The sequence below is a fragment of the Streptosporangium sp. G11 genome, from assembly GCF_051192615.1.
Lineage (GTDB): Bacteria > Actinomycetota > Actinomycetes > Streptosporangiales > Streptosporangiaceae > Streptosporangium.
Genome location: NZ_JBPJUQ010000031.1, coordinates 54774 through 104818, shown reverse-complemented (window position 1 = coordinate 104818; position 50045 = coordinate 54774). Strand labels below are relative to the sequence as shown.

Below are 50045 nucleotides of genomic sequence, written 5' to 3'. Positions count from 1 at the left end.
GCGAGTCCCCGAGCCTGCTCGTCGAGATCGCGGTGCCGAAGTATCGCCCGCTCTGCTGGGCCGCCGCACCGAGCGTGGACGCGGCGGCACTGGTGGAAGCGGCACCGGCGGAGACCGGGCCGGTCACCGCCGTGAGCGTGCCGAGCACGAGGGTGCCGAGGGCACCGGCGATCAGGGCCCGGCGAAGGCCGCCGAAGGGTCGCCGGGTTCCGGGCGGGGGGATGGCACTTGTGCCCATGCCTGAGCCTCCATAACTGCGTCACGGGAAAACGGGAACGTGGGGAACACCCCCGCGAATTCGACGCCGCGCCCATTGCCGGGAAGGCACACCACCGGGGCGTCGCAGACGACGGCCCTGCTGCGCACCACCGACCCGGCCGTAGGAGGACGCCTTGGGGACTCAGTGTGGAAACCTCGCCGAAATACGTCAAGGTAGCCCAGAAACTTTCGGTTGTCTCACCTGGGGCTGTCTACCTGGAACATGCCCCAACCTCTGTCCCGGCCTCCTGAAACCTTGCGGACTCGCCATGCCGCGGCGAGACGTGGCCAATGTAAGTTTCAGCACGATGCCTCACCGGCGAGGGGCGGATCGCCCTGTGCTCAACCGGACACACCTCGGTACGCCATGCGTCGAAGCCCTGACGGCACCTCCCCGCCTCGTGGCGGGGTCAGGGGTGGCGGATGCCGGAGAGCAGCCGCTCGCAGGAGTCGAGCAGGCGTTGCCGCAGCGGTCTCGCCCGCTCGGCGAAACCCCGCTGCTCGGCGGCGTACTCGGCCTTTCCCTCGGGCGTCTCGATCCGGATCGCCCGATGTCCGAGCGCGCTCAGGTCGTACGGGCTGGCTCGCATGTCCACGGCGCGGATGTCGCGGGCCAGCGTGAAGCAGTCGGCGACCAGCTCGCCGCTCACCAGCGGCGACAGCTTGTACGCCCACTTGTACAGGTCCATGTTGGCGTGCAGGCAGCCCGGCTGCTCCAGCTCCGGCTGCCGCTCCCGCGTCGGCTGCAGCGCGTTGAGCGGGCGCGCCTCGGGGGTGAAGAAGCGGAACGCGTCGAAATGGCCGCACCGCACGCCCCGCTGCTCCACGACCTCCGCGATCTTCTCCCCGCTGAGCCGCAGCGGCCAGGCGTCATGCCGCACCTCCGCGGTCTTGTAGACCATCGCCCACTCGTGCAAGCCGAAGCAGCCGAAATATCCCGGTCGTGCCGCGGTGGCGCCCAGCAGCCGCGTGATCCACTCGACGGAGGTCCGGCGCCTGTCCATCAGCGTCGCGGTGTCGAGCGTGGCCCCCTCGGGCGTGTCGAGGTAGTCGCGGCCGAAGTCGCGCGCGCCCCTCAGCACCACCCCGGCGCCCGGATGCCACTTCCGCAGCCGCGCCGGCCGGTGCCCGTAGTAGGTGAACAGGAAGTCCTCGATGGGATGGGCCTCGCCCCGCGCCCTGCGCGCCAGGTGCGGCTCCGCCCACACCTCGATCCGCCGGCCGTGGGCCTCCGCCCGAGCCCGCCACTCCTCCGGTTCCAGAACCTCCACCGCTGAATGGTACGCGCGGGCCGATGGTGCCCGTCCGCTCCGGCCGGCCGTTCGGCGGCCCGGTGCGGCGACGGCGAGCGCCCGCCGAACGGCGCATCGGTGAACGGAAAGTGAATTGTCAATACGTTGTGAACGCCTCGCTCCGCATTGTCGTCACACATCACATAATCCAATTACAACCGCTATTTCCGGCGATACGGGACAAGCTTTCAAGGAATCACATGAAGCGTTGGATCGGTGTCGGGCTGGCGCTGCTCCTCGGCGCCGCCGTGGTGGCGGCGATCGTGGTGGGCAACCGTGGCGGCGGCGCGGAGACACGGGAGCTCACCCTGGTCCGGGGGGTGATCGGATCGGAGAAGAAGCCGTTCTTCGACGATCAGCGGGTGCGGGCGGTCTTCGCCAGGCACGGCCTCCGGGTGGAGGTCGACACCGCGGGATCACGCCAGATCGCGACCTCGGTGGACCTGGGGAAGTACGGTTTCGCGTTTCCGTCCAGCGCTCCGGCGGCCGAGAAGATCAGGCGTGACCGGGGTGCCACCCGCACCTTCGCGCCGTTCTCCTCTCCCATGGCGATCGCCACCTTCACCCCGATCGTGGACGTGCTCGCCAAGGCGGGCGTCGTGCGGGACTCCGGCCAGGGTTACCAGGTGCTCGATATCCAGAAATATCTAGACCTGGTGGCTAAGGGCACCCGGTGGGACAAGCTGCCGGGCAATACCGCCTACCCGGCGCGCAAGCGCGTGCTGCTCACCACCACCGACGTCCGCACCTCCAACTCCGCGGCGATGTACCTCTCGATCGCCGGCTACGTGGCCAACGGCGACGACGTGGTCACCACGAACGACCAGGCCTCCAAGGTCGCCGGGACCGTCGCGCCCCTCTTCCTCGACCAGGGGTACTCCGAGACCTCCACCGAGGCGCCGTTCGAGGACTACCTGTCCCTGGGGATGGGGAAGACGCCCATGGTCGTGATCTACGAGGCGCAGTACGCCTCGCGCCTGTTCGCCGGGGACGGCTCGATCCGCCCCGACATGCGGCTGCTCTACCCCTCGCCCACGGTCCTGAGCAAGCACACGCTCGTACCGCTCGGCGCGCCGGGCACCGAGGTCGGCCGGCTCCTGCAGGAGGACCCGGAACTCGGGCACCTCGCGGCCCTGTACGGCTTCCGCACCGCCAGCCCCAAGGCGTTCGACGACCTCGTGGCGAAGGTGAGGGCTCCGCTGCCTCCCGGTCTGGTCGACGTGGTGGAGCCACCCGACCACGAGCGGCTGGAGGGCATGATCTCCGCGATCGAGACGCTCTACCGGTCCGGAGCGGTCCCCTCATCCACCCCCTGACCTCACCTTCCCAGCGCTTCGAAAAGAGACCACCGTGAGCGATCTCGTGCTCAGCCCGCCGGAACCCGTGGCCAAGGTGCCCACGGAGAAGGCGGCCACCATGCTGCCGATCCCGGAGGGACGGGACGCGGAACTGGCGGAGAAGGCCCGCGGCTTCGCCGAGGAGTTGAGCGGCCTGGACCCGAGGTCGCCGGAGTTCACCCGGAAGGTGCACGACATCACCTCCATGGGCGACTCGGAGATCCGGGCCTCCTCCCAGGTGGCGAACCGCATGCTGAGGCGCCCGGTGGCCGCGCTGGCGTCCGTCAAGGGCGAGGGCCGGGACGCGCAGGCGGCGGTGGCGGGGCAGCTGGTCGCGCTGCGCCGGACGATCGTCGACCTCGATCCCAAACAGACGTCCGGCCCGGCCAGGAAGCTGCTGGGACTGATCCCGTTCGGCGACAAGCTGCGCGACTATTTCGCGAAATACCAGTCGGCGCAGAAACACCTCGACGACATCATCCGTGCCCTCAAGTCCGGGCAGGACGAGCTGCGCAAGGACAACGCGGCCATCGAGGGCGAGAAGACCAACCTGTGGGAGTCGATGAAGCGCCTGCAGGAGTACGCCCTGCTCGCCGCCGCCCTCGACGCCGCGGTGGAAGAAAAGATCATGTATGTCGAGGCGGCCGAGCCGGAGAAGGCCACCGCCCTGCGCTCGGACGCGTTGTTCGGCATCCGGCAGAAGCACCAGGACCTGCTGACGCAGCTCGCGGTGTCCGCCCAGGGATATCTCGCCCTGGACCTGATCCGCAAGAACAACCTCGAACTGATCAAGGGCGTGGACCGGGCGACCACGACGACGATCGCGGCGCTGCGCACGGCCGTGACCGTGGCCCAGGCCCTCGCCAACCAGAAACTCGTGCTCGACCAGATCACGGCGCTGAACGCCACCACCTCCGACCTGATCGTGGCGACCAGCGAGATGCTGCGCACGCAGGCGGCCGACATCCAGACCCAGGCGGCGTCGACCACGGTCGGCATGGACGCGCTGCGCAAGGCGTTCGACAACATCTACTCCACCATGGACATGATCGACACGTTCAAGGCCAAGGCCGTGGAGAACATGGCGATCACCGTGGACAGCCTGACCGTCGAGCTGGACCACGCCCGCACGTACCTGGAGCGCTCCCGGCGCGGCGACGAAGAAGGGCTCCCGCGATGAGGGGCTCGATGCCCGGCGTGCCGTCGGGTTCCGGCCCGGCCGGGTCGACACCCGGCGCGCCACTCGATTCCCGCCCGGCCGGGTCGGCACCCGGCGTGCGAGCGGGTGCTCGCCGGGTCAGGCGGGCGCTCGTCGTGCTGACCCTGCTGGTGGCGTCGGCCGCGTGCGGCGGGGCTGAGACGCCCGCCACCCCCGCGGACGGTCCCGACGTGCTCCGCGTCCTCGCGGGAAGCGAGATCGGCGACCTGGAACCGCTGCTCAAGCGGGCCCAGGACGCCGTCGGCGTGCGGGTCACGCTGTCGTACGCCGGAACGCTCGACGGGGCCGACCAGGTGGCGAGCGGTGGCGCGGACGGGCGGTACGACGCGACGTGGTTCTCCTCCAACCGCTACCTGTCGCTGATCGACGGGGCGGCCGCGCGGCTCTCGACCCAGACCAAGGCCATGGTCTCGCCCGTGCTGCTCGGGCTGAAGGCGTCCAAGGCGCGCGAGCTCGGCTGGGACGGCAAGACCGTGACCTGGAACGACATCGCCTCGGCCGCGAGCGCCCGGAAGTTCACCTTCGGCATGACCAGCCCCGCGGCGTCCAACTCCGGGTTCTCGGCGCTGGTCGGCGTGACGGCGGCGCTCTCCGACGCCGGTGAGGCCCTGGACAGTGCCCAGATCGACGCGGCGACCCCCAGGCTGAAGGAGTTCTTCTCGGCGCAGACGCTCACCTCCGGTTCCTCCGGCTGGCTCGCGGACGCGTACGCCAAGGAGGGCGCGGTGGACGGGCTCGTGAACTACGAGTCCGTGCTGCTCGGCCTCAACGCCTCCGGCAGGCTCTCCGAGCCGCTCACGCTGATCTACCCGGGCGACGGGGTGGTGACGGCCGACTACCCGCTCACGCTCCTGAGCTCCGCGACCCCGGAGAAGAAGGAGCTGTACGGGAAGCTCGCCGCCTGGCTGCGCACGCCGGAGATCCAGCGGGAGATCATGACCACGACCCACCGCCGGCCCATCGTCCCCGAGGTCAGGCCGGACCCGCGTTTCGGGACCGCGTCGCTGGTGGAGCTGCCCTTCCCCAACCGGCGCAGCGCGGCCGACGAGCTGATCGGCGTCTACCTCAACCAGGTGCGCAGGCCGTCGCGGACGCTGTTCGTGCTGGACACCTCCGGTTCGATGGAGGGGGAGCGGATCGACGCGCTCAGGCAGGCGCTGACCGCCCTGTCGGGCGCCGACACCTCGATCAGCGGATCGTTCTCGCGCTTCCGCGACCGCGAGACGGTCACGATGATCCCGTTCAACGCGGTCCCCGGCACCCCGCAGACCTTCGCGCTGCCCGACCGGAACCCCGAACCGGTGCTCCAGCGGATCCGCTCCTACAGCGAGGCGCTGCAGGCGAACGGCGGCACCGCGATCTTCGACAGCCTGCGGGCCGCCTACGAGGAGGTCCGGTCGTCGCCGTCGGAGGACTTCACCTCGATCGTGCTGATGACGGACGGCGAGAACACCGACGGCAGCTCGTACGACGACTTCGCCTCCTACTACGCGTCGCTGCCCGTGAAGTTCCGGACGTTCGTCGTGCTTTTCGGCGACAGCGACGTCGACGAGATGAAGCGGATCGCCCAGCTCACCGGCGGAGCGGCCTTCGACGCCCGGCAGGGGTCGCTGGCCACGGCCTTCAAGGAGATCCGTGGCTACCAGTAGCCCGGGCGGGCGGATCCTCGCCTACGCCGGGTCGACCAGGAACATCGCCGGGTGCGCCCTGGCGCTCGTCGGGGTGGTCCTGGTCTTCCTCGGCGTCGCCGGGACGTTCTGGCCCGTCGTGGTCGCCGGGTTGTACGGCGTCGGGGCGCTGCTGGCCCCCGCGGACCGGGTGAGGCTCACGATCTCGCACGCGGAGGTGGAGTCACAGCGGCTGCGGGCCGACCTGGACACCCTGCTGGCCGAGGTCGGCGGGAACCGGTTCCCCGCCGACGTGGTGACGAGGGTCGGCGCGCTCGCCGAGGTGGTGCGCGACATCCTCCGGCGGGCGGACACGCTCACCTCCTCACCCGACCACCTGCACATCGTGTCGCAGACGATCAGGGACTACCTGCCGTCCAGCCTGGAGACGTACGCGAACCTGCCCCGCTCCTACGCGCTCACGCGGCGCGGCGAGCGGGAACGCAGCGCGCACGAGGAGCTGCTCGCCCAGCTCGACCTGCTGGACACCCAGCTGCGCAAGGTGGCCGACTCGGTCTACCGGGGCGACGAGCAGGCCCTGCGCGACCAGGGCAGGTTCCTGCGGGACCGGTTCGGCGGCTCCGGCCTGGACCTCTGACCGTCCCCTTCGGGTGAGGCCCTCCGGCGGCGCGGGAAGTCCCGGCGGGCGGCCGGGACGCCCGCGCGCGTTCGCGAAAAGACTTTCCCGCCACCTCTGAACCGTCTTCGACGGTGCTCACCTGGGGGAACGGCGTCCCGGCCGCACGGGTGGACGGGGCCTCGGCGGCGCCGGAACGAACTGGGTGCTTGACCCGCACCTTTCTCTGGGCGTAAAAGTGCGAAAAGAGTTGGATAGCGCTTTCCCACCCTTCGTCCCAGAGCGACGTCACGGGCCTGCTCGGCGTACTCCGCCGCAGGTCAGCCATGCCCGCAGCCCTCATCCAGGGGGTCGTGGGCGGGCTCGTGCGTCGCCCGACGGACACCGCTCGCCGGGCCCCGGCGACGCCGGCGCGTGACCGCGGAACGCGGCACGCCCGCGCCGCCGGTTCGGTCCCGGCGTGAGGCCATGGCCGACCGGGCCGGGAGCACGGCAGGTCGGTACTGACGGAACTTGGAGGTTCCACGGTGCGAAGAAGGAAAGGGATCAGCGGCTCGCCACTCACCGCGCTCGCGACGAGCCTCGCTCTCGCGGTGATCGGGGCGCTGGTGCTCGTGGCGATGCCCAGCGCGTTCGCCGCGTCGTTGTTCGGCGACGACTTCGAGGACGGCAACTCCAACGGCTGGTCGAAGTCCGGGGGAAGCTGGTCGGTGGTCGCCGACGGCTCCCAGGCGTACCGGCAGTCCGGAACGGGCGCGGACGCCAGGACGGTGGCCGGTGCCGGTTGGTCGGGCCAAGCGGTGCAGGCACGGGTGAAGCCGATCGCGTTCAACGGCGGCGGACGGTACGTCGCGGTGCTGGCCAGGGCGCAGAGCAGCAGCAACTACTACTTCCTGGGGCTGAGCAACGCCGGCACGGTCATCCTGGGCAAGCGCAGCGGTGGCGGCCCGACGACCCTCGCCTCGGCCGCGGCGACGGTGACCCCGGGCACCTGGTACACCCTCAGGCTGGAGGCGTTCGGCACGACGCTGCGCGGCTTCGTGAACAACGTGCAGGTCGTCTCGGCGACGGACTCCACCTTCTCCTCAGGAAAGGTGGGCCTCGCCGGTTACTACGCGAGCGCCTCGTTCGACGACGTGCTGGTGACCGACGCCGGCGGGCCGAGCGAGCCGCCGGTCACGCCCACGATCACCCCGCCGCCCCCGGGCACCTGCCCCACCTCGGGTTCGCCCGTCGGGTTCGCCTCGGTGAACGCCTGGGGCAGGAACGGGACCACGGGCGGCGCGGGCGGGCCGACCGTCGAGGTCGACACCGCGAGCGAGCTGATCTCCGCGATCGGCCAGAGCGGGCCCCTGAACATCTGCGTGCGCGGGATGATCACTGTTCCGGCCGGGATGTACAACGTCGCCTCGGACAAGACGATCGTGGGCATCGGCTCCGGTGGCGGCATCAGCGGCGGCGGGCTCAACATCGGCCTTCCCCTCGACAACTCGGTCACCTCGCCGCCCGCGAACGCCGTGAACAACGTCATCATCCGCAACCTGTCGTTCCGGAACGCCAACGACGACTCGATCAACGTGCAGATGTTCTCCCACCACATCTGGATCGACCACAACGACCTGGCCGACGGGTACGACGGGCTCATCGACATCAAGCGCGGCTCGTCGTACGTCACCGTGTCGTGGAACCACACGCACGACCACACCAAGAACATGCTGCTCGGCCATGACGACGGCAACAGCGCGCAGGACATCGGGCGGCTGAAGGTGAGCTACCACCACAACTGGTTCAACCAGACCCCGCAGCGCAACCCCCGGGTGCGGTTCGGCGAGCCGGTGCACGTGTTCAACAACTACTACGTCTACAACACCGACGTCGGGGTGGCCTGCCAGCTGAACGCCGGATGCCTGATCGAGGGCAACTACTTCGAGAGGGTCGAGGTCCCGGCGACGAACACCTACGCCGGTTCCGCCGGCAGGTGCGTCGCGAGGAACAACGTGCTCGACGACTCGGGACCGCCCGAGTGCAGCGGCAGCGTGCAGGAGGCGAGCTCGTACTACGGCTACACCCTGGACGACCCGAACTCCGTGAAGGCGATCGTCAGCGCGGGAGCCGGGGTCGGGAAGATCGGCTCCTGATCCCTCGGAACCCTCGGGGTCCCCGGTAACCCCGGGGACCCCTTGGATCGGGACCCGGCGGGCGGCTCACCGCGCCGCCCGCCGGGTCCCGGAACCGGTGACCGGCGCGGACGGCAGGACCTGGAACCGGTGACCAGCGGGGACGGCAGGACCCGGAACCGGTGACCGACGCGCTCGGCCCGACCTGGAACCGGCGACCGGCGGAACCCGGAATCGGTGACCGGCGCGTCCGGCGGCCGGCCGGTTCCCGGCTTTCGCGACAGTCCGATCACCGCCTCTTTCCGTTTCCCACGAATCACATCGATGATCTCCTGCCAGCTCGATCCCAAAGGCATCGGCGAATGAATCATTCTCACGGAATGTGACTCCGGGGAATATTGACGAACTCATCGCCGGAGGCCACCGTCGTGAAAACCGGGCAGGTGGCGGCCCGCCGGGAGGCGAGGGACGGCCGCCGCACCGGACGCGGGTTCGCCAACCACACGGAGAACCATGTCATGACGGTGTACATGCCGATCCTGAAGGGGCGGGCCAGCGAGTTCCTGGCCCTGGGGAAGGTCGCCGCGGAACGCCGGCCCTCCGTACGGCCGCTGATCGAGGTGATGCCGCTGGAATCGGATACCGGCGACGGCGACCGGGCGACGATCGAGAGTGTGGCCGCCTTCGAGAAACGCGTGGAGGAGCACCTTCCCGCCGAACGCGTTTTCGCGGTCGACTGCCACCGCCTGCTCGGCAGGCACAGGAACCCGGACGACCGCGGTGTCATGTCAATGGTGTCGAACGCCGTGCGAAAGCTCGGCTATCGCATGATCCCGGTGGTACGGCCGGAGGACGGCGAGCACGCGTTCCGGAGCGCGGGGTACGCCGCGGCGCAGCATCGGAAGGGTGCCTGCCTGCGCGTGCCCTGGGCCGCGCCGCGCACCTCCGCGGACGACGCCCGGCTGTCGCGCCGGATACGCGACCACCTGGGCCTGGAGTTCAAGGACATCGATCTCGTGCTCGACCTGTGGGCGGTCGACTCCGACGCCCTGCTGAAGGACCGTACCGCCGACGCCTGGCAGGCGCTCACCTGGGCGAAACGGTTACCGGTGCGTTCGATCACCTTGGCCGCCGGCGCGTTCCCCAGGACCCTCGACGACGTCCCCTTCGACACCCCGGTGGCCATCCCCCGGCGGGACGCCGCCCTGTGGACGACCGTCGCGGCCTCTTACACCGGCACGGAACTGTCCTACGCGGACTACGGCGTGTTCAGCCCGCGGGTGTCGCAGGGGCGAAACCCGCACCCGAACCTGCGGTACGCGGTCGACGGCCGGTGGTACGCCTACCGATGCGAGCGGCGCGAGGGCACCGGTGCACTCGGGGGTTTCGACGACCTGTGCAAGGCGGTGGTCGCGGATCTCCGGCCGTCCCGGGGAACGGCGTTCTCGTGGGGCGACGAGCAGATCGAGCGCTTCGCCGACGGGCAGCCGCTGCTGCCGAGGAGACCGGAGTCGTGGCACGCCTGCAGCCTGTCGCGCCACTTCGCCACGGTGCTCGACCGGCTGGGCCACCTCAGGCGGCCCTGATTCCCAGAGGCCGAATCCGGGCGGGCGGGGGTCAGCGGGGGGCGACCCGGTCGGCGCGGGCGTCGGCGGGGACGTCGTCTCGGACGTCGTCGAAGGTATCGCCGGGGGCGTTTTCTGGGACCTCTTCGAGAGTGTCCCCGCGGGCGTCCTCACAGGTGTCCCCATGGGCGTCCTCGTGGGCGTCGGTGCGGGCGAGGATGCTCTCCATCCACGCCACCGCGGTGGCCGCCACCTGCGTCAGCTGGGAGTACAGGCGCTTGTCGAGCTCCTCGCGGCCGGTGTGGAACCTGTCGCGGCCGAACTCCCGGCCGATCCCGCCGACCTGTTCGACCAGACCGGCCAGCTTCGCCACCTCGACCAGGTGGGGATTCGACGGGTCCAGCGCGTCGTCCTCGGCCCGCTGCCTCCGGCGTTCCCGCTCGACCTCGGCCAGGGCGCCCTCCAGGCGGAGCCGGTGCGCGTGGCCGGTGACCGCGTCGACGATGAACCCGGCGACCTCCCTGGGCCGCTCGGCGTCGAGCACCTCCACGTAGAGGGAGTAGTCGTCGCCGTCGCCTCCGGCTATGGCCCAGACGCCGGCCTCCTCTTTCTCGTGGTTGGCCTCGCCGGGGACGACCCGCCACGTGGTGAGATCGACGGACCCTAGCTGCTCGCACCTGGGAACCACGATGTCCTCCTGCTCGTGTTCGCGAATGGGGCGGTTGTGCCTGGGGGTGGTTTCCCATCGTGCCGGGCTTGATGATCGGGCAGGCCGGAACCGCCAGATTCGTCCGCGTCGCCCCGATCGTGGGGTCACGCGGGCGAATTCGGCCGCCCCGTTAACCGAGGCGTACGGTGACCGTGTTCGAGCCGCCGCCCCGGCCCGCCAGGCGCCCGAAGGTGAGCGTGAGTCTCGCGCCGGTCGTGGCGCCCGCCAGGAGCGGGTGTCCGTGGAGCACCTCGGTCACCGGCCGGTCCCAGGTCACGGTCAGCTCGCTCAGGTCTCGCCGGGGGTCCGACACGGTCAGCGTGGCCGTGCCGTCGGCGCTCTCCCTGACGAGGACCGCGCACGGGGCGGAGGCGGCGAGGTCGCCGGCGGCTCCGTCGTTCCAGAAGTTGACGGCGGTGATTCCGAGTGACGGGACCCGGACGCCCTGCCCGCGGGCGGTGTTGGCGAGCACGCGCGCCCAGCCGGGGTCGGCGGCGCGGGCCCGGGTCTCCGCCAGGCTCGCGCCCGGCAGGAGCAGGTAGACGTAACCGGCCGAGACGGGATCGACACCGTGGTCGAACCAGAGGGTCACGTAGCTCCGGGTCACCGGGTCCCGGCCGCCGGCGCGTTCCTCGCGCAGCGTGCGCAGCCGGGTGCCGCAGGGCAGGACGTAGCCGCCGTGCCCCTCCAGGTGCGCCCAGCCCGTCTTCTCGTCCACGGTGAGGAGCGCGTCGGTCCTGCGGTTGTCCACGATGGTCTCGACCGGTACGCCGTCCTCGCCGGTGATCGCGGCGCCGAGGCACACCACGGCGTCGTCGAGGAAGAACCACGACTTGAAGGCCTCCAGCGTGCTCTCGAAGCCGTTCAGGTGCTGGCCGACCGTCGCGTACACGCCGTCGGTGGCGCCTCCCGCCCAGCGGCCCGGCGGGCAGGTGTCACCCCAGCCCTCACCGGCGCCGTCGGCCAGCCGCCGGGTGGAGACGGTGGTGCCCGGCAGCCGGTAGGGGTCGACGGTGGTCCAGAAGGAGTCGGAATACTGGTCGCCGTGGCCGCCGGCCCACCAGTAGAGCATTCCCGAGCCGGTGTGCCAGCCGCGGAGGTTCTCCCCGTTGCCGTGCTCGTAGTGGCCGATGCGGTAGGAGGCCATGCTGAGTCCCGCGCACCAGCCCGGCCTGCGGTGGACGGCGCGGGCGCTCATCGCCAGCAGCCGGTGCCCGGCGGGTTCGCCGGCCGCGGGGACGGCGTCGTCGTCCAGGATCGCGGCGAGGCGGGCGTGGAACCCCAGGTCGTCGTTCTCGGCCGCCTCGAGCATGGGCCGGTGGGTGTCCCGCAGCGCCCACCCCTTCACCATGCCCTGCCAGCGCGACCGCTCGGCGGCCGAGGCCGTCTCCCCCAGCAGCAGGATCGCGGAGGCGATCACGCGTCCCCTGCCGTGGTCGCCGTACGGCTGCCTGCCGATCGCCCGGCCGCTGACCAGGTCCATGCAGAAGCCGTCGTGGACGACCGGCGCGAACGTCCTCTCGACGCTGTCGAGGACGACCTGCCTGTTCGGGTCGGTGACCTCCCACGGCGAGCCGCGCAACACCGCGAACAGCGTCGCGAGGCCGGACAGCAGCGACGCTCCGTACGTCCCCTGGTAGGGGACGGTCGTGTGCTGGACGAAGGAGCCGTCCCGGTAGAACCCGTCGCCCTCGGAGACGTAGGGGAAGACCGGGGAGAGCGCGGAGACGGCCAGCGCGGCCTTCGCCGGGTCGGAGCCGAGGATCGCGCGCAGCAGCGTCACCATGCACAGGTCCACCCGGTTGGCCCCGGTGCTGGTCCCGCTGTAGTCGTCCAGACGGCACTCGGGGACGAAGTGGTCCACCGCCTCCCGCAGCGCCGCGCTCTGCCGGTCCGCCAGGTGCGGGCCGATCAGCAGGGCCGCGTCGAGGAGGTTCTTGGGGGTGCCGATCTGCCAGTACCACCAGTTGCCGACCTCGTCGGCGCCCGCGGCGTACACCCGCCGCCGGTAGTGGTCGATGCCGGTGGCGACGGCCGAGGCCAGGCTCGCGTCACCGGTCAGGCCGGTTCCCGGCAGGACGTACGCGCGGGCCATGGTCCGCAGCCGGGCCGGGGTGGCGCCGAGCGAGGGGAACGCCAGGTCGGGCCAGAGCGACGCTTCGGCCGGCGCCATGGCGTCCCGGTATCCGGCCGCCCTCGTCCCCAGCCTCGCCAGCCGGGTCCGGTACGGCTCGGCTGTCGCGTCGAATCCCGACCCCGCCGTCACGTCCCGCCACCGGTGGCGCAGCGGGGCGAAGGGGTCGGCCGACGCGTGCGGGGCGGTTTCCGTGCGCGCGGTGGTCTCCGTGCCCGCGACGTACGCCGGGATCAGCGCTCCAGCCGTGGTGACACCGCCGAGCTGGAGAAAAGATCTCCGGGAATGTCCGTTCACACCTAGATTGTCGGGCGGAAATCATCCGCGCCGCGGATACCACGCCGCAGGAGATCAGAGGTCCACGTCGCGGGAGGCGACCACATGGACCCCCTCGGGCTCGTGGCCCGCCGGGGTGACCACGACCCGCCTCCCCTGCTCCTCGTAGCCGTGCTCGGTCAGCCACAGCAGGGTGTACGGGTCGAGCCGGCTGAAGTCGATCGGGGAGGCGGGCGAGAAGATGTCGTCGCCGGACGAGACGCCGCCGGTGTCGCCTTCGACGATCGACAGGGTGTACGCGGTCATGGCAGCCCCCAGGCCGTGGTTGTCCTCAGGAAGTCCCATACCCGGTCGTGCGGGTTCCGCCGAGGTCCGGCCGGACGCGGGCACGGTCCGGCGCCCTCCGTGAGGCCGGCCACCTGTAACAGGGGTCCCACAGAAATGCCCACAAAAGCGACTTAAGGTATGTAAAGGTATATAATGGACAAAGCCTTCTCTCTCCGGAGAGGCTTTCCCCCAAGGAGCGTGCGGCCGATCGCGAAGAGCGGCCCGGGTGGAACCACCTCCCCCGGTGCCGCCCGAACGGCCCCGGCCACCTCTCCGGCACGCTCGCCGGCCGACCGGAAAGTCATGCGATGAGCCAGGACAGCACCAGCCCGCACACCGATTTCGAGATCGACCTCACCCTTGAGGAGGCTCGCCGCCGCGCCGCGGTCATGGCGGCACTGGAGCCCGGCTGGGACCCGGTGGCGGTGATGCGGGCCGAGGAGGAGGCGTACGACCTCCTCTACTCCGATCTCGACGAGCGACAGCGGGAAACCTACGACATGCTCGTGGCCGCCGGCGTACTCCCCCGGAGGGGAACACGGTAGTGCTGCCACTTGACCCGCACGCCGACCTCGGGCGCAGGGCGTGGGTGCCCTGCCCCTCCTGCCAGGACCACCGCGACTGCGGCGACTGCCTCGGCGGGCGCAACTGCGGGGAGCACTGGCGCTATCTCCTCGGCAACACCGGCCGCCTGTTGCACCTGCAGTGCCCGGAATGCACCCACCTGTGGAACCACGAGACGGGCTTCGGCGCGGGTGGCGGCGCCATCCCCCGCTGACCCCGGAAGGCGTCGATTCGCGCCGGTACCCGTCCGCGCTCCCGCCGCGCGCGGGACCGATCGCGCCCGTCCGCACGCCCCCGGATGAACGTTCGTACGCCCCCGGATGAAGGCGTGCCCGGCCGTCCCCGCATCGGCCCGGCCGCGTGCCCGCGCGCCCGATCCGGCGGGCGTCCGGGGGCGGAGGGCCTCCGTCCGCGCGGTCCCGGAAAAGCGGGGGTTCCAATTAGCCGAACGAGGGTCAGGGGCCGAACGGCCAAACAGAGGAAACGCATACATATCAAGTTGCTATGAGGGCTTGCACCAATCCGGAGTGGGAAACGCTTGCGCGATCGCCCGCACGCGGCGAGAGACGCGGACGGGTACCGGAAAGCCCAACGGGAGACGAACGACCGGCCTGCCCCAGGGAAATGGCAGTTCAACAAGAAACGTGAAGGATCATCCGAAATCTCGGGATGGCCGCACATCTCTAGAGAACTACTGGCACGATCCACCGGCAGGATGGCAGCAGGTGGGGGCATTGCGCGTTTCGGACAGCCCATATATCTACTTAAGTGTTATTTATAATCCAATAACCATAAGTGTCAATTACTGAGCCCTTTACCTTCCCAATAGATCACGGTCAGTCTAATATTTGGACCTATGTCATGGCGTGCATCAGATTTCCCAGATGGACAGGCTGGGTCCTCTGGCCGTGGCACTGGTTCCTCTAGGCACGATTCCGAACACGCATCCGACTGGCATCCCGAACGCCTCCTGTCATTCGATTGGCGGAAGGTTATTCTGTTCACGGCAGTTTTAGCGATCATCGCCGTGGCCGCGTTCTGGCTCGCGACCAGAGCGCCCTCCGGTTCGTCCCTGGCGGCGAACCCCACCCCCGACCCTTCGGACACCGGCTGGGAGAAGGCCCCTTCCTCGCCTTCACCGACGCCGGCCTCCTCCCGCTCCACCCCCACACCAACCCCGAAGCCCACCGGAAGCGGCAAGAGCAGGTCCCCCCGCCCCGAGGCCACCCCCGCGAAGAAGCCGGAGAGGCCACGGAGCGAGACCAGGACCACCCCGCCGCCCGCCGACCCGCCGGCCGGGTCCCGCTCGCCCCAGCTCACCGCCAAGGAGGCGTACGGCATCCACGGCCGCTACCAGCGGGGGCTGTCGGTGGCCCAGGCCAGGAAGGACCAGGTGGCCATGGCGAAGCTGGAGCACGGGCTCGCGCTGGAGATGACACGGGCGGGTTTCAAGACCGCCGAGATGCAGGGGACCTCACTGGCGACGGGGATATGGCCCAACCCCCAGGTGTGGATCCCGCGCCACGTGGAGGGCGCCGCCGACTGGTTCGTGGCGATCTCGTACGAGCCCGGCGTCGCGCGGATCGTCGACGTGATGAGCTCGGCCCCCGGCGGCTGGCGGCTCGTCGCCTCGGCCGCCGACACGCGTGCCACCCCGGCGCGGTTCCCCAAGATAGCGACCGACGGCGAGGGTTACGCGACGAGCCTCCCGGAGAACGCCACCGGGCTGAGCGGGACTCCCCGGCAGATCGCCCGCGCGCACCTGGCGAGCCTGGAGAACGCCGAGGTCGACCCGCGGTTCGACGAGGGACCGTGGACCAGCGAGGCCGCGCTGTTCTGGCAGCAGGAGCGCGCCCAGCTGGAGCAGGCCGACTGGAAGCTCGCGTTGTCGTACCGGCTTGAGGGACCGGTACGCGCGCTCAGGACCAGTGACGGGGGCGCCCTGGTCTGGTACGGAGCCCGATCCACCGAGCTCCGCGAGGCGGTGCGGGAAGGGGCGAAGGTCAAGCTGAAGGGCTCGGCCGCCGTCCGCACCCGCAACAAGGCCTTCGCCCGCTCGGTGAGCGCCACATACGGACGCATGTATGTGACACATGTCCCCCCCGCCGGCTCGAACGAGCCCGCTCGCGTGCTGGGCGAGTGGAGCGACGTCCTGGAGAGCCACGGCGACTGACGTTTTCACCGGAAGAAAAGGAACATTCAATGACACCCTCACGTAAGCCATCGCGCGCGACGGTGATCACTGCGAGTGTCGCGATCGGCGTCTTCGGTGCCGGCGCCGGACTGGGAACCGTCATCGCCATGCGCCCCGACCCCGGCGAGGGGCAGGTGATGCGGCTGGCTGCGGGAACGTACCTCCTCGACGACCAGGCGGGAGCCTGGACGTCGAGCGCGGCACCCGGCGGCGACCAGCCGCTCCCGCTCTCCGGCGCCGACGCGGGCAGCACGATCGCGGACGGCGCCAGCCGGGCCGCCTCGAGCGACCAGCGGGTCTGCCTGACCACCACCACCGACGGGCACGCGGTCGGGACCTCAGGGGAAGGCTGTCTCGCCCTTCCCGTCCTGGGCGTGGCCGCCGCCGCGGCCGCCCCGCTCCAGCGGCCGGGAAACCCCAAGAGCACGCCGACCCCGCCGACGGCTCCCAAGACGAACGCGCCGACGAAACCCGCGACGCCCAAGAAGCCCGACACACCCACCAAGCCCGACCCGGCACCGGTGCGGCCCGCCCCCAACCCCGGGCCCGCGCAACCCCCCGCCCAGCCCCCTCCGGCGAATCCCCAGCCCGTCCAGCCCCCCGCCCCACCGCCTCCGACCCCGACGAAGAAGATCAGCGGCAACATCTCGGAGAGCGAGAACGAGAGCGGCAGCGTCATCGAGCGCCCCGCGGAGCAGAAGGCCGAGATCGTCTCGCCGCCCAAGCCGGCCCCCGAGTCCGGCGGGATGAGGTCCTCGGGCCCCTCGCGGCCTTCGCAGCCCCAGCCCAACGGAGGCAACGGCCGGTCACAGCCTCCGGCCACCAATGGCGACAGGCAGCAGCAGCCCCAGCCGACCGGCGGGAACAGGCAGCAGCAACCGCAGCCCACCGGAGGGAACAGGCAGCAGCAACCGCAGCCCACCGGCCTCAGGCCCCCGCAGACCCAGCCCACCGGAGGGAACGGGCAGCAGCCGCAGCCCACCGGTGACGTCAGGCCCCCGCAGCCCGGGGACAACGCCAGGAACCCCCGGCCGACGGGCACCCTGAGGCCGGCGATCAGGTCGGGCCCCGGGCGGCCGATCGTGCCCTCGGGCGAGGTCACCCTCCCCACGGCGCCTCCCGAGACCAGGCCGACCGGCGACCCGGGAGCGCCCTCGGTGGCGCCGACAGCGCGCAACGGCAACCCGGGTCCGGTCCAGCCGCCCGGTGGCCACAAGCGCTCGCAGGCGCCCAGCCCGTCGCGGAAACTTCCCTCGGCCGGGCCGTCCCAGCCCGTACAGCCGCAGCCGTCCCTCGGCCCCGCTGAGAACGCGTCGCAGGGTCCCGACGGGACCGTGCTCATGCCGGCCACCCCGCAGCTTCCCGGCGGCGGCCCGGACGGCGGCGTCTCGCTGCCGGTCTTCGAGAACCCCGAGCTCCTGCGGCGCGCCTACGAGGCCCTCGGGCTGGACAGGGGCATGCGCTACACGGACGAGAACGGCGTGTGGGACCTCAACATCGCCCCGCCGGGCACCCCGCCATGCCGTAACTACACCACCGAGGAGATCCAGGCGCTCAGCGCGACCCAGGGGCCGAGCCCGTCCCAGGGCGGCCAGGCGATGATCCCCCGCGACTCGTGCCTGTGGCCCGCCTTCATCCGCTGGCTCTACGCGGAGCCCGCACCCGGCCAGATCAGCAACTGGACCAAGTTCACCGGACTGCCCCAGCGGAACCTGGAGCTCGTGGTGACCGATCCTCCCCCCGTCCCGCTTCCCAGCCCGATCCCCAGCGACAGCACCCTTCCTCGACCCGACCAGGGACAGCCCGACCAGGGACAGCCCGACCAGCGACAGGGCGTCCCCGGCGAGGAGGAGCCCTGGCAGCCGGACACCGGCGGCCTGAACCCCGCCCAGCCGGGCCCCGAGGACGCGGTGGCCCCCAGGGACCCCGGAGGTAGCGGGGACAACGCCCCCGAGCAGTGGCCGGGCGAGAACACCGCCCCCTTCCAGTCCGACCGAGGCCGGCCCGACCAAGGCCAGGTCGAGCCGGACCCGGTCGAGTACGACGGCCGATGAGCACACCTACCGGAACCGGGCGGCTCACGCCCGGCCCCGGCCAGGGGGCGGCCTGGGTGCGCGAGCATGGCGCGCACCTGATGGACTACGCCGCCTCCCACCTCGAATCCGGCCGGGCGCGCGCGGCGGTCGTCTCCGCGCTGGCGGCCGGCCGGACCGAGGCCGCTCCCGGAGGCGTCACGGTCCGGGGACGACTGCTGGCCGTACTGCGACGTGACTGCCGCACCTCTCCGGGATACCGGGAGCGGTACGTGCCGGGTTCGGGGCCCGGCATGCCCGACGCCTCGCTGATCGAGCGGGTGTGGACGATCGTCGACCCGCTGGGCACGGAGACGCTCAGGTTGACGTACCGTCACGCGCTCGGCATGGAGGATCTCTCGCACGTGCTGGCGATGCCCGTCGACGAGGTCGGCAGGCTCGCCACCCGTACCCAGGATCTGATCGAGACCCTGGTGAGCGGGCTGGACGCGCTCGCCCACGGGCGGCGTACCTGCCCGGAGCTCGCCCCGCTGGTGGAGGCCGTCTTTCCCGGCGTCTTCTCCGACGGCCCCGCCGGCGGGCGGGCGGCTTCCCACGCCGACCCCGGCGACGCCCAGGCGAGCCTGCTCTCCCACATGATCAGGTGTTCCGTCTGCACGCGGCCGATCAACATCCGCTACACGGTGCCGCAGATGATCTCCCACCCTCCGGTCGCGCCGCTCTCCGTGGAGGAGCGGCAGCGGCTCACGGATTCGCTGCCTCCCGAGGCCGCCCCCCGGGCGGCCGCGGAGGTGGCCCCCGAGGTGCCCCCGCCCGCGCCCCCGGCCCGTGGCGGGTCTCCCGTCCTGTCCGCCCCTCCGGGAGGGGGGCGGTCCCCGGTCCTTCCCGCGCCCCCTCCGGGGGGCCGGACCTCCGCCCCACCCGGGCACCGGTCCTCCGTCCCGCCCGTCTCCCCGGCCGCGGGCGGCGCCACCCCGGCACCGCCGGCCGTGACGCCGCCCTCGCCCAGGGTCGGCATGCCTCCCTACCCGCCGGTGGCGTCGAAGCCTCCCGCGAAGCCACCGGCCGCGACGCCGTCGAGTACGGCGTCGCCGGTCAGGGCACCGGGAGACGAGCCCGCGGCGGGCTCCTCCGATCCCTCCACCCCCTCGGGCCTGCCCCCGCTGCCCGCCCTGCCGCCCCGCAGGACCCGGCCGGCCCGTCCGCCGTCCGCGCCCCCCGTACCCGGACACGACACCCCGCTCTACGACGCCCTGCTCACCCAGGCGTGGGCGCGCGAGGTCCTCGCCCAGAGCGAGGAGCTCACCGGCACCATTCCCAGGCAGGCGCCGCCCGTTCCCAAACCCGTCGCCAGGGCCGAGCCCGTCGTCATCGCCGGGCAGGCGTCCGTCGAGATGCGCGACACCGAGGTCCGTACCCCCCGGGTGCGCGACATCGAGGTCCGCGACGACGCCCAGGTTCCCGCGCTGCGTTTCCACACCGAACCCGACGACCGCCCCGACGAGGAGCGGATCGAGATGGGGATCCGGGTGCTGGAGGCGCTCAGCTGGGCCGGCACCCGCATCAAGAACACGACGATCAAGATCGTCATCATCGTCGTGGCGGGCGCTGCGGGCACCCTGACCGGGATGAACTTCCTCGGCCCCGCGATCGAGTCCGAAGAGCCCGCGAGGTCGCTGCAGGCGTCCACCAGCCAGGCCACCCGATCCCCGCCCCCCGCCGCCGGCGCGCCGGCGCGGCAGGACGGGCTCGCCTCCCGGCTACGGGTCCCGCCCGTGGTGACGCTGGACGAGTTCGGCCTGGGAAGCATGGTCCTCACCGTCTCGGGAGAGCCGTTGAAATGGCGGATATCGGCTCCCGGCCTGGCCGTGAGCCCCTCCAGCGGCACGCTGCGCGAAGGGGTCACGCAGGTGATCAACCTGCGTGCCCACCGGGTCCGCAACTGGTGCGGCGCCCCCGCCTCGGTCACCGCCCCGATGACCGTTCACGGCCTCGACGACTCGATCACCACGACGGTGCGCTGGCGGACATGCTGACGACCTCACTCCCCAAGATCGCTTTTCAAGAAAGGACAACGGCATGACGGATACCTCCCCTCACATCCAGGCATCGCCGCCCACTCCGCCGCCCCCGCCCGAGCAGTTCCATGAAACGGTCCCGCTCACCGCGGAACACCTGCTCACCAACCGCCGCCCGGAGCCCGCCGGAGGGTGGCGCCGTCTCGTCTGGCAACTCTCCGGCAAGCGCTTCATCCCCGCGGAGTCGGCGGCGGAGCTGGAACGGCGCACGCTGATGGCGCAGGCCCAGACCCCCGTCGCGAGCGGGCACCACCGGATCGCGGTCATGAGCCTCAAGGGCGGGGTCGGCAAGACCACGACGACCGTCGCCCTCGGCAACACGCTGGCCTCCCTGCGCGGCGACCGGGTGATCGCGATCGACGCCAACCCCGACCGCGGGACCCTCGGCATCAAGGTCAAGTCCGAGACGGCGGCGACCATCCGCACCATGCTGGCCGAGGCCCCCCACATCCTGCGCTACGCCGACGCGCGCGCCTTCACCTCCCAGTCGCCCGCCCGGCTGGAGGTCCTGGCCTCCGACACCGACCCGGCCGTGAGCGAGGCGTTCAACGCCGAGGACTACCGCACGGTCGCCGGGCTCATCGAGCGCTACTACTCCATATGCATCACCGACTGCGGGACCGGCCTGCTCCACGGGGCCATGGGCGCGACGCTGGAACTGGCCGACCAGATCGTGCTGGTCAGCCTCGTCGCGGTGGACGGGGCGAGTTCGGCCGCCGCGACGCTGGACTGGCTGACCGCCCACGGCCACGCCGACCTCGTCAAGAACGCCATCGTCGTGCTGAACGCGGTGGAACCCAAGTCCGACGTGGACCTGGACCTGCTGGAGCGCCACTTCATCTCCCGCTGCCGCGCGGTGATCCGCATCCCCTACGACCCGCACCTCAAGGAGGGCGCCGAGGTGGACCTGGTCCGCCTCCGTCCCACGACCCGGGGCGCGTACCTCCGCCTGGCCGCGGCGGCCGGGCAGACCTTCGGGCAGCGCCCCGACCGGAGCCACTAGTGCGACCGGTCGCCGACGATCCCACGCTGAACTGGGATCTGGGCCCGCCGCCGAGCGCCCGGCGGCGGATGCTCATCGTGGTCGTCTCGATCGTGGGGACGATCCTGCTGGCGGCCGGCGCATGGCAACTCCTCCGAACCGACTCCACCCCCGTGAACGCCTCCGCGCCGAAGGCCGTCGGGGACACCGTTCTCCTCTCCCCGCCCTCCGGCTACGAGGGCGCGGCCGGTTACCCCGTCGGGTTCCCCCGCACCGAGCTGGGCGCGGCCTCCGCCGCCGCGGCCGCGCTGGAGGCGGCGTGGACCCTGGACGTCGAGCAGGCCGAGCAGGCGGCGGTGCTGTACGCGCGGCCCGAGCAGCACGACGCCGCACGGGCCGGCGCCCGCGAGGCCGTCGCGGGATGGCGGGAGATCCTCGGCCTTCCCAAGGACGGGGCGCTCCCCGACGGCGCCGCCATGCGGACGCGGACGATCGGCCTCCAGTGGCGATCCCGCGCCCAGGATCAGGTGCAGGTCTCGGTCCTGGTCCAGGTGACCGCGACCAAGGGCGTCGGCGACACCGATCCAACCTATTCGAGCCCATACGCCATGAGCCTGCTCATGGTCTGGCAACCCGGCATGCGCGGTGCGAACCAGGGGGACTGGGTCAACGTCCCCGACCCCCTCGCCACCTCCGTGCCGCCGGTCGCCCTCCCGGGCACCCCGGAATTCACCGCCGCGGGCTGGAAACCCATATCCGGCCCAGAGCCCACCCCATAGATCCAGGAAGAGCGATCAATGCCCCCACGCAGCTCGTCCCGGCGTGTCACCTTACTCTCCGGCCTTCTGCTGGCCGCGGTATCCGCGACGACAAGCGCGGTCATCGCCCAGCCGTGGGCCGCCGTGGCGGATCCCGGCGTGAGCTCCGGCTCACCGTCGCAGGAGTTCGCCGGTCCTTCCGCCGTTCCCCCGGCCGGGCCTCCCCCCGCGCGACAGGAGGTCCCCTCCGAGCCGGGAAACCCCTCCTGGCCGGACGGGAGTCCCCCCTCGGACGGCGACTCCCGCTCGACGCCGGACGAAAGACCGCCTGCGGACAGCGACTCCCCCTCCAGGCCGGACAGGAACCCGCCCGCCGAAACGGACCGCCGCGCCCCCGTGGAGAACGCGTCGCCCCCCGAGGCCGACAGCTCCCCTCCCACGTCCCGTAGCCGTCCCGGCGAGAGGAACAGCGCGCCGCGCACGGAAGAGGACGTTCCCTCCGAGCAGTTCTCCGCGCCCTCCCGGGAGACGAGGGCACGGGAAACCGTACGGCCCAGGAACGCGGTACCGGCGAACCCGTCGTCCAGGAGGTCGCGCCCCGTCGAGGAACCGCCCGTGAACACCAGGCGCACCGAGGGCCCGCCGAGGAGGTCCGAGCCGACGCCCTCAAGGAACACCAGGCCCACCGAAGCGCCTCCGGAGACCAGGAAGGCCACCCCGGCGCCGCCGAGGAACACGACGCCCGCCAGGCCACCGTCCGGGAACACCAGGCCCACCACCGGCGGGTCCCCGGAGGCCAAGAAGCCCACCCCGGCACCGTCCGGCGACACGAAGCCGACGGCGACGTCCACGGCGACCTCCGCCCCCGCCACCCCGGCGCCGTCGCCCAGCGCCACCTCGTCCTCGTCGCCCACGGCGACCGGGACGCAGCAGCCGCCGAAGGCGACACCGACCCCCTCCGCCACGACCACCAAGCCCGCGCCCGACCCGACCCCCACGGCCCCCAAACCAACCGCGACGGCGACCAAGCCCGCGCCGAGTGCCACCCCCAAGCCCAAGCCCACCCGGTCGACGACCCCCAAGCCCACCACCCCGCCGAAGGGAACACCGAAGCCCTCGGCGAGCCCGACCCGCACGTCCACCGCCGCCCCTCCGCGCACCGGTCCGCCGAGCCGGGCGACACACGCCCCCCGGCCCGCGCCCACGCGGACCGGCGTCTACGAGCCCTCCCTCCTGACCGAGCCGGTCCAGAGCACCCGATCCCCGGTGGCGGTCCCGTCTCCGGCGCCCTCGATCCACAACGTCCTGCCCCTGCCCCCGCTCAGGCGCTCCACCTCCGACTTCTGTAAGCCGGAGGACGTCACCTCGTGCTGGGGCCTCGCGCCCTGGCGGGGCCGTACCTCGGAATCCCCCAACGTCCTGCTGATCTCGAACCGGGAGCCGGCGGGCGCGCCGCGCTGGGTGTTCGCACCGCCCACCTCGCCCGCCCAGCCGCTGCCGAACCCGGTCGCGTCGTCGATCCCCAGCCCGACGAGCACCGGCTGCTGGAGCTTCAGTCCCTCCACACTCTGCGCCAGATCCTGGGAGGAGTAATCATGATCACCAGATCCCACGTGCGGGTGGCCGTACTCAGCATGGTGGCCGCGCTGGCGGTGAGCACCCTCAGCGCGGCCCAGGGAGAGGTGGTCTCTGCGGCTCCCTGCGCCCCCGCCAACACCGGCGAGGCCAGCGCCGCGCAAGCCCTCAACTGGGGTGCGCCGTCCTGGTGCGCCGAGTTCGACGACTACCTTGACGAGTCCGACTGGGTCTTCTACGACTCGGCCGGGCACGCCGGCAACGGCCGCCGTTCCCCGCAGCAGCTCTACCTCGGCAACGGGGCGCTCTACCTGTACGGCCGCGAGGACGGGACCACGGCCGGCCTGGCCGCCCGTCACGACCAGGCCTACGGGCGCTGGGAGACCCGCATCCGCCTGTACCCGGGCGCCGGGTCGTACCACCCCGTCGCCCTGCTGTGGCCGAAGGACGGCGGCGGCAACGTGCGGAGCTCCACGGGAGAGGAGATCGACTTCCTGGAGGTCATCGACGATCCGCAGAGGCAGCGCCCGAACTTCTTCCTGCACACCCCTCAGGGGCAGGAGCAGGCCCACGCCAACATCGACATGACCACCTGGCACACCTACGCCGTGGAGGTCACCCCCGGCAGCGTCGTCGGCTACATCGACGGGCAGGAGTGGTTCCGCTCCGGCAACGCCACCAGCAGCTCGATGTCGGTCTGCCTGCAACTGGACTGGTTCCCCGGCCAGGGCAGCTCGGGAGAGGCGTGGATGGAGGTGGACTGGCTCCGCATCTACCCGTCCTCGACGGGCACCGCGGGCTGAACCCACCCCGCAGGGCAGGAGGGTGCGGGACCCGTCACGGGTCCCGCACCCTCCTCGCGTCTCAGGACTTCTCTCAGCGGTGTGTCCCGCGCTCCCGGGTCTTCGGCCTTCTCCCGTTCCCCGGCTCCGGTCTCGATCCCGGCTCCGATCCCGATCCCGATCCCGGCTCCGGCGAGAGCGAGAGCGAGAGCGAGAGCGAGAGCGAGAGCGAGAGCGACGTTCCCCCCTCGCTCCGGGACCGGCCCGTTCCCGGACCGGATTTCCAGGAAGTCCGGCGTGGGAGGGCGCTCAGGCGAGCTGGGCGTCCTGCAGCCCGGCGTAGGCGCCGCGCAGCCGCATCAGCTCCTCGTGGGTACCCACTTCCTCGATCCCGCCGTCGCGCATGACCACGATGCGGTCGGCGCGGCGGATGGTCGACAGCCTGTGGGCGACGACGAGGACCGTACGCCCGGCGACCAGGCGGGTCAGCGCCTCCTGGATGAGCGCCTCGGAGCGGGTGTCCAGGGCGGAGGTGGCCTCGTCCAGGATCAGCACGCGCGGATCGCGGATCAGGGCGCGGGCGATGGCCAGGCGCTGGCGCTGCCCGCCCGACAGGCGGGCGCCCCGCTCCCCGACGACCGTGTCGAGGCCGTCGGGGAGCCGGTCGATGAACTCCAGCGCGTTGGCGTCCTGGAGCGCCCGCCGCACCCGGTCCTCGGGAACGTCGGCCATGCCGTAGGTGACGTTCTCCTTGATGCTGCCCTCGAACAGGATCGACTCCTGCGGCACGACGGACAGGAACCTGCGGTAGGTCCGCAGGTCCAGCGTCTCCATGTCGCGCCCGTCCAGCAGGATCCGGCCCGAGGTGGGCCGGAGGAAGCCGATGACGAGGTTGAGCACGGTCGACTTGCCCGCCCCCGAGGGGCCGACCAGCGCGATCGTCTCGCCGGGGGTCACCGTGAGGTCGAACCCGGTGATCGCGGTCTCCTCACCGTAGGAGAACTCGACGTCGCGGAACTCGACCTCGCCGCGGACGGAGGCGACCTCCTCCTTGCCCGCGTTGTGCTCCAGGTCGGGCGCCTGGAGGACCTCGCCGACGGAGCGTACGGACGCCAGCCCCTTGCTGATCATCGGGGTGAGGCTGAGCAGGGAGGTGACGGCGGCGGTGAGGGTGGCGAAGAAGCTGGTGAGCATGACCACGTCGCCCGCGGTGATGGGGATGACCTGGTAGTAGGCCACGAGCGCGGAACCGGTGAGGAAGGCGACGCCGAGCGCGTTGAGCAGGATCCAGGCCAGCGCGCCGAAACTGCCGTTGAGCAGGTCGAGCCGGAGACCCTTGCGCAGCACCTTGGTCAGCGTGCCGTCGACGCGGTGCAGGGCGTCCTGCTCCAGGCCGTGCGCGCGGGTGATCGGGATGAGCGTGGTCATCTCGCTGACCCTGCTGGACAGTTGCTCGACCTCGCGGCGGAAGCTCTCGTTGTCGTCGCGCAGCCGGGTACGCATGCGCATCACGAGCAGGGCCGCGGCCGGTACGACCACCAGGAAGACGGGGATCGCGGCGGGCACCTGCACGGCGATCACCACCAGGCCCCCGGCCAGCATGGTGAGCGCGGACAACCCCATGTCGGCCGCCTGCTGGCTGGTCTGCTCCACGCTCTCGACGTCCCGGATGACCTTCGTCTGGAGTACGGCGGCGCTGACCCGCGCGTGGTAGCCGATGGAGAGCTGCTGCATGCGACGGCAGAGCGCGGAGCGCAGGCCCGTCCCCATGCGGCGGATGGCGCCGTGCGTGCAACGGACGTAGAGCAGGTGGAGCGGGTAGTTGAAGAGCAGAAGGACGAGCAGCACACCCGCGTTGGCCCACAGGTGGGCGATCGGGGCGCGAGAGACCACGATGTCGACGACGTTGGCGGTGATCAGCGGCAACAACCAGGTCGGACTGTGCTTGACCAGGAAGGCGAGGACCCCCACGAGCAACCTGAGGCGGTCCTCCCGGAAAAGGTAGGCGAGCGTGCGGATTGGATGCTCACCGCGATAGCGGTGATCGAGAGCGCCAACCACAAATCCCCCAAATAGTGGTAAATCTCCGGCAATCCTCTCGCATGGAGATTTCGTCCGCGTGACGCCCAGGGGAATCGACAGGTGGCGACGTCCCGCCGGGGGGACCACCCACCCGGCACGGACCACCCGGCAGACGCGAACCGCGCTCGACACCGGCCGGCTCACCCGGCACGAACCGCTCAGCACGGACCACTCGACGCCGGCCGGCCCACCCGGCACGAGCCGCCCGACACAGCCCCCTCGCCCGGCACGGGCCTCTCGACGCGGGTCCGTTCAGCCCGTGGTCGCGGGGAGCCTTGTCTCCAGGATCTGGCCGGGCCAGTCGCCGACCATGAAGCTCTCGGTCCTGGTGAAACCCTGGCTCTCGTAGTACGCCACCAGCCGGCCGTCGTCGCCGGCGTAGCAGTCGACCCGCACCAGCGCGATTCCCAGCCCGGCGGCCTCCGCGCGGGCGCGCTCCAGCAGGGCGGCCCCGACCCCGCGGCCGTGGAACCTCGGGTCGACCACCAGCCCCTGGACGTACAGCTCCGGTTCGGAAGCGGGGGTGACGTAGGGCATCGCGGGCCCCACGACCGGGCAGCCCGCGGGCCGGCCGCCGAGTTCGGCGACGCGCATCCCGCCGGACGTCGCCCACGAGGCGATCCGCTCGACGCGGGCCGCGTCGGCGGAGAACGGCTCGCTGCCCCACTGGCCGGTGCGGCCCAGGGAGGTCAGCCACGCCACCGCGCCGTCGAACATCGCCAGGACGGCCGGCACGTCGCCGAGATGCCCGTCACGGATAATCACCGGCGGATCGTAACAGGACACGCACCCCCACACGGTGACACGCCATGCCGGATCCACCACATCGGGAGATCAGTAAAATCGGCGACGGCCGGAGTACGGCTTCTCGGTCACGGGCGCATGCCGTGACCTCTTCCCCCCCGGGAGTCACGTGAGCAGCGGGTTGATCGACGCGTTCCCCAAACAGCCCCCCGGGCCGCCCCCGGCGCCGCCCGGCCGGCGCCCGGCGCGGCCGCGCCGCAGGTGGCTGTGGTGGCTGGTGGCCGCGGTCACCGCCGTGGTGCTCGTGGCGGCGGGGACGGTGGCCGGCGCGTACGTCAAGCTGACCGGCAACGTCAAGCACGTCGAGGTCTCCGCGGAGGACCTCGGGCGGCGCCCGGCCAAGGCCGCAGGCAAGGCGTTGAACGTCCTGGTCGTCGGCTCGGACCAGCGGGGCGGCAAGAACGCGAGATACGGCCGGGTGGCGGGTGAGCGGACCGACACGATCATGCTCGCGCACATCTCGCCGAAGCGGGACAACGCGATGGTCGTCAGCTTCCCGCGCGACTCGATGGTCCAGCTTCCCGCCTGCCGGGCCAGGCAGGGAGACTGCCCGGACAGCGGCCGCACGTCGGCATGATCAACGAGTCGTTCAACTCCGGCGGCATCACCTGCACGTGGAAGACCATCGAGTCGCTCACCGGTATCCACATCGACCACTTCGTGAAGGTCGACTTCACCGGCTTCAAGGGCATGGTCGACGCGGTCGGCGGCGTGGAGGTCTGCGTGCCCGAGGCGATCAACGACAAGAAGGCCCTGCTCCACCTGGCCGCCGGGCGCCAGAACCTCGGGGGCGAGCAGGCCCTGGGCTACGTGCGGGCCCGTTACAGCCTGGGCGATGGGTCGGACATCGGGCGCATCCAGCGCCAGCAGATGTTCATCGCCTCCATGATCAAGAAGGTCATGAGCGGCGAGACCCTCACCGACCCCACCCGGCTGTTCGGCTTCCTCGACGCGGCGACGAAGTCGGTCACCACCGACCCCGGCCTCACCCCGGGCGTCATGAGGGATCTGGCGACCAGCGCGCAGGGGCTCGCCGCGGGGCAGATCCACTTCATCACCACCCCGTGGCGCTACTCGCTGGTCCACCCGGGCCGGGTGGAGTGGGTCCAGCCGCAGAGCGGCAGGCTCTTCAAGATCGTCGCGACGGATCGGGCGATCACCGGCTCCGGGGTCAAGGGCGGCCAGGCCAGGGTGCCCCGGTCGAAGATCCAGGTCGAGGTGCGCAACGGGACCATGCGGTCCGGCCTGGCCACCCTGGTGGCCGTCCAGCTGGAGGAGCGCGGCTATCACGTCGCCAGGATCGGCGACGCGTCGCGCAGGCCGTACCCGACGACCACGATCGCCTACTCGCCGAACGGCGCCGCCAAGGCGCCCACCCTCAGCCGCGACCTCCTGGCCTCCAGGCCCCTGCCCGTCCGCCGGGCGACCACGGGCAGGCTCGTCCTGACGATCGGCGACGACTGGAAGGGCCTGAAGCCGCTTCCCCGCGACGACACCGAGAGCCTGAAGGGTTTCGACGCGACCCACGACTCGTGCACCAGTGCCTGATCGGCCTTTCCCGGCCGGGTCGTCGTCGAGGTGGAGCGCCGGCCGTCCCGGCACGAGGTGCTCGGACGGCGGCGCCCTCGGCGAAGATGGCCCGTACCTGCCATATGTGAGAATCGGGTCATGCACAGGATCGTCATGCTTGCCATGGACGGTGTGATCCCCTTTGAGCTGGGCATCCCGCCGCGGATCTTCGGCGGCGCCAAGGACTCGGACGGCAAGCGGCTCTACGAGGTGCTCACCTGCACCGTCGACGGCGCCCCCGTACGCACCGACGCCGACTTCGCGATCGCGGTGGACCACGGAGCCGAGGCCCTGGAGGGCGCGGACACCGTGGTGATCCCGGCCACCCACGCCCTCGGCACGGTCTCCAGCGAGGGCCGGCTCCCCGAGCCGTTGGCCGGGGCGATCGCGCGCATCCGGCCGGGCACCCGGCTGGTCTCGATCTGCACCGCCGCCTACGTGCTCGCGGCGGCCGGACTGCTCGACGGCCGTCCCGCGACCACCCACTGGAGCAGCACCGACCACTTCCAGAAGCTGTTCCCCCAGGTCAAGGTCAACCCGGACGTGTTGTTCGTGGACGACGGCGACGTGCTCACCTCGGCAGGGGTGGCCGCGGGGATCGACCTCTGCCTGCACATCGTCCGGCGCGACCACGGCACCGAGGTGGCCAACCACGTGGCCAGGCGGTGCGTCGTCCCGCCGTGGCGCGACGGCGGCCAGGCCCAGTTCATCGAACGACCGCTTCCCGCCCCGACCGCCGTGACGACCGCGGCGACCAGGGCGTGGGCGCTGGGGCGGCTGCACGAGCCGCTTTCCCTCAGCGAACTGGCCGCCCACGCCCGGATGAGCCGCCGTACCTTCACCCGGCGCTTCCGCGACGAGATGGGCCTCAGCCCGGGGCAGTGGCTCATCCTGCAGCGGGTGGAACTGGCCCGGCGGCTCCTGGAGACCAGCGACCTGCCGGTGGACGGTGTCGCCCTGCGGGCGGGGTTCGGCACCGCAGCCTCGCTCCGCCAGCACCTGCAGGTGGCCATCGGCGTCTCGCCGATGGCCTACCGCCGCACCTTCCGGCCCGTGGACGCCTGACCCGGCCGGGCGCCCCGCCGAGAGGAGCCGCCATCGGCCGGTCGGCGAAAGGCCGTCGAGAAACCGTCACAGGCCGGACGGCGAAAAGCCGTCACAGGCCGGACGGTGGGGAAGGAGCCGGAGAGGGGCCGTCACTGGCCGCGGGACCACTCCTTCTGCAGGAGGTCGGCCGCCTTCTTCGCGGTCGTCCGGCCGTGGGCGACATCGAGGATGGCGTCACCCTCCGCGCGCTCCAGGAAGGCCTCGTCGGGGACGTTCAGGGAACCGCCGTTCCTGATCAGCTCCTGGATCGCGGCGTAGCCGTCCTTGCCCTCCGTGGTGGCGAAGACGGACGACTCCATCCGGAAGTCCCCGCGCGCGGGGACCAGCGTCAGATCTCCAGCCCAGCTGGAGACGCCGTCGCCCGCGGTCAGGAAATGGACCAGCGTGGCCGCCTCGGCCACGTGCTTGGAGCTCTTGGGGACGGCCAGGCCCACCTCCGCCGTACTGCGGACGGCGGGCTTCGCGTTCGGCAGGACGGTCGGGAAGGGTCCGGCGCCGATCTTCTTGACGGAGATCTCCGCGGTCTTGCGATAGGACTCGGACAGCATCGAACTCTGACCGGAGCCGTCCACCAGGAACAGGGCCTTGCCGGAGCGGAAAAGTTCGGCCGGGCGGTCACCCTTGAGGGTCAGCGCCGACTTCGCCAGCACGCCCCTGTCGAACAGCGACCTGTAGGCGGTCAGGGCCGAGACCATCTCAGGGCCGTTCCACGGCTTGTCGCCGGCCAGCAGGTCGTCGGAGAGGGTCGGGTGGGTCTGGCCCGCGATGGTGAACAGCAGCTCCTCCTGCCGGCGCGGCTCGCCGGAGAAGACGATCGGCTGGAGGTCGGGGATCTCCTTCTTGACTCGCATGACGATGGACTCCAGGTCGGCGGCCCTCTTGGGGAAGGAGAGGCCGAGCTCGGACAGGAGAGCGGCGTTGTAGTACATGACCGCGCCACCGCTGGAACCCATCGGGACCGAGTAGAGCGTGCCGTTCTTGGCGGCCTTCTTCGTCTGCTTCACCGCGCCCTCGTCGAGCTCTTCGACCCAGCCGCCGGAGACGTTGTCCTTCCATTCGTCGACCGGGCGGAGCCGGTTCGCGACCGTGCGGGTCATCGCCGGGATCGGGAGCCCGACGACGTCGAGCGCCTCGTCGCCGTCGAGTGCCTTGGGCAGCCGCTTGCGGTAGTCGGCCTCGGCGAAGGTGCGCAGCTCGACCTCGATACCGGGGTTCGCCCGCTCGAACGCGGTGATCGCCCGCCTCAGCGCGGCCTCGGGCGGGGAGGAGGTCCAGTACTTCAGGGTGACGGGTCCCGCCGGCTTCTTGGTCTTCTCGGGCTTCTTGGTGCTCTCACCGGCCTTGGGGACGGTCTGCTCGACCGTTCGGCCGTCGGCGGGCCCGCCCGCGCTGCAGGCGGTCAGTCCGAGGGTGAGGGCGGCGGTGGACACGGCGAACGCACGAGCTGTACCACGCATGCATACCTCCAGCGGAATCACGGGGCGGGTGACGGTGTTCAGCCCAGCGAGGTCGATCACGGTCGATCCGGTCGATCACGAAAAAGGATCTTATGCGGTCCTCTGCCGCGACAGGAGGTCATCAAACTCCCGGCGGAGCCGCGCCCCCTGGTCCGAGACGGTCCTCGTGCCAAGACGACGCTCGGCCCGAAGTGGCCCTCGGCCCCGAACGCCCCGCCCCGAGCGGCCCTCAGCCCGAGGCGGTGCTCAGTGGCTCGGCGATGTCCTCCAGGCCCCTGCCCTCGGCCTTGACCCCGAGGAAGAGCTCCACCAGCCCGGCGGCGATCATGAGAACCGCGCCGATACAGAAGGCCAGCGCGGTGTCACCGGGCCTGCCGCTCTCGACGAGGTTGGCGAAGACCAGCGGCCCGGACACGCCGCCGACGAAGGTGCCGATCGCGTAGAAGAACGCGATGGCCATGGCCCGGGTCTCCATCGGGAAGATCTCGCTGACGGTCAGATAGGCCGAGCTCGCCCCCGCGGAGGCGAAGAAGAGCACGACGCACCAGCAGGCGGTGAGCGTGACCGCGGTCAGCACCCCCTGATCGAACAGCCAGGCCGTGCCGAGAAGGAGCACCCCGGACAGGATGTAGGTGCCGGAGATCATGGGGATGCGGCCGACCGTGTCGAAGAACCGCCCGAGCAGCAGCGGGCCGAGGAAGTTTCCGAACGCGATGACGGCGAAGTAGTAGCCGGTCTCGGTGTCGATGCCGAAGAAGGTCGACAGGATCTGCGCGTACCCGAAGGTGACGGCGTTGTAGAGGAACGCCTGGCCGATGAAGAGCGACAGGCCGAGGACCGTCCGCTTGGGATAGCGGGCGACCATGGTGTGCGCGATCTGGCCGAACCCGATGGACTTGCGCTGGTGGATGGTCATCGACCGCGCGGGCTCGTCGAGCTTGACGCCCTTCTCGCGCTCGATCCGCTCCTCCACCCCGGCGACCAGCCCCTCGGCCTCCCGGTCGCGGCCGTGGATGAACAGCCAGCGCGGACTTTCCGGCACGTTCCTGCGCACCAGCAGGATGGCCAGGCCGAGCACCACGCCCATGCCGAACGCGACGCGCCAGCCGATGTTCAGCGGCAGGTTGTTGAGCAACGGCACGGTCAGCAGCGCGCCGCCCGCGGCGCCGAGCCAGTAGCTGCCGTTGATGATGATGTCGATCCTGCCCCGGTGGCGGCTCGGGATGAGCTCGTCGATGGCCGAGTTGATGGCGGCGTACTCGCCGCCGATGCCGAACCCGGTCAGGAACCGGAACAGGAAGAACCACCAGGCGGAGAACGAGAACGCCGTCGCGGCGGTGGCCACCAGGTAGACGACCATCGTGATGATGAACATCTTCTTGCGGCCGAACCTGTCGGTGAGCCAGCCGAAGAACAGCGCCCCCAGACACGCTCCGGCCACGTAGAGGGCGGCGGCGGTACCCGCGACCTGGGCCTGGGTGATCGCCAGGCCGCTGCCCTCCTTGGCCAGCTGGGCGGAGAGGTTTCCGACGATCGTCACTTCGAGGCCGTCGAGGATCCAGACGGTGCCGAGTCCGATGACGACCATCCAGTGCCATCGTGACCATGGCAACCGGTCCAACCGTGCGGGGACCTTCGTGGTCACCGGCCCCGTCCGAACGTCGCTCATGGCGGCACCCGCTACCCCTTCACGACCGGCTTATACCGAAGTGAGTTCCCTCCCTCTCATCTGCCCCTGTCACTCCCGCACGACCAGGACAAATCACCGTGTTTTAGATACATTGCGCGAGCATGTGGAGTCTTGACGCTGTTTAGGGAGATCAATGAAAGCCCGGATCACGGGCGTCGCGACGTATCTGCCGGATCGGACCGTGTCCAGCGCGGATGTCGAACGGCGGATCGAGGGCTACGCGCCCCACAGAGGCGTCGTCGAGCGGCTGACCGGAATCCGGCGTCGTCACGTGGCCCGCGACGACCAGCAGGCGTCGGACCTGGCCGCGGAGGCGGCCCGCGAACTCGACCACTCCGACGTGGACCTGCTCATCTTCGCGTCGGCCTCGCAGGACATGGTCGAGCCCGCCACCGCGCACATCGTGGCGGCCAAACTGGGACTCTCGTGCCCGGTGTTCGACGTCAAGAACGCCTGCAACAGCATGCTCAACGGGATCCAGATCGCCGAGGCCCTGATCCTGACCGGCGCGCACCGCAAGGTGCTGATCTGCTCGGGCGAGATCCCGTCGCGGGCGATCCGGTGGCGGGTCAGGGATCGCGCGCAGTTCGTCGACTCCTTCGCGGGCTACACGCTGTCGGACACCGGGGCCGCGGTCACGGTCGCCGCCGATATGGAACGTGGCATTTTCTACCGCGACTTCGCGGCCGACTCCACGGCCTGGGCGATCGGCACCCTGCCCGGAGGCGGTTCCGCGCACCCCCGCGACCCCGAGTACTCCTACTTCCGCGGCGACGGGCGCAGGCTGAAGGAGGCCTTCGAGGCGATCGGCCCGGACATCTTCCTCAACGCGCTCAAACGCACCGGCCTGACCTGGGACGACTTCGCCATCGTGGCGGTGCACCAGGTGGCACTGCCCTACCTGCGCTTCCTGGCCCAGGTGCTCGGCATTCCCGAGGACAGGCTCGTGGTCAGCCTGCCCGAGCACGGCAACTGCGCCTCGACGACGCTGCCGCTCCAGCTCGCGCTGGGCGGTTGGCGACCCGGCGACCGGGTGGCGCTGCTCGGGCTGGGCGGCGGAATCAGCAGCGGTGTCATGCTGGCGGAGATGTGATGGACCTCTGGGTGATCGTTCCCGCCTACAACGAGGCCCCCGGCATCGAGGCGACGCTGCGGGCGCTGGCCGAGCAGGACGACCAGGACTTCACGCTGCTCGTGGTGGACAACGCGAGCACCGACGGCACCGCCGAGGTCGTACGGCGACACGGCGTCCAGGTGGTCGTCGAGACCAGGAAGGGCACGGGCGCCGCCTCCGACACCGGCATGCGCCACGCCATCGCGCGGGGGGCGACCCACCTGGCCAGGACCGACGCCGACTGCCTGCCCCGCCCCGACTGGGTGCGCAACATCCGGCGGGCCTTCGGCGACGGGCTGGAGATGGTCGGCGGGCAGCTGCGGCCCCGTACCGACGAGTTCCGGCTCAAGTTGTGGGAGCGCCACCTCATCCCGTTCGTGGTGGAGGTGGCGGCGACCTTCGGGCGCTTCCGGCCGGGCAACAGGGACCCCCGCTTCCGGGGCCCGTACGTGATGATGCCCGGCGCCACCCTGGCCATCACCGCGGACCTCTACGAGCGCGCGGGCGGCTTCCCCAGGACCGCGATCGAGGAGGTCCACGAGGACCGCGCCCTGGTCAACCGGGTGCGCACCCTCACCCCCGCGTACGCCTCGCGCCGCGACGTGGTGGTCTTCGGCTCCGTGCGCAGGCTGCGGGCGTACGGCCTCGCGGGCACCCTCGCCTGGTACGCCGACCACCACTACCGGCCCGAAGTGATCGACGTCCGGTGAACCACGAGACCCGCCTCTATCTGGCCGCCCACCCCTTCGCCTACCCGCTCATGCGGATGCTGGCCCGGCTCGGGCCCGTGGTGCGCGTCCCCGGGCTGGGAGTCGTGGTCAACGACGCCGCCCTCGCGCGGGCCGTGCTGATGGACGAGCGGTTCCGCAAGGACGGCCCCGGATCGCCCGGCGACCTGTGGACGCCCGTGCTCGGCCCCTCCGTACTGCTCAACATGGAAGGACCAGGACATCTCGCGCTCCGCAGGAAGCTGATGCCGCTGTTCACCACCGGATACGTGTCCGCGCTGGTGGACGACGTGCTCCACGGGCCGCTCGACGACCTCTCCGCGCGCCTGGAGCGGGGGGAGACGGTCGACCTGGTGGACGCCATGCGGCTGATGGCCGGGGCGGTGATCTGCCGGGTGATCGGGCTGGGCGAGGTCTCCGAGGCACGGGCCAGGGAGCTGTTCGCGGACGGGGAGCGGGTCGTCTCGATGGTCTCGCTGCGCTCTCGGAGACTGTCGGACCGGCAGGTGGCCGTCGCCAGGCGGGTGCTGGACCGGATCGGGGACATCGCGCAGGCCGCCTACGAGGCCGGGGGCGAGTCCACGGTCATGGGCCGGATGCGGGCGCAGGGCCTGTCCGTGGCCGAGGCCAGGGGCGCGGCCGGGGCGTTCTTCCTGACCGGCACCGAGACCGTCGCCACGTTCGTCCCCCGGCTCGTCGCCCTCCTGCACGACCACCGGACCCCGGTCGACGACCTGGACAGGGTCATCGAGGAGGCCATGCGGGTCACCACGCCGACCCCGCTGATGCTGCGCTCGGTGGCCGCCCCCGCGCGCGTCGGCGGCACGGCGGTGCGCCCCGGCGACCGGGTGCTGATCGTCACCCACAACTGCGCCAGGGCGTACGGCCCGTTCGACCCCTCCCGCGCCCATCCACCGGAGCTGCGGAGGCTCTGGTTCGGCGCGGGCCCGCACTTCTGCATCGGCTACCCCCTGGCCCTGGCGGAGATCCGCGCGGTGGCCTCGGTCCTGCTCTCCCACCGGGTGCGCGTCGTACGGCGACGCGCGGCCAGGCGGGTCCTCATCCCCACCTACGAACACCTGTGGATCGACCGGGCCGGTGCCGCGTGAACGACATCGTCAGCGGGATCATGACCGTCGCCGGACGGGAGCCTGGGCGTACCGCCATCGTCGACGGCCGGGGCCGCGAGATCACCTACGGCGAGCTGGCCCGCCGGGTGTCGGCGGTCCGCGACGCGATGAGCGGGCCACGACCGGAGAACCGCGCGCGGCCGGAGGCCTCCGCACGGCCGGAGAACGAGGCGCGGCGGGAGAACGGGACACGGCCGGAACATCGAGCACGACCGGAAGACCAGGCGCGTCCGGAAGACCACGTGCGGCCTGAGATCGAGGCGCGGCCTGAGAACGAGGCGCGGCCGAAGGACGGGTTGCGGCCGGGCGACGGGGTGCTGTTCGCGGTGCGGCCCGGGGTGGACGCGGTGGCGCTGGCGCTGGGAGCGGTGGCCGCGGGCGGGACGCTCGTCCTCGCGGACCCCGGCCTGGCGCCCGACGTGCTCGCGGCCCGCATGGCCGCGACCCGGCCCGCGTGGGTGGTCAGCGAGTCCCTCCTCTACACACTGAGCGGCCCGCTCAGGGGCCTGGCCCGCCGCCGGGGTCTGCTCCTGCCGAACCTCGCGGACCCGCTTCCCGGCCACCCGGTCCGCCACCTGTACACGGGCCCGTGGCTGCCCGGAGTCCCCCGGGGGGCGCTGCGGCTCTCCCGGATCCTCCGGTCGTCCGGCGGCCCCGCCGGCCCGGCCGGTCGGGAGGCCTACGGGACGGACCCGGACCAACCGGCAGCGGTGATCTTCACCTCGGGGACCACGGCGCGCCCGCGAGGGGTGGTGCACACCCGGGGGTCGCTCGCGGCCGGGCTGGAGATGTTCAGGAGCGCGTTCCCGCTGGGCCCCGGTGACGTCGTGCACACCGACCAGCTGATGCTCGGACTCCCCGCCCTGCTGGCCGGGGCGACCTGGTCCCTGCCCGGGGGCGGTGACCTCGCCACGGAACTGGCCGCGCGCCGGGCCACCCACACCTTCGCCGTGCCGGTGCACCTGGACAGGCTGCTGCGCGAGACCCCCAGGCTCCCCGAAACCCTGCGCTATCTCCTGCTCGGCGCCGCTCCCGCCCCGCCGGGCGTGCTCCGCCGCGCGATCGAGGCCGGTCCCGAGATCCTGTCGGTCTACGCGATGACCGAGGCGCTCCCCATCGCGATCGCGTCCGCCGGGGAGAAGCTGGCCCAGGCCGAGGGGGATCTGCTCGGGGTGCCCCTGCCCGGCGTCGGCGTCCGGATCGCCGAGGACGGCGAGCTGTTCGTCTCCGGCCCCCACCTCGCGCAGCGCTATCTCGGCGAGGAGCCGCTGCGGGAGATCGCCACCGGCGACCTGGTCCGGCTCGAAGGAGACCGGCTGGTGCTGCTCGGCCGGAAGAAGGACATGATCCTCCGCGACGGGGTCAACATCTACCCGGGCCTGTACGAGTCCGGCATCGCGGCGCTGCCCGGGGTGGCCGAGGCCGCGATCGTCGGGCTCTCCGACCCCGAGACCGGGGACGAGGAGGTCGTGCTGGCCGTCGTTCCCGCGGACGGCTACGACGAGGGCCTGCTGCGCAAGGCGCTTCCCGAGATCGTGGACGCCGCGGCCCTGCCCGACCGGATCGAGCCGCTCGCCGCCTTCCCCCGTTCCGGGCGGGCCGACAAGCTCGACCGGGCCGCCCTGCGGGACCTGGTCGCCCGCCGTGCCTGAGCCGCCCGCCCCGGGCGGAGGGCCGAGGATCGCGGTGACGGGCGCCTCCGGATTCGTGGGGGGCGCGGTCTGCCGGGCGGCCGTGGCGCGGGGCTGGACGGTGTCGGCCCTCGGCAGGCGGCCCCGGGTGGACGGCGGGCACGTCGGCGGCGCCCCGTACACCTCGTGGGATCTTCTCGCCCCCCGCCCCGTGACGCTTCCGGGGGAGGTGGACGTGGTGATCCACTGCGCCGGGAGCGTCACGGACTGGGGGCCGCCGCGCGATATCTGGGCCACCAACGTGGACGGCACCCGCAACGCCGCCGCGGCCTTTCCCGGTGCCAGGTTCGTGCACGTCAGCACGGCGAGCGTCTACGACCCGTTCCGGCCGACCGTGATGGCCACCGAGGACGCCGCCCCGGTCAGCCGGTACGCCAACGCGTACGGCGCCTCGAAGGCCGCCGCGGAGAGGTGTCTGGAGCGGGCGGTCATCCTGCGGCCGCATGCGGTCTACGGCAGGGGGGACACCACGCTGCTTCCCCGGGTCCTCGGCGCGGTCAGGGGCGGCAGGCTGCTCGCGGTGGGCGGCGGACGCCAGCTGATCAGCCTGACCTCGGTGGACAACCTGGTCCAGGCCTGCCTGCTCGCCGCCGAGGGCCCGGTCGACCACGGCGTCTTCAACGTGACCGACGCCGAACCCGTCGTGCTCGACGACGCCCTGCGCGCGATCCTCGGGGAACGCGGCATCGACGCCGAACCGTACTACCTGCCGCTCAAACTGGTCGGCCCGGTCGCCGCCGTCGCCGAGACCGCGTCCCGGCTGCTCCGGCGCCCGCGCCCGCCCCGGCTGACGCGCTACGCCGCAGGCCACCTGGCCGTCGAGCGGACCCTCGACATCACCGCCGCGCGCACCCGGCTCGGCTATCACCCCTCGGGGACGTCCTTCGAGGGTTCCGCGGCCTGGTGAGAGCGGTTTTCGAACGCCGCGGCCACGAGCCTGGAACGGATGCGCCTGCCCCTGACGACGAAGGCCGTCGCCGCCACGAGCAGGCCCAGCGTGAAGAGCACACGAAGGCCGTTCCTCAGGAAGGCGGTCAGCGCGTCGAATATCGCGACCACGGCGTTGTTGGACAGGCCGGTGACGGAACCGGGCAGGTAGACGTTGCGGACCGCGGACATGGCGATCGCCAGTGCGAGCATGCTCGCGGCCAGGCCGAGTCCGGCGCCGATCAGCGCGACGTACCGGTCACGGATCAGGAACACCCCCGCGCCGATCAGGGCCGGTGACGCGCACACCAGGACCCACCTCAGCGAGACCAGCCGGTCGTAGGTCCCGTCGATCGCGGCCACGGCGGAGGTGGGCAGCAGCGGGGCGACGGGGTGCGTCTGGGGCAGGCGCGAGGCGGCCCCCAGCCCGGCGACCTGCAACCTCCGCTTGACCAGTTCGTACACCGGGGCGAGGTCGTAGCCGACTCCGTCGCCCGGCACGGCGGAATTCGGGGCATGGCTCAGGACCGCGAGGAGTCGGCGGTGCGTCAACCGGTTGATCTCCACCCAGGCGACGGCGAAGTCGTCGTCGATGCCGGTCTTCACCGTCTCACGGATGAGCTCCCCCCCGACCGTGACACCGAGCCCGCGCAGCCGCAGGATGACCTCGTCGGTGACGCGGTTCGTGATGGCGTTCCTGACGGCCGGGTGGGTGGCCAGCGGTGTCACGTTCCGGATGTAGCGATTGGGGTCGGCGATCTCGTTCGCCGCCCAGTAAGCGGTGAGGGCGAAGGGAGCGAGAAGGCATCCGAGCGCGATCAAAATCGAACCGATCACTGTACGCACGGGCCCCCCTAACCGCTTTACCTAAAAATCCCCACGTTTGCCTGGCAAAACCGGTTACGGACTCTTCTTGACGCGAACTTGGAGATCAGTGTCATCCCGACGGCGAAATCTGGTTTACAAACCTTGACCCACCACCCCCAGCGCGTCGAACAACCACATAGCCGATTCAACCGAAAACCGTTACTAACCTGCGACGTATTGGTCTGACGGACAGGAGATGTCACGGCTATGGCAGGCAATACAGGGCGAACAGGAGTCGGATCGAGCCTGGCACTGACACTGGGCTCAGCCGTTCTGTGGGGCCTGGCCCACATCTGGGTGGGCCGCCGCCTGGCCGGTGCCTTCCTGATGGGCGTCGAGCTGATCCTCGCCGGAGCCGCCGCGACCGCCGTACTGACCGCCGGCCCCTCCCTGCTCTCCCTCGCCGTGCAGCCCGCCTGGCTCTGGGTCTTCGCGCTCACCGCGATGCTGGTCGCCGCCGTGACGGTCGCCGTGATCGTCCGCTCCTACCTGCTGGTACGGCCGGAGTCCGCGCCCCCCGCGGCCCGGTACCTCTCAGCCGCCGCCGTCGGCGTGCTGTGCGTGCTGGTGATCGCTCCCATGATCTACACGGTCCGGCTGGCCCGCATCTCCCACAACGTGGTGACCTCGGTGTTCGCCGAAAGCGTCACACCGATCCCGGTGGACCCGTGGAAGGGCGTGGACCGGCTCAACATCCTGCTCGTCGGCGCGGACGCGGCGGCCAACCGGGTCGGCGTGCGCACCGACAGCATGACCGTGGCCAGCGTCGACACCCGGACCGGCGACACCGTGCTGTTCGGCCTGCCCAGGAACCTGGAGGACGTCCCGATGCCACCGGGCCCGCCCCGCGACCGCTTCCCCTACGGCTTCCAGGGCGAGGCGCCGTACACGCCGGGCATGCTCAACGAGATCTACCAGTACGCCGAGGACTACCCCGAGATGGTTCCCCGGCAGAACAAGCGACACCGCGGCCCGACGCTCCTGAAAAGAACCATCGGCGGCATCCTCGGGCTCCACATCCCCTATTACGCGATGGTCGACATGAGGGGCTTCGTGGAAATCGTCGACGCGATGGGCGGCGTACGGGTCCACATCAAGGATCCCATCGTGTACGGCAGGCAGAACGAGGGCCTGATCGAGCCGGGCAGGCGAAAGCTCTCGGGCGAGGAGGCGCTCTGGTACGGCAGATCCCGCACCTACAGCGACGACTACGTGCGGATGGGCCGCCAGAAGTGCCTGCTGAACGCCGTCGCCAAGCAGGCCGATCCGGTGACGGTCTTCCAGAGCTTCGAGAAACTGGCCACCGCCGCCGTCGACGCCATCTCCACCGACATACCGCGGGATCTGCTGCCCGACCTGGTCGAGCTGGCGGAGAAGGTGAAGGACTCCAGGATCAGGAGCCTCCAGTTCGTCCCCCCGCTGATCTACTCGGGCGCACCCGACTACCACCTGATCAGGCGCGAGGTCATAGCCACCCTGGCGGCGCCGCCCGCCCCGCCCCGGTCCGTACCCGCCGTCCAGGCCGGCGACCGGGGGAACGCGGACGAGCACATCGAGACGAACGCCGTCGTCCTCGACTCCGCCTGCCACTGACGCCCCGGCCGAACCGGCGGACCGGCTGAACCAACGAACCCGCGAGCCGACGGACCGGCCGGACCGGCGGACTGACGGACTGACGGACCGGCCGACCCGCGGACGACACGCCCGGCGCGTCCGGCGCGTTGAGAGCGCCCACGGGGGCCGGAATGCTGTTATGGAGTGATTACTAAGCGTAACAATGGAGGTTCGAGGATGAAACGTCGCCTGGCGAGCGTGGGCCTGCTCGCCGCAATCGCCGCACCCGCTCTCGGATGGCCGCTCGCCTGGGCCGATCCGGTCCCCTCGGTCTCCATCTCCCTCGACGACGGGGCGAGGGAGACCGCTCCCGGCGCGGAGAACACGTACACACTTCGTGTCAGCAACCAGGGGACCGCCCAGCTGAAGCGCGTTCTCCTGGTGCAGTCCCTGCCACCGTCGATGACCTTCGTGAAGGCCGACGCCGGGGGGCGGGTGGAGAAGGGCAAGGTGGCGTGGACGGTGAACGTCCCACCCCAGAAGGACGCCATCGTCCACGTGAGCGCCCGGGTCGGCGCGGTCGCGGGGGCCGCGGTGCAGAATCTGGCGACGACGGCCTGCGCCCGCAGGAGCGCCACCGGACCCGTGCTGGTCTGCGCCACGGACATCAACACCGTGGCCCCGCCGGAGAAAACTGCCGACTGGGTCCTGCCCGTCTCGCTGGCCTCCGCCGCCGTCGCGGGACTGGTCACCGGCGCGATCCTGTTCCGCCGCCACCGCCGCCGGGTCCAACCGCTCTGATCCGGCGCGGCTGCGTACCCGGCTAGGACCTCCCTCGCCGGGTACGCAGCCGCAGGGCCAGACCGAGGCCAAGGAGCAGGAGTCCCGTCAGGACCGGCCCGGACGGCAGACCCGTGTACGGCAGCGTGGGACCGGCCTGCCTTACGCGGGACCAACCGGCGGGACAGGGAACCGAGAAGGACCGCCCCCGGCTCGGCACGCACGACGGGTCGGAGAGTGGCTCCGGCACCCGCGCAGGCTTCGGGTCCCGTTCCTGGGCCCGCTTCTGGGCCTGTCCCGGGGCACGTTCCTGGGCTCGCTCCGGGCCGGGAGCGGGCGTTGCCTCCGGGGGGGAGGCCGACCCCTGCGCCGACCCCTGCGCCGACTCCTGCGCCGGACCGGGAACCGGCGCGGGTGCGGATACCGAGCCGGGAACGGGTACCGAGCCGGGAGCTGAAGCGGGAATCGGCGCGGAGTCCGGGTCGGGCGCCGGGGCGGAGCCGTCGGTGGCCGCCGGGACGGAGGCGGTCTCCACCGGCCGCTTCCCGCAGCCGGGGCCGGTCGACCCCGCCGGGCAGCCGGACCCGGGCTCCGCGTCCACCGCGGTGTCACCCGGCTCGGGTGCCTCGGGCGCGAGCGTCCCGGTGCTCGTCGTCCTCTCCACGGCGACCCGCTGCGCGCAGCCGAGACCCGTACCGGGGACGGGAGCGGCGAGCCTGGCGGACCACGGCACAGGGTTCGGGCAGTTCGTCCCGCCCCCGGTGGCCTGGACGGCGCTGTCCAGCACCCCGTCCCCGGTGGCGGGTGTGCCGACGGTCACGCTGTAGGCGATCGTGACCGTCTCGCCCACCGAGACGTCGCCTGTCCAGGCCAGCTTCGGCGCGCCGTACGAGACAGTGCCGCCGGTGACCCGGGCGTCGCCGTTGTAGGCCGCGTCGTCGAGGACCCGGGAGAGCTCCCCGGTGAGCGTGGCACCCGGATAGACGGCCTTGCCGACGTTGCCGACGGTGATCGTGTAGGCGACCACCTGGCCGGGCCCCGCGGTCTCCCTGTCGGCGGTCATGAGGACGTACAGCAGCGGCAAGCCGGGCGCGCCGAGGTTCCCGCAGGCGGGATCGATGGACCCGGCCTCGCAGTTGGAGCCCTCGGGACCGACGAGCCCGCCGGAGAGACGCAGATCCCCCGCCGGAGGGTCGTTCACCGTGACGCCGTACGTGACCGTCACCGTCTGACCGGCGGCCACGTCACCGGTCCAGGTCACCCTGGGCTCGGCGAAGGAGACCGTGCCCGACGTGGCCGACTGGTCGTGGTCGAAGCTCGCGTCGTCGAGCAGGCCCGACAGGTCGTCGGTGAAGGTGAGGTCCGGGCGGCCGGTGGCACCGGTGTTGCGCAGCTTGACGGTGTAGGTGACCTTCTGACCGGGCTTGGCGAGGACGGGCGAGGCCGTCTTGGTGATCTCGACCTCCGACTCCCCGGCACCCGCCGCCGCACGGCTCCCGCCACCTGAGGCGCCCCGCGCGAGCCGCTTTCCCGTCACGGACGCGGGCGAAGGCGCCGGTCTCCCCGCCGACGCCGGCACTCCCGTCCTCGTCGACGCTCCCGTCTCCACCGGCGCGGACACCCCCGTCTCTGCGGGTACGGACGCGGGCCCCCTGCTCTCCACCGACGCGGACGCGGCGGGTGCGTGCGCGGGTGTCTCATCCGCCCCTTGGGCGGGCGAGGACCTCTCATCCCCTGTCGGAGCGGAAGCGGATCCTCCACCCGCCGTCGAGGCGGCGTCGGCCACGGCGAACGCCGCCCCGCGCCCCTTCGCCACAGCCACAGCCACAGCCACAGACGAAGCCTTCCCCCCCGCCACCGCCACGCGCGAAGGCTTCCCGCCCACCACCGGCACAGGCCGGGACTTCCCGCCCGCCACCGGCACAGGCGAGGACTTCCCGCCCGCGACCGTCGCCGGGAAAGTCCCGGCCTCTGCCCGGACGGATGGTGAGGACGCCTCCGCCACGCCCGTACGGGGTGCGGCGAGAGCGATCGACGGCGTCACGAGCACCGCGAGCGCCACCCTCCACGCGGCGAACCCACCGGTCCACCGCCTCGAAAACCGCCGTCCTGAAAACCGCCGGTCGGAAACCCGCCGTTCAGGAACCCGCCGGTCGGAAACGCGACGCGACCAGGTACCGGTACGTACCACCGAAGCCCCTTGCTGACCTTTGTCCACGATCTCGCCGGGGGGGTCAAGATCAACCAACTCGGGGTGGGATACCCGGACCGGCCGGATCTCATCGGCGCCGATGGCAAACATCCGCCCCGCCGATTCCCAAGGCGGTTGTCGAGTCCGTACAGGAGACCGCGAAGCGGTAACAGCGGATCTTTGGCACTGGCCATGACATGGCAGGCATTTTCTCCCGCACCTTTCGCCCGTACTTGTCATGAGAAATCACTCTTATCCGCATTCGCGATGCGAGCACGCCTCCCCTCCGCCCCGCGATAAGCGCCACACGCCCCCGCCCGTCGTGGCATGATGGGCCCCTCGAGCACTTGAAATGATTTTCATAACCAGATTGGATCGTCGTTGTGAGGGTGGCATTCGTCGGCAAGGGCGGCAGCGGCAAGACGACTCTGTCGGCGCTGTTCGCGAGATACACAGCGAGCCGGGGCGGTCCCGTCGTGGCCGTCGACGCCGACATCAACCAGCACCTGGGCATGGCGCTGGGGCTGGCCGACGGTGCGCTGCCGAGGCCGATGGGCTCGCACCTGACCGAGATCAAGGAATACCTGCGAGGCGACAACCCCCGCATCTCGTCGGCCGCCGCGATGGTCAAGACCACCCCGCCGGGGTCCGGCTCGCGGCTGCTCCGCCTCGACGAGCGGGACGACCCGATCCACACCGGATTCTCCGTCGCCACGCCCGAGGGCCCCCGGCTGATGGTCACCGGCCCGTTCAGCGAGGACGACCTGGGGGTGGCGTGTTACCACTCCAAGGTCGGCGCCGTGGAGCTCTATCTCAACCACCTGCTCGACGGCGCGGGCGAGTACGTCGTGGTCGACATGACGGCCGGAGCCGACTCCTTCGCCTCGGGGCTGTTCACCCGCTTCGACATGACCTTCCTGGTGGCCGAGCCGACCCGCCAGGGCGTGAGCGTCTACCGGCAGTACCGCGACTACGCCGCCGACTACGGCGTGCCGGTCGCGGTGGTGGGCAACAAGATCCACGGCCCCGGGGACGTGGCGTTCCTGCGCGACCAGGTCGGCGACGACCTGCTGGTCTGCCTGGAGCACTCCTCGGCGATCCGCGCGATGGAGCAGGGCCGCCCCTTCACCCTCCGCGACCTCGAACCGGCCAACTCCCGGGCCCTGGGCACGCTTCTCGACCATCTCGACACCCAGGAGAAAGACTGGTTCCGCTTCGGGCGCCAGGCCGTGCAGTTCCACCTCCGCAACGCGGAGGCCTGGGCGAACAGGGCCACGGGCGAGGATCTGGCGGCCCAGATCGACCCCGCCTTCGTCTTCGGGCCCACGCGAGTGTCGCTCTCCCGCTAGATGGAGCGATCAGTGAGCCCGACCTAGTGTCTGATGAATCCCCTTCTGTGAGGAGAACGCAGCATGTCGCTGACCGTTTCGAACGATCTTCTCGACCAGGCCAAGGCTGGTGAGGTGGACGACGCGGCATTCGTCACCTGTGTCCGAGACTCCCTACCGTACGCCTGGTCGCTCATCAGTGACCTGGTCAAGGAGCGCGAGCACACCGGTGCCGAGTTCGCCGACAACACGGTGCCCCCGCCGGACGAGGCCGCTCGCGGCCAACTCCTGCGCGCTCTCGCCAGCGACGCCATGCGCGGTGCCCTGGAGCGCCACTTCGGGGTGAAGCTGGCCTTCCAGAACTGCCACCGGGTCGCGGTCTTCGACCCGGCCGCCACCGGCGCCCACGCGAGGTTCATCACCGCCAGGTCGCAGATCCTCAACCAGACGCCCGAGCTGATCGACTGCTGAGGGCTCGTTCCGAGGCCGGCCGCCTCCCCGGGCAGGCGTCTCCAGAGATGAGCGTCTATCCGAAGAGCCCGAGCTGGCCCTCTCCGGCCAGCGGGTTGCGATGCCTCTTGAGGTGACGCCACCGAGGAAGGTCGTCCAGGTACGACCAGGACAGACGGTGATGCTCCGTCGGGCCGAGGGCGGCCAGCGCCGCCTGGTGGACCGGCGAGGGATAGCCCGCGTTGTCGGCGAACCCGTACTCCTCGCAACCCAGCGAGGCCATGTAGGTGTCCCGCCGGACCTTGGCGATCACGGAGGCCGCGGCCACGGAGACGCAGGAAAGGTCGCCCTTGACCTCGCACCTGACCGGCCAGGGCGCACCCAGATAGTCGTGCTTCCCGTCCAGAACGACCACGTCGGGCCGGACGGGAAGCTCGGCCAGGGCCCTCCGTGCCGCCCTGCGCAGGGCCTCGGTCATCCCGAGCTCGTCGATCTCCCCGTGGGACGCCTCCCCGTACCCGATTCCGGCCGCCCAGGCGGTGATCTCGGAGACCATGGCGACGCGGCGGGCGGGGGTGAGCAGTTTCGAGTCGGTGAGCCCGGCGGGCGGTTCCGACAGGTCGGTGACCACGGCGCAGACCGCCACCGGACCGGCCCAGGCTCCGCGCCCGACCTCGTCCACCCCGGCGACCAGTTTGGAACCGCCGTCGTTCAGCAACCGCTCAAGCGCGTAGGTGGGAGGCACGTGCCGACGTTACCGGGCCGCGAGCCTCCGGGCGCCACCCCGCTCGAGCAGCACCCCGACGAAGCATCGTCCCTACCGACCAGCACCCCGACAAAGCACCACCCCGGTCGACCAGCACCCCGACGAAGCATCGTCCCTTCCGGCCAGCACCCCGACGAAGCACCACCCTGGCAAGGCCCCGCCCCGCTCAAGCGTCATCCCGGCGCGGACCTTCGGGCATCGCCCCGGCCACCAGGCCCTCGAACTCCGGCCGGGCATCCGGGCGTTCCCTGGACGCCGGCTCGACCCCCTCCAGGTCGGCGGCGAGGAGCCGGGCGGCGACGTGGACGGCCCGGAGGGTGACGGAGACGGCGGGGCGGTGGACGCTGGACGATCGGGCGACGGCGTGCACGACCCGGCCCACCGGCGGGCCGGGAAACCGGCGGACGGCGATGCCGCGCACCCCGGCGGCCAGCGCCAGGGCGGGGACGGCCGCGATGCCGATGCCCTTGGCGACCAGGCCGATGATCGTGCCCAGTCCCTCGAACTCCCAGGGCACCGGCCGGTGACCGCCGACGTCGGCCATCAGCCGGTCCACCGCCAGCCGGGAGGGCTCGCCGTCCGGGGTGGCCATCCAGGGCTCGTCACGCAGTTCCCACAGGTCGACCGGAACGTCGGGGGAGGCGAGCCGGTGCCTGCGCGGCACCACGAGCACCAGCGGGTCGTGCAGCAGCGGGAAGACCCGCATGGTGTCGGGTTCGCGCATCCGGCCGTGCCAGTCGTCGATCAGGGCGATGTCCACCTCGCCTGACCGCACCTCGCGCATCCCGCGCCCCGAGCGGCCCTGCCCCATCCGCAGGGTGAGCTCGCCGTGCCGCCGCAGCGTCCTGGCGAGCGCGGGCGCGAAGGCCACCGCGGCGGTCGGGAAGGCGGTCACGGTGACCCGCCCGGACGGAATCGCGGCCTGGGCCGACAGGTCGGACTCGGCGCTCTCCACCATGGCCAGGATGCGCTCGGCGTGCTCGACCAGGCGGCGCCCCGCGTCGGTCAGCTCCGCGCTCCTGGCGGTCCTGTCGATCAGCACGGCTCCCGCCTGGCGCTCCAGCGCGGCCAGCTGCTGCGAGACCGCCGAGGGGCTGTAGCCCAGGGAGGTCGCGGTGGCCGCGATGCTGCCTCGGCGAGCGAACTCACAGATCAGGGCGAGTCTCCGCAAATCAAGCATCAGTTTTCCTTACGCCCACCCACGACAACCGAAGCTTGTCCTGATGCACCCCATCCCACCAGGCTGAGAGGCACACCACAACGTTCCGCACTGTTTCCGCGACAAGGTGAGGGCACCGCGATGAGCGTCACACTTTCCGCCACCCTGGCGGCCAACGAGGACATCGAGCGAAGACGGCGAGCCGGTGAGCGCGTGCTGCACCTGGCCTTCGGCGAGGCCGGCCTGCCCGTTCATCCGGCCCTGCGCGAGCGACTGGCCACGGCGGCCGGGCTCAACGGGTACGGGCCGGTCGCCGGCGCGCCCGCGCTGCGCGAGGCGGCCGCCGGCTACTGGTCGCGGCGCGGCCTGCCCACCGACCCCGGCCTGGTGGTCTGCGGCCCCGGGAGCAAACCCCTGCTGTACGGCCTGCTGTGGGCCATCGGCGGCGACATCGTGCTGCCGATGCCGAGCTGGGTCAGCTACGCCGCTCAGGCCGAGCTGGTCGGGGCGCGTTCCCTGCTCGTTCCGACGCCCCCCGGCGAGGGTGGGGTGCCGGATCCCGAGCGCGTGGTGGCGGCGGTCAGGCACGCCCGTACCCAGGGACGCGACGTGCGCTCGCTGCTGGTCACGCTTCCCGACAACCCCAGCGGCACACTGGCCGGGGCGTCCACGATCCGGCGGATCGCCGAGGTCGCCCGCGAGCTCGACCTGACGATCATCTCCGACGAGATCTACCGCGACCTGGTCCACTCCCCGGCCGCCGGTTTCCTCAGCCCCGCCGACGTGGCTCCCGAGCGAACCGTGATCACCAGCGGGCTCAGCAAGAGCCTCGCCCTGGGCGGCTGGCGGATCGGCGTGGCCCGGCTCCCGTCACCGGCCCTGCGCGACCGGCTCCTGGCGTTGGCGAGCGAGATCTGGTCCAGCCCCGCCGCACCGGTCCAGCAGGCGGCCGCGTACGCCTACGCCGAGCCGCCGGAGCTCGTCGAGCGGGTGAGCCGGAGCCGCGAGCTGCACGGCGCGGTGGCGCGGGCGGTGTACGAGCGGTTCGTCCGCGCGGGCGTGCGGGTGGACGCGCCGCAGGGCGGTTTCTACCTCTACCCCGACTTCACCGGCCTGGACTTCGCCTCCTCCGCCGACCTGGCCGCGCACCTGCTCGACCGGCACGGCGTCGGGGTGCTTCCCGGCCACGCCTTCGGTGACGACCCGGCGGCCCTGCGGGTGCGGGTGGCGACCAGCCTCCTGTACGGCGAGACGACGCGGTCGCGGCTGGCCGCGCTGCACGCCTCCGACCCCCTGGAGCTGCCCTGGATCTCGGCCTCGCTGGATCATCTGAGCGAGGCTCTGGCGGGCTTGCGCGCGACGCGGCGGGCACTCCGGCCCCGCGTGCGCGTCCCGCTCGTCACGGCCCCCGCGACGGGGTGATCGCACCCCCGCGAGGACCGCTCGGGCGGCGGAGCCTTCCGGGGCGGCTCCAGCGGCTCCGACCTGGTGTTTCTCGCCGCGGGGCCCATCGGCCACGTACGTCTCTCGATGCTCATCAAGATGTCTCGTGTCGTTTGGTATCAAGCACTGGAGAGAGCCCTCATCATGTGCTCATGCTCGCTTTTGTCACCCTGTCCGGGCGCTCCGTGCGCCTGGAACCGCTCAGCCTCGCGGTCGTCGACGACCTCGTCGCCGCGGCGAGTGAAGACCGTTCTACCTACGCCTTCACTCGCGTCCCCAATGGCCGGGACGAGATGGTCTCCTACGTGGAGGCCGCTCTGGCTGAGCAGGCGGAGGGCCGCACGATGCCCTTCGCCATCCGGTGGCTGCACACCGATCGCGTGGTCGGTGCCACCCGTCTCATGCACCTGGAGTACTGGCAGGGGCCCATGCCCTGGCCGCCGGGCGCTCGTGGGGCGGTGGGCGATGTCCCGTCCGTGGCGGACATCGGTTACACCTGGCTCTCCGCCTCCGCGCAGGGAACCGGTATCAACCGCGAGAGCAAGTATCTGATGCTCTCCCTCGCCTTCGAGACCTGGCAGGTCCACCGCATCACCCTCAAGGCCGATATACGGAACGCACGTTCCCGGGCCGCCATCGAAGCCCTCGGCGCGCACCTCGACGGTGTGCGGCGGGCGGAGAGCCGAGGCGCCGACGACACGGTCCGAGATACCGCGTACTACTCGATCCTGAGTGACGAATGGCCGATCGTCCGAGAACGGATG

Annotated in this window: 41 protein-coding genes and 1 pseudogene (1 of these 42 only partly in view); 27 read left to right on the top strand and 15 right to left on the bottom strand. The window is 71.4% G+C overall.

All coding sequences use genetic code 11. The features are described from left to right. Both ACSDR0_RS26630 and ACSDR0_RS26625 read right to left on the bottom strand, forming a co-directional pair. A pseudogene (locus tag ACSDR0_RS26630) lies at positions 1 to 238 on the bottom strand (endo-1,4-beta-xylanase); the annotation flags it as partial. Positions 239 to 668: 430 nt separating this feature from the next. Further along, the gene (locus tag ACSDR0_RS26625; protein WP_435291608.1) at positions 669 to 1529 is read right to left on the bottom strand and encodes a 3-methyladenine DNA glycosylase; all 861 of its coding nucleotides are present in this window, start codon (positions 1527 to 1529) and stop codon (positions 669 to 671) included. A 221-nt stretch (positions 1530 to 1750) separates the two neighbouring features. Here ACSDR0_RS26625 and ACSDR0_RS26620 point away from each other — a divergent pair, with 221 nt between their 5' ends. From ACSDR0_RS26620 to ACSDR0_RS26595, 6 genes are all read left to right on the top strand, one after another. Further along, positions 1751 to 2866: a hypothetical protein gene (locus ACSDR0_RS26620; protein WP_435291607.1), complete on the top strand. Its 1116-nt coding sequence runs from the start codon at positions 1751 to 1753 to the stop codon at positions 2864 to 2866. Between the two features lie 34 nt (positions 2867 to 2900). Then, positions 2901 to 4067, top strand: a complete 1167-nt coding sequence (locus ACSDR0_RS26615) for a toxic anion resistance protein (protein WP_435291606.1) — start codon at positions 2901 to 2903, stop codon at positions 4065 to 4067. Then, a complete protein-coding gene (locus tag ACSDR0_RS26610) occupies positions 4064 to 5755 on the top strand; it encodes an extracellular solute-binding protein (RefSeq protein WP_435291605.1) in 1692 nt (563 codons plus the stop codon). Before ACSDR0_RS26615 ends, ACSDR0_RS26610 begins: the two co-directional genes overlap by 4 nt. Next, positions 5742 to 6371: a hypothetical protein gene (locus tag ACSDR0_RS26605; RefSeq protein ID WP_435291604.1), complete on the top strand. Its 630-nt coding sequence runs from the start codon at positions 5742 to 5744 to the stop codon at positions 6369 to 6371. The genes ACSDR0_RS26610 and ACSDR0_RS26605 overlap by 14 nt, the downstream gene beginning before the upstream one ends. A 506-nt stretch (positions 6372 to 6877) precedes the next feature. After that, positions 6878 to 8488, top strand: coding sequence for a hypothetical protein (locus ACSDR0_RS26600; RefSeq protein WP_435291603.1), 1611 nt, complete (start codon positions 6878 to 6880; stop codon positions 8486 to 8488). A gap of 407 nt (positions 8489 to 8895) precedes the next feature. Continuing rightward, the gene (locus tag ACSDR0_RS26595) at positions 8896 to 10053 is read left to right on the top strand and encodes a beta family protein (protein ID WP_435291602.1); all 1158 of its coding nucleotides are present in this window, start codon (positions 8896 to 8898) and stop codon (positions 10051 to 10053) included. Between the two features lie 31 nt (positions 10054 to 10084). Here ACSDR0_RS26595 and ACSDR0_RS26590 read toward each other — a convergent pair whose 3' ends face one another. The 3 genes from ACSDR0_RS26590 to ACSDR0_RS26580 all read right to left on the bottom strand — a co-directional run bounded on the left by ACSDR0_RS26590 (position 10085) and on the right by ACSDR0_RS26580 (position 13496). Further along, complete coding sequence (locus tag ACSDR0_RS26590; protein WP_435291601.1) at positions 10085 to 10720, bottom strand: hypothetical protein; 636 nt, start codon at positions 10718 to 10720, stop codon at positions 10085 to 10087. A gap of 151 nt (positions 10721 to 10871) precedes the next feature. Next, a complete protein-coding gene (locus ACSDR0_RS26585; protein WP_435291600.1) occupies positions 10872 to 13172 on the bottom strand; it encodes a polysaccharide lyase 8 family protein in 2301 nt (766 codons plus the stop codon). 54 nt (positions 13173 to 13226) lie between these two features. Continuing rightward, positions 13227 to 13496, bottom strand: coding sequence for a hypothetical protein (locus ACSDR0_RS26580; RefSeq protein WP_435291599.1), 270 nt, complete (start codon positions 13494 to 13496; stop codon positions 13227 to 13229). A 290-nt stretch (positions 13497 to 13786) separates the two neighbouring features. Between ACSDR0_RS26580 and ACSDR0_RS26575 the strand changes: the two genes are divergently transcribed. The 6 genes from ACSDR0_RS26575 to ACSDR0_RS26550 all read left to right on the top strand — a co-directional run bounded on the left by ACSDR0_RS26575 (position 13787) and on the right by ACSDR0_RS26550 (position 21350). Then, positions 13787 to 14023: a DUF6400 family protein gene (locus ACSDR0_RS26575; protein WP_435291598.1), complete on the top strand. Its 237-nt coding sequence runs from the start codon at positions 13787 to 13789 to the stop codon at positions 14021 to 14023. Next, positions 14023 to 14256 carry a hypothetical protein gene (locus ACSDR0_RS26570; RefSeq protein ID WP_435291597.1) on the top strand — a complete coding sequence of 78 codons (234 nt, stop codon included), beginning with the start codon at positions 14023 to 14025 and terminating at the stop codon, positions 14254 to 14256. Before ACSDR0_RS26575 ends, ACSDR0_RS26570 begins: the two co-directional genes overlap by 1 nt. 813 nt (positions 14257 to 15069) lie before the next feature. Then, positions 15070 to 16215 carry a hypothetical protein gene (locus tag ACSDR0_RS26565; RefSeq protein ID WP_435291596.1) on the top strand — a complete coding sequence of 382 codons (1146 nt, stop codon included), beginning with the start codon at positions 15070 to 15072 and terminating at the stop codon, positions 16213 to 16215. A gap of 29 nt (positions 16216 to 16244) precedes the next feature. Beyond that, positions 16245 to 18290, top strand: coding sequence for a hypothetical protein (locus tag ACSDR0_RS26560; protein ID WP_435291595.1), 2046 nt, complete (start codon positions 16245 to 16247; stop codon positions 18288 to 18290). Beyond that, positions 18287 to 20305, top strand: coding sequence for a hypothetical protein (locus ACSDR0_RS26555; protein WP_435291594.1), 2019 nt, complete (start codon positions 18287 to 18289; stop codon positions 20303 to 20305). The genes ACSDR0_RS26560 and ACSDR0_RS26555 overlap by 4 nt, the downstream gene beginning before the upstream one ends. Positions 20306 to 20348: 43 nt before the next feature. Beyond that, a complete protein-coding gene (locus ACSDR0_RS26550; protein ID WP_435291593.1) occupies positions 20349 to 21350 on the top strand; it encodes an AAA family ATPase in 1002 nt (333 codons plus the stop codon). A gap of 568 nt (positions 21351 to 21918) precedes the next feature. Here the strand turns inward: ACSDR0_RS26550 and ACSDR0_RS26545 are convergent. After that, a complete protein-coding gene (locus ACSDR0_RS26545) occupies positions 21919 to 23229 on the bottom strand; it encodes a hypothetical protein (protein WP_435291592.1) in 1311 nt (436 codons plus the stop codon). Between the two features lie 75 nt (positions 23230 to 23304). Continuing rightward, on the bottom strand, positions 23305 to 23652 hold the full coding sequence (locus ACSDR0_RS26540; protein WP_435291591.1) for a hypothetical protein: 348 nt from the start codon (positions 23650 to 23652) through the stop codon (positions 23305 to 23307). A 30-nt stretch (positions 23653 to 23682) separates the two neighbouring features. On the opposite strand from ACSDR0_RS26540, the gene ACSDR0_RS26535 reads away from it, so the two are divergent. Further along, positions 23683 to 24465: a glycoside hydrolase family 16 protein gene (locus tag ACSDR0_RS26535; RefSeq protein WP_435291590.1), complete on the top strand. Its 783-nt coding sequence runs from the start codon at positions 23683 to 23685 to the stop codon at positions 24463 to 24465. Positions 24466 to 24753: 288 nt separating this feature from the next. Here ACSDR0_RS26535 and ACSDR0_RS26530 read toward each other — a convergent pair whose 3' ends face one another. Both ACSDR0_RS26530 and ACSDR0_RS26525 read right to left on the bottom strand, forming a co-directional pair. Further along, positions 24754 to 26415 (bottom strand): ABC transporter ATP-binding protein, encoded by a 1662-nt coding sequence (locus ACSDR0_RS26530; protein WP_435291612.1) that lies wholly within the window; start codon positions 26413 to 26415, stop codon positions 24754 to 24756. 363 nt (positions 26416 to 26778) lie between these two features. Continuing rightward, on the bottom strand, positions 26779 to 27291 hold the full coding sequence (locus ACSDR0_RS26525; RefSeq protein ID WP_435291589.1) for a GNAT family N-acetyltransferase: 513 nt from the start codon (positions 27289 to 27291) through the stop codon (positions 26779 to 26781). Between the two features lie 148 nt (positions 27292 to 27439). Here ACSDR0_RS26525 and ACSDR0_RS26520 point away from each other — a divergent pair, with 148 nt between their 5' ends. The 3 genes from ACSDR0_RS26520 (at position 27440) to ACSDR0_RS26510 (ending at position 29964) form a co-directional block, all read left to right on the top strand. Then, complete coding sequence (locus tag ACSDR0_RS26520; protein WP_435291588.1) at positions 27440 to 27907, top strand: LCP family protein; 468 nt, start codon at positions 27440 to 27442, stop codon at positions 27905 to 27907. Then, complete coding sequence (locus ACSDR0_RS26515) at positions 27904 to 28878, top strand: LCP family protein (RefSeq protein ID WP_435291587.1); 975 nt, start codon at positions 27904 to 27906, stop codon at positions 28876 to 28878. Before ACSDR0_RS26520 ends, ACSDR0_RS26515 begins: the two co-directional genes overlap by 4 nt. A gap of 120 nt (positions 28879 to 28998) precedes the next feature. Continuing rightward, entirely contained in the window at positions 28999 to 29964 is a 966-nt protein-coding gene (locus ACSDR0_RS26510) for a GlxA family transcriptional regulator (protein ID WP_435291586.1), read from the top strand. Between the two features lie 131 nt (positions 29965 to 30095). On the opposite strand, the gene ACSDR0_RS26505 is transcribed toward ACSDR0_RS26510, so the two are convergent. Together ACSDR0_RS26505 and ACSDR0_RS26500 are read right to left on the bottom strand one after the other, a co-directional pair. Next, entirely contained in the window at positions 30096 to 31463 is a 1368-nt protein-coding gene (locus ACSDR0_RS26505) for an ABC transporter substrate-binding protein (protein ID WP_435291585.1), read from the bottom strand. Between the two features lie 229 nt (positions 31464 to 31692). Continuing rightward, complete coding sequence (locus ACSDR0_RS26500; protein ID WP_435291584.1) at positions 31693 to 33051, bottom strand: MFS transporter; 1359 nt, start codon at positions 33049 to 33051, stop codon at positions 31693 to 31695. 235 nt (positions 33052 to 33286) lie between these two features. On the opposite strand from ACSDR0_RS26500, the gene ACSDR0_RS26495 reads away from it, so the two are divergent. Genes ACSDR0_RS26495 through ACSDR0_RS26475 form a run of 5 tightly spaced genes read left to right on the top strand, consistent with a single transcriptional unit; the run spans position 33287 to position 38723 of the window. Beyond that, a complete protein-coding gene (locus ACSDR0_RS26495) occupies positions 33287 to 34246 on the top strand; it encodes a 3-oxoacyl-ACP synthase III family protein (RefSeq protein WP_435291583.1) in 960 nt (319 codons plus the stop codon). After that, a complete protein-coding gene (locus ACSDR0_RS26490) occupies positions 34246 to 34977 on the top strand; it encodes a glycosyltransferase (RefSeq protein WP_435291582.1) in 732 nt (243 codons plus the stop codon). Before ACSDR0_RS26495 ends, ACSDR0_RS26490 begins: the two co-directional genes overlap by 1 nt. Continuing rightward, positions 34974 to 36104 carry a cytochrome P450 gene (locus ACSDR0_RS26485; RefSeq protein WP_435291581.1) on the top strand — a complete coding sequence of 377 codons (1131 nt, stop codon included), beginning with the start codon at positions 34974 to 34976 and terminating at the stop codon, positions 36102 to 36104. Before ACSDR0_RS26490 ends, ACSDR0_RS26485 begins: the two co-directional genes overlap by 4 nt. Further along, a complete protein-coding gene (locus tag ACSDR0_RS26480; protein ID WP_435291580.1) occupies positions 36101 to 37777 on the top strand; it encodes an AMP-binding protein in 1677 nt (558 codons plus the stop codon). The genes ACSDR0_RS26485 and ACSDR0_RS26480 overlap by 4 nt, the downstream gene beginning before the upstream one ends. Before the next feature lie 34 nt (positions 37778 to 37811). Beyond that, positions 37812 to 38723: an NAD-dependent epimerase/dehydratase family protein gene (locus ACSDR0_RS26475; RefSeq protein ID WP_435291579.1), complete on the top strand. Its 912-nt coding sequence runs from the start codon at positions 37812 to 37814 to the stop codon at positions 38721 to 38723. Here the strand turns inward: ACSDR0_RS26475 and ACSDR0_RS26470 are convergent. Further along, positions 38681 to 39589, bottom strand: a complete 909-nt coding sequence (locus tag ACSDR0_RS26470) for a hypothetical protein (protein WP_435291578.1) — start codon at positions 39587 to 39589, stop codon at positions 38681 to 38683. The genes ACSDR0_RS26475 and ACSDR0_RS26470 overlap by 43 nt on opposite strands. Before the next feature lie 228 nt (positions 39590 to 39817). Between ACSDR0_RS26470 and ACSDR0_RS26465 the strand changes: the two genes are divergently transcribed. Further along, positions 39818 to 41203 carry an LCP family protein gene (locus ACSDR0_RS26465; RefSeq protein ID WP_435291577.1) on the top strand — a complete coding sequence of 462 codons (1386 nt, stop codon included), beginning with the start codon at positions 39818 to 39820 and terminating at the stop codon, positions 41201 to 41203. Positions 41204 to 41401: 198 nt separating this feature from the next. Next, positions 41402 to 41965 (top strand): hypothetical protein, encoded by a 564-nt coding sequence (locus tag ACSDR0_RS26460; RefSeq protein ID WP_435291576.1) that lies wholly within the window; start codon positions 41402 to 41404, stop codon positions 41963 to 41965. A 22-nt stretch (positions 41966 to 41987) separates the two neighbouring features. Here the strand turns inward: ACSDR0_RS26460 and ACSDR0_RS26455 are convergent, their stop codons facing one another. Continuing rightward, entirely contained in the window at positions 41988 to 43481 is a 1494-nt protein-coding gene (locus ACSDR0_RS26455) for a hypothetical protein (RefSeq protein ID WP_435291575.1), read from the bottom strand. Between the two features lie 1037 nt (positions 43482 to 44518). On the opposite strand from ACSDR0_RS26455, the gene ACSDR0_RS26450 reads away from it, so the two are divergent. Continuing rightward, on the top strand, positions 44519 to 45484 hold the full coding sequence (locus ACSDR0_RS26450; protein WP_435291574.1) for an ATP-binding protein: 966 nt from the start codon (positions 44519 to 44521) through the stop codon (positions 45482 to 45484). 63 nt (positions 45485 to 45547) lie between these two features. Continuing rightward, entirely contained in the window at positions 45548 to 45934 is a 387-nt protein-coding gene (locus ACSDR0_RS26445; protein WP_435291573.1) for an SCO5389 family protein, read from the top strand. A 55-nt stretch (positions 45935 to 45989) separates the two neighbouring features. Here ACSDR0_RS26445 and ACSDR0_RS26440 read toward each other — a convergent pair whose 3' ends face one another. Continuing rightward, positions 45990 to 46658: a ribonuclease HII gene (locus ACSDR0_RS26440; protein ID WP_435291572.1), complete on the bottom strand. Its 669-nt coding sequence runs from the start codon at positions 46656 to 46658 to the stop codon at positions 45990 to 45992. Between the two features lie 187 nt (positions 46659 to 46845). Continuing rightward, complete coding sequence (locus ACSDR0_RS26435; RefSeq protein ID WP_435291571.1) at positions 46846 to 47859, bottom strand: LysR family transcriptional regulator; 1014 nt, start codon at positions 47857 to 47859, stop codon at positions 46846 to 46848. A gap of 120 nt (positions 47860 to 47979) precedes the next feature. Between ACSDR0_RS26435 and ACSDR0_RS26430 the strand changes: the two genes are divergently transcribed. Together ACSDR0_RS26430 and ACSDR0_RS26425 are read left to right on the top strand one after the other, a co-directional pair. Beyond that, positions 47980 to 49260 (top strand): pyridoxal phosphate-dependent aminotransferase, encoded by a 1281-nt coding sequence (locus tag ACSDR0_RS26430; protein WP_435291570.1) that lies wholly within the window; start codon positions 47980 to 47982, stop codon positions 49258 to 49260. Between the two features lie 173 nt (positions 49261 to 49433). Further along, positions 49434 to 50045: the 5' portion of a GNAT family N-acetyltransferase gene (locus tag ACSDR0_RS26425; protein ID WP_435291569.1), read on the top strand. 33 nt of this gene lie beyond the right edge of the window; only the first 612 of its 645 coding nucleotides appear in the window; its start codon is at positions 49434 to 49436; the stop codon falls past the right edge of the window.

What these genes read in the sequence shown, in the direction of transcription:
- ACSDR0_RS26445 (WP_435291573.1), top strand. Translation starts at nt 45,548, where the DNA reads ATGTCGCTGACCGTTTCGAACGATCTTCTCGACCAGGCCAAGGCTGGT.
- ACSDR0_RS26550 (WP_435291593.1), top strand. Translation starts at nt 20,349, where the DNA reads ATGACGGATACCTCCCCTCACATCCAGGCATCGCCGCCCACTCCGCCG.
- ACSDR0_RS26560 (WP_435291595.1), top strand. Translation starts at nt 16,245, where the DNA reads ATGACACCCTCACGTAAGCCATCGCGCGCGACGGTGATCACTGCGAGT.
- ACSDR0_RS26580 (WP_435291599.1), bottom strand. Translation starts at nt 13,496, where the DNA reads ATGGGACTTCCTGAGGACAACCACGGCCTGGGGGCTGCCATGACCGCG.
- ACSDR0_RS26465 (WP_435291577.1), top strand. Translation starts at nt 39,818, where the DNA reads ATGGCAGGCAATACAGGGCGAACAGGAGTCGGATCGAGCCTGGCACTG.
- ACSDR0_RS26490 (WP_435291582.1), top strand. Translation starts at nt 34,246, where the DNA reads ATGGACCTCTGGGTGATCGTTCCCGCCTACAACGAGGCCCCCGGCATC.
- ACSDR0_RS26515 (WP_435291587.1), top strand. Translation starts at nt 27,904, where the DNA reads ATGATCAACGAGTCGTTCAACTCCGGCGGCATCACCTGCACGTGGAAG.
- ACSDR0_RS26535 (WP_435291590.1), top strand. Translation starts at nt 23,683, where the DNA reads ATGATCACCAGATCCCACGTGCGGGTGGCCGTACTCAGCATGGTGGCC.
- ACSDR0_RS26610 (WP_435291605.1), top strand. Translation starts at nt 4,064, where the DNA reads ATGAGGGGCTCGATGCCCGGCGTGCCGTCGGGTTCCGGCCCGGCCGGG.
- ACSDR0_RS26575 (WP_435291598.1), top strand. Translation starts at nt 13,787, where the DNA reads ATGAGCCAGGACAGCACCAGCCCGCACACCGATTTCGAGATCGACCTC.
- ACSDR0_RS26505 (WP_435291585.1), bottom strand. Translation starts at nt 31,463, where the DNA reads ATGCGTGGTACAGCTCGTGCGTTCGCCGTGTCCACCGCCGCCCTCACC.
- ACSDR0_RS26430 (WP_435291570.1), top strand. Translation starts at nt 47,980, where the DNA reads ATGAGCGTCACACTTTCCGCCACCCTGGCGGCCAACGAGGACATCGAG.
- ACSDR0_RS26495 (WP_435291583.1), top strand. Translation starts at nt 33,287, where the DNA reads ATGAAAGCCCGGATCACGGGCGTCGCGACGTATCTGCCGGATCGGACC.
- ACSDR0_RS26500 (WP_435291584.1), bottom strand. Translation starts at nt 33,051, where the DNA reads ATGGTCGTCATCGGACTCGGCACCGTCTGGATCCTCGACGGCCTCGAA.
- ACSDR0_RS26555 (WP_435291594.1), top strand. Translation starts at nt 18,287, where the DNA reads ATGAGCACACCTACCGGAACCGGGCGGCTCACGCCCGGCCCCGGCCAG.
- ACSDR0_RS26435 (WP_435291571.1), bottom strand. Translation starts at nt 47,859, where the DNA reads ATGCTTGATTTGCGGAGACTCGCCCTGATCTGTGAGTTCGCTCGCCGA.
- ACSDR0_RS26510 (WP_435291586.1), top strand. Translation starts at nt 28,999, where the DNA reads ATGCACAGGATCGTCATGCTTGCCATGGACGGTGTGATCCCCTTTGAG.
- ACSDR0_RS26620 (WP_435291607.1), top strand. Translation starts at nt 1,751, where the DNA reads ATGAAGCGTTGGATCGGTGTCGGGCTGGCGCTGCTCCTCGGCGCCGCC.
- ACSDR0_RS26460 (WP_435291576.1), top strand. Translation starts at nt 41,402, where the DNA reads ATGAAACGTCGCCTGGCGAGCGTGGGCCTGCTCGCCGCAATCGCCGCA.